The sequence below is a fragment of the Shewanella sp. 0m-8 genome (assembly GCF_052977265.1).
This window is the reverse complement of record NZ_JBRIMB010000024.1, coordinates 1-57,671: the sequence shown is the minus strand read 5'-3', so window position 1 is coordinate 57,671 and position 57,671 is coordinate 1. Positions and strand designations below refer to the sequence as shown.

At 43.2% G+C, this 57,671-nt stretch carries 42 protein-coding genes (1 of these 42 running past the window's edge); 19 read left to right on the top strand and 23 right to left on the bottom strand.

The features are described 5' to 3' along the window. On the bottom strand, nucleotides 1-686 hold the 5' portion of the coding sequence (locus ACVBIO_RS12695) for a class I SAM-dependent methyltransferase (RefSeq protein ID WP_447172759.1). The gene continues 55 nt to the left of window position 1, outside the view; the window shows 686 of its 741 coding nt (coding positions 1-686); it begins with the start codon at nucleotides 684-686; the stop codon falls past the left edge of the window. Nucleotides 687-822: 136 nt separating this feature from the next. Here ACVBIO_RS12695 and gloB point away from each other — a divergent pair, with 136 nt between their 5' ends. Both gloB and ACVBIO_RS12685 read left to right on the top strand, forming a co-directional pair. Then, nucleotides 823-1,599: a hydroxyacylglutathione hydrolase gene (gloB, locus tag ACVBIO_RS12690; protein WP_447164083.1), complete on the top strand. Its 777-nt coding sequence runs from the start codon at nucleotides 823-825 to the stop codon at nucleotides 1,597-1,599. Nucleotides 1,600-1,710: 111 nt separating this feature from the next. After that, nucleotides 1,711-3,270, top strand: a complete 1,560-nt coding sequence (locus ACVBIO_RS12685; RefSeq protein ID WP_447159876.1) for a LysM peptidoglycan-binding domain-containing protein — start codon at nucleotides 1,711-1,713, stop codon at nucleotides 3,268-3,270. An 80-nt stretch (nucleotides 3,271-3,350) separates the two neighbouring features. Here the strand turns inward: ACVBIO_RS12685 and ACVBIO_RS12680 are convergent, their stop codons facing one another. The 3 genes from ACVBIO_RS12680 to ACVBIO_RS12670 all read right to left on the bottom strand — a co-directional run bounded on the left by ACVBIO_RS12680 (nucleotide 3,351) and on the right by ACVBIO_RS12670 (nucleotide 6,386). Continuing rightward, nucleotides 3,351-3,965, bottom strand: coding sequence for a BsuPI-related putative proteinase inhibitor (locus ACVBIO_RS12680; RefSeq protein WP_447172758.1), 615 nt, complete (start codon nucleotides 3,963-3,965; stop codon nucleotides 3,351-3,353). Next, complete coding sequence (locus ACVBIO_RS12675) at nucleotides 3,965-5,788, bottom strand: AsmA family protein (RefSeq protein WP_447172757.1); 1,824 nt, start codon at nucleotides 5,786-5,788, stop codon at nucleotides 3,965-3,967. The genes ACVBIO_RS12680 and ACVBIO_RS12675 overlap by 1 nt, the downstream gene beginning before the upstream one ends. A gap of 97 nt (nucleotides 5,789-5,885) precedes the next feature. Further along, nucleotides 5,886-6,386 (bottom strand): putative 4-hydroxy-4-methyl-2-oxoglutarate aldolase, encoded by a 501-nt coding sequence (locus tag ACVBIO_RS12670; protein WP_447159879.1) that lies wholly within the window; start codon nucleotides 6,384-6,386, stop codon nucleotides 5,886-5,888. A gap of 183 nt (nucleotides 6,387-6,569) precedes the next feature. On the opposite strand from ACVBIO_RS12670, the gene ACVBIO_RS12665 reads away from it, so the two are divergent. Next, a complete protein-coding gene (locus tag ACVBIO_RS12665; protein ID WP_447159880.1) occupies nucleotides 6,570-6,887 on the top strand; it encodes a hypothetical protein in 318 nt (105 codons plus the stop codon). Between the two features lie 583 nt (nucleotides 6,888-7,470). Here ACVBIO_RS12665 and msrQ read toward each other — a convergent pair. Both msrQ and msrP read right to left on the bottom strand, forming a co-directional pair. Beyond that, nucleotides 7,471-8,124, bottom strand: a complete 654-nt coding sequence (gene msrQ, locus ACVBIO_RS12660) for a protein-methionine-sulfoxide reductase heme-binding subunit MsrQ (RefSeq protein ID WP_447169295.1) — start codon at nucleotides 8,122-8,124, stop codon at nucleotides 7,471-7,473. Nucleotides 8,125-8,179: 55 nt separating this feature from the next. Continuing rightward, complete coding sequence (msrP, locus tag ACVBIO_RS12655) at nucleotides 8,180-9,202, bottom strand: protein-methionine-sulfoxide reductase catalytic subunit MsrP (protein ID WP_447159882.1); 1,023 nt, start codon at nucleotides 9,200-9,202, stop codon at nucleotides 8,180-8,182. A gap of 215 nt (nucleotides 9,203-9,417) precedes the next feature. Here msrP and rmuC point away from each other — a divergent pair, with 215 nt between their 5' ends. From rmuC to ACVBIO_RS12610, 9 genes are all read left to right on the top strand, one after another. After that, nucleotides 9,418-10,914, top strand: a complete 1,497-nt coding sequence (rmuC, locus tag ACVBIO_RS12650; RefSeq protein WP_447172756.1) for a DNA recombination protein RmuC — start codon at nucleotides 9,418-9,420, stop codon at nucleotides 10,912-10,914. A 118-nt stretch (nucleotides 10,915-11,032) separates the two neighbouring features. Continuing rightward, nucleotides 11,033-12,964, top strand: coding sequence for a transglycosylase SLT domain-containing protein (locus ACVBIO_RS12645; protein ID WP_447172755.1), 1,932 nt, complete (start codon nucleotides 11,033-11,035; stop codon nucleotides 12,962-12,964). A 594-nt stretch (nucleotides 12,965-13,558) separates the two neighbouring features. Further along, nucleotides 13,559-14,470 carry an AAA family ATPase gene (locus ACVBIO_RS12640; RefSeq protein ID WP_447159885.1) on the top strand — a complete coding sequence of 304 codons (912 nt, stop codon included), beginning with the start codon at nucleotides 13,559-13,561 and terminating at the stop codon, nucleotides 14,468-14,470. Between the two features lie 77 nt (nucleotides 14,471-14,547). Beyond that, nucleotides 14,548-15,630, top strand: coding sequence for a DUF58 domain-containing protein (locus ACVBIO_RS12635; RefSeq protein ID WP_447172754.1), 1,083 nt, complete (start codon nucleotides 14,548-14,550; stop codon nucleotides 15,628-15,630). Then, nucleotides 15,627-17,732, top strand: a complete 2,106-nt coding sequence (locus tag ACVBIO_RS12630; RefSeq protein ID WP_447172753.1) for a transglutaminase TgpA family protein — start codon at nucleotides 15,627-15,629, stop codon at nucleotides 17,730-17,732. Before ACVBIO_RS12635 ends, ACVBIO_RS12630 begins: the two co-directional genes overlap by 4 nt. A 58-nt stretch (nucleotides 17,733-17,790) precedes the next feature. Next, nucleotides 17,791-21,525: an exodeoxyribonuclease V subunit gamma gene (gene recC / locus ACVBIO_RS12625; protein ID WP_447159888.1), complete on the top strand. Its 3,735-nt coding sequence runs from the start codon at nucleotides 17,791-17,793 to the stop codon at nucleotides 21,523-21,525. Nucleotide 21,526: 1 nt separating this feature from the next. Then, the gene (recB, locus tag ACVBIO_RS12620) at nucleotides 21,527-25,225 is read left to right on the top strand and encodes an exodeoxyribonuclease V subunit beta (RefSeq protein WP_447172752.1); all 3,699 of its coding nucleotides are present in this window, start codon (nucleotides 21,527-21,529) and stop codon (nucleotides 25,223-25,225) included. Beyond that, nucleotides 25,222-27,228: an exodeoxyribonuclease V subunit alpha gene (gene recD / locus ACVBIO_RS12615; protein ID WP_447172751.1), complete on the top strand. Its 2,007-nt coding sequence runs from the start codon at nucleotides 25,222-25,224 to the stop codon at nucleotides 27,226-27,228. Before recB ends, recD begins: the two co-directional genes overlap by 4 nt. A gap of 168 nt (nucleotides 27,229-27,396) precedes the next feature. Continuing rightward, nucleotides 27,397-28,398 carry a D-alanine--D-alanine ligase gene (locus tag ACVBIO_RS12610; protein WP_447172750.1) on the top strand — a complete coding sequence of 334 codons (1,002 nt, stop codon included), beginning with the start codon at nucleotides 27,397-27,399 and terminating at the stop codon, nucleotides 28,396-28,398. 20 nt (nucleotides 28,399-28,418) lie between these two features. On the opposite strand, the gene ACVBIO_RS12605 is transcribed toward ACVBIO_RS12610, so the two are convergent. From ACVBIO_RS12605 to ACVBIO_RS12545, 13 genes are all read right to left on the bottom strand, one after another. Then, nucleotides 28,419-29,234 (bottom strand): substrate-binding periplasmic protein, encoded by an 816-nt coding sequence (locus ACVBIO_RS12605; protein ID WP_447164074.1) that lies wholly within the window; start codon nucleotides 29,232-29,234, stop codon nucleotides 28,419-28,421. Continuing rightward, on the bottom strand, nucleotides 29,221-30,924 hold the full coding sequence (locus ACVBIO_RS12600; RefSeq protein WP_447159892.1) for an ABC transporter substrate-binding protein: 1,704 nt from the start codon (nucleotides 30,922-30,924) through the stop codon (nucleotides 29,221-29,223). Before ACVBIO_RS12600 ends, ACVBIO_RS12605 begins: the two co-directional genes overlap by 14 nt. A gap of 159 nt (nucleotides 30,925-31,083) precedes the next feature. Further along, nucleotides 31,084-31,683: a cytochrome c3 family protein gene (locus tag ACVBIO_RS12595; protein WP_447159893.1), complete on the bottom strand. Its 600-nt coding sequence runs from the start codon at nucleotides 31,681-31,683 to the stop codon at nucleotides 31,084-31,086. Between the two features lie 8 nt (nucleotides 31,684-31,691). Continuing rightward, the gene (locus ACVBIO_RS12590) at nucleotides 31,692-32,177 is read right to left on the bottom strand and encodes a nitrate reductase cytochrome c-type subunit (RefSeq protein ID WP_447164072.1); all 486 of its coding nucleotides are present in this window, start codon (nucleotides 32,175-32,177) and stop codon (nucleotides 31,692-31,694) included. An 11-nt stretch (nucleotides 32,178-32,188) separates the two neighbouring features. Beyond that, nucleotides 32,189-34,678 (bottom strand): nitrate reductase catalytic subunit NapA, encoded by a 2,490-nt coding sequence (gene napA / locus ACVBIO_RS12585; protein ID WP_447160014.1) that lies wholly within the window; start codon nucleotides 34,676-34,678, stop codon nucleotides 32,189-32,191. A 2-nt stretch (nucleotides 34,679-34,680) separates the two neighbouring features. After that, the gene (locus ACVBIO_RS12580) at nucleotides 34,681-34,938 is read right to left on the bottom strand and encodes a chaperone NapD (protein ID WP_447159895.1); all 258 of its coding nucleotides are present in this window, start codon (nucleotides 34,936-34,938) and stop codon (nucleotides 34,681-34,683) included. Between the two features lie 39 nt (nucleotides 34,939-34,977). Then, entirely contained in the window at nucleotides 34,978-35,136 is a 159-nt protein-coding gene (locus tag ACVBIO_RS12575; RefSeq protein ID WP_012155661.1) for a periplasmic nitrate reductase, NapE protein, read from the bottom strand. Between the two features lie 568 nt (nucleotides 35,137-35,704). Continuing rightward, complete coding sequence (gene hrpA, locus ACVBIO_RS12570) at nucleotides 35,705-39,586, bottom strand: ATP-dependent RNA helicase HrpA (RefSeq protein ID WP_447172749.1); 3,882 nt, start codon at nucleotides 39,584-39,586, stop codon at nucleotides 35,705-35,707. A 209-nt stretch (nucleotides 39,587-39,795) separates the two neighbouring features. After that, nucleotides 39,796-40,212: a CBS domain-containing protein gene (locus tag ACVBIO_RS12565; protein ID WP_447159897.1), complete on the bottom strand. Its 417-nt coding sequence runs from the start codon at nucleotides 40,210-40,212 to the stop codon at nucleotides 39,796-39,798. 130 nt (nucleotides 40,213-40,342) lie between these two features. Beyond that, nucleotides 40,343-40,903 (bottom strand): hypothetical protein, encoded by a 561-nt coding sequence (locus ACVBIO_RS12560; protein ID WP_447159898.1) that lies wholly within the window; start codon nucleotides 40,901-40,903, stop codon nucleotides 40,343-40,345. Between the two features lie 707 nt (nucleotides 40,904-41,610). After that, nucleotides 41,611-42,066 (bottom strand): xanthine phosphoribosyltransferase, encoded by a 456-nt coding sequence (gpt, locus tag ACVBIO_RS12555; RefSeq protein WP_447159899.1) that lies wholly within the window; start codon nucleotides 42,064-42,066, stop codon nucleotides 41,611-41,613. A gap of 288 nt (nucleotides 42,067-42,354) precedes the next feature. Beyond that, nucleotides 42,355-42,723: a hypothetical protein gene (locus tag ACVBIO_RS12550; RefSeq protein WP_447159900.1), complete on the bottom strand. Its 369-nt coding sequence runs from the start codon at nucleotides 42,721-42,723 to the stop codon at nucleotides 42,355-42,357. Nucleotides 42,724-43,088: 365 nt separating this feature from the next. After that, nucleotides 43,089-44,135: an isoaspartyl peptidase/L-asparaginase family protein gene (locus ACVBIO_RS12545; protein WP_447160015.1), complete on the bottom strand. Its 1,047-nt coding sequence runs from the start codon at nucleotides 44,133-44,135 to the stop codon at nucleotides 43,089-43,091. A 173-nt stretch (nucleotides 44,136-44,308) separates the two neighbouring features. Between ACVBIO_RS12545 and ACVBIO_RS12540 the strand changes: the two genes are divergently transcribed. Together ACVBIO_RS12540 and ACVBIO_RS12535 are read left to right on the top strand one after the other, a co-directional pair. Continuing rightward, nucleotides 44,309-46,135: an autotransporter assembly complex protein TamA gene (locus ACVBIO_RS12540; protein WP_447172762.1), complete on the top strand. Its 1,827-nt coding sequence runs from the start codon at nucleotides 44,309-44,311 to the stop codon at nucleotides 46,133-46,135. Continuing rightward, on the top strand, nucleotides 46,132-50,223 hold the full coding sequence (locus ACVBIO_RS12535) for a translocation/assembly module TamB domain-containing protein (protein ID WP_447172748.1): 4,092 nt from the start codon (nucleotides 46,132-46,134) through the stop codon (nucleotides 50,221-50,223). Before ACVBIO_RS12540 ends, ACVBIO_RS12535 begins: the two co-directional genes overlap by 4 nt. Before the next feature lie 91 nt (nucleotides 50,224-50,314). Here the strand turns inward: ACVBIO_RS12535 and fadR are convergent, their stop codons facing one another. Further along, entirely contained in the window at nucleotides 50,315-51,034 is a 720-nt protein-coding gene (fadR, locus tag ACVBIO_RS12530; protein WP_447159902.1) for a fatty acid metabolism transcriptional regulator FadR, read from the bottom strand. A 302-nt stretch (nucleotides 51,035-51,336) separates the two neighbouring features. Here fadR and nhaB point away from each other — a divergent pair, with 302 nt between their 5' ends. Then, nucleotides 51,337-52,923 (top strand): sodium/proton antiporter NhaB, encoded by a 1,587-nt coding sequence (gene nhaB / locus ACVBIO_RS12525; RefSeq protein ID WP_447159903.1) that lies wholly within the window; start codon nucleotides 51,337-51,339, stop codon nucleotides 52,921-52,923. A 91-nt stretch (nucleotides 52,924-53,014) separates the two neighbouring features. Further along, nucleotides 53,015-53,524, top strand: coding sequence for a disulfide bond formation protein DsbB (gene dsbB / locus ACVBIO_RS12520; protein ID WP_447159904.1), 510 nt, complete (start codon nucleotides 53,015-53,017; stop codon nucleotides 53,522-53,524). A 117-nt stretch (nucleotides 53,525-53,641) separates the two neighbouring features. Here the strand turns inward: dsbB and ACVBIO_RS12515 are convergent, their stop codons facing one another. The 3 genes from ACVBIO_RS12515 to ACVBIO_RS12505 all read right to left on the bottom strand — a co-directional run bounded on the left by ACVBIO_RS12515 (nucleotide 53,642) and on the right by ACVBIO_RS12505 (nucleotide 55,674). Next, nucleotides 53,642-54,082, bottom strand: coding sequence for a YcgN family cysteine cluster protein (locus ACVBIO_RS12515; protein ID WP_447159905.1), 441 nt, complete (start codon nucleotides 54,080-54,082; stop codon nucleotides 53,642-53,644). 274 nt (nucleotides 54,083-54,356) lie between these two features. Beyond that, nucleotides 54,357-55,352 (bottom strand): lytic murein transglycosylase, encoded by a 996-nt coding sequence (locus tag ACVBIO_RS12510; protein WP_447172747.1) that lies wholly within the window; start codon nucleotides 55,350-55,352, stop codon nucleotides 54,357-54,359. 40 nt (nucleotides 55,353-55,392) lie between these two features. Continuing rightward, the gene (locus ACVBIO_RS12505) at nucleotides 55,393-55,674 is read right to left on the bottom strand and encodes a YcgL domain-containing protein (protein ID WP_447159907.1); all 282 of its coding nucleotides are present in this window, start codon (nucleotides 55,672-55,674) and stop codon (nucleotides 55,393-55,395) included. A 121-nt stretch (nucleotides 55,675-55,795) separates the two neighbouring features. On the opposite strand from ACVBIO_RS12505, the gene minC reads away from it, so the two are divergent. From minC to minE, 3 genes are read left to right on the top strand one after another with little or no spacing between them, the layout of a single operon-like run. Then, nucleotides 55,796-56,461 carry a septum site-determining protein MinC gene (gene minC, locus ACVBIO_RS12500; protein ID WP_447159908.1) on the top strand — a complete coding sequence of 222 codons (666 nt, stop codon included), beginning with the start codon at nucleotides 55,796-55,798 and terminating at the stop codon, nucleotides 56,459-56,461. A 28-nt stretch (nucleotides 56,462-56,489) separates the two neighbouring features. Further along, entirely contained in the window at nucleotides 56,490-57,299 is an 810-nt protein-coding gene (gene minD, locus ACVBIO_RS12495) for a septum site-determining protein MinD (protein ID WP_447159909.1), read from the top strand. Between the two features lie 2 nt (nucleotides 57,300-57,301). Next, nucleotides 57,302-57,562 (top strand): cell division topological specificity factor MinE, encoded by a 261-nt coding sequence (gene minE, locus ACVBIO_RS12490; RefSeq protein ID WP_447159910.1) that lies wholly within the window; start codon nucleotides 57,302-57,304, stop codon nucleotides 57,560-57,562. Nucleotides 57,563-57,671: the final 109 nt, after the last annotated feature.

Genomic DNA, 57,671 nt, shown 5'->3' with positions numbered 1-57,671 from the left:
GTCGACCAATTTCGTTGTTTAACTCTTCGCTTTGCCTGTATTGGCGTTAACGGTGTTTCTAACTTTTTCGCCACCAGCACATAAACACTGCCGGTACTCGGTAACCAAGACTTAAGCGCATGAGACCAAATATTATCAACCTTCGTCTCTGTAAGAAGATGGTGGTGCAGTAAGCGTTCATCGGCAACCACTTGATACCCTAATAATCCTAGCCAATCTTTTACCCGTGAAGGCATAAAAAAGCGCCCATTCCAAGGGATCTCTTGCTGATGTTTAGGCAAAATTTGTCCGATAAACATCGGGCTAAGTGGGTTAAAACCAACAATCACTAAATGCCCACCAGAAATAAGGACTCTATCGACCTCTCTCAGTATGCGGTAAGGGTCTGCCTCAAACTCTATAATAAAGTTCATCACCACGGCATCGATACTAAGATTTTGAATGGGTAGCTGACTATAGTCTCCCTCTATGCTCGCCTGTGGCTGATCATATAAAGAGTATTGCTTACTGATCCCTACCCCTGGTTTGTCTATTTTATGGCTCAAAGGGCCAAGATTTAACATATAGTAACCAAAAATTCTTGGCCACCATGGGGATAAAGCCTGCTCAACACTTTCGCGAATAACAGCCCCACTCGGAAGTTCCGACCAATGATAAGGTTTTAACGGTAATTGAGACTGTGACAAATCGACCTCCAAAATCACTCTTGTCTACTTTAATAACGAAAGCGGTATACAAGCAATAGCTTTGGTCAGTAAACTTGTTTAAGCGCTCAAATTAATTTTGTTGAGCTGTTAATTTCTTCAAATAGAGAGCCTCGATATGTTACAGATAACTCCATTGCCCGCGTTAAACGATAATTATATCTGGCTGCTTCAATCACAGCAAAGTACTGGTGTCTATGTCGTCGACCCCAGTGATGGGCAAGTGGTTATTGATTATTTAACTCTCAGAAAACAGCCCCTGCTAGGGATTTTAATAACCCATCACCACTATGATCATACGGATGGTATCGAACCATTGCTCAACCATTTTGGCCAAAACGTACCTGTATATGGCCCACAGAGTGAAAATATAAAAGGTGTCAATCGTCCTATCACTGCAGGCGTTACTCTTGCGCTAGAAAATTGCGAATTAAATGCAAGGGTTATTCAGGTACCCGGTCACACATTGGGCCATATTAGTTATTTAATCGAAGATGCCCTATTTTGCGGTGACACCCTATTTAGTGGCGGGTGTGGGCGATTATTTGAAGGTACCGCAGAGCAGATGTATCAGTCATTAATGCAATTAAGCCACCTGCCAGACAATACTCGTGTATTTTGTGCTCATGAATACACATTAGCAAACCTTAAATTTGCTGCAAGAGTTGAACCGACAAATCCAGCGCTTATCGAATACACAGCAAAAGCTCGCACCCTGAGAGCGCAAAATAAACCGACCTTGCCTTCATCAATTGGCTTAGAAAAAGCCATTAACCCATTTTTAAGAGCAGGTAGTACAGAAATCCAGCAAATTTTAGCCGTTCAATTCCAACAACCTATCAGCAATCCCTTGCAAAGCTTCGCACTTCTGCGTCAATGGAAAGACAATTTCTAAAAAATAATCTACAATAGCCCGCTATTTCAGTGCCACTAAGCCAGAACTGAGCAAGAACTAAGCAAGGGTTATCTGGCTTTTTTGAGCCTAATTTAAGGACACACATTTTACATGCGCGTACCACTTTTATTCGTCGCGGGGGGGATTGCCCTGTTGACAGGTTGTCAAAATTTCGGCGACCAGCAGACTGTAGAAAGGATTCCCACTACACCTGTCGTAGTAGAAAAAGTCACCGTAGCACCCATTGTACCTGAAGTCGTAGAGACCGTTGAGATCACTGATATCTGGCAACGTATTCGTCTAGACATGCAGATGGAAGTACCCGATGAAAAACTCGTTCGCCAATATCGCGATTGGTACATCAAACATCCACAGCATTTAGAACGTGTATCTGAGCGTGCTACGCCATTTATGTATCTCATTGTTGAAGAAATTGAAAAGCGTAACTTACCGATAGAGCTTGCTTTGCTCCCCATCGTTGAGAGCGCTTTCGATCCATTTGCCTATTCTCACGGCGCCGCATCTGGTCTGTGGCAGTTCACATCCCCTATGGCTCGTCACTTCGGGCTTGAAATGAACTGGTGGTATGACGGTCGACGCGATGTACCGGCTGCAACAACTGCAGCTCTTGACATGCTTGAGTATCTTCACGGTAAGACAGGTCAAAACTGGTTATATGCGATTGCCGCGTACAACACTGGTGAAGGTCGTGTGATCAACGCAGCTAAACGTAATAAGAAGAAAGGTCTACCAACTGATTTTTTCAGCCTGAACTTACCCAGAGAAACTGAGCGCTATGTACCTCAGCTACTCGCTTTAGCTGACGTAATTAAAAATGCCGATAAATATGGTATTAAACTTACGCCTATAAGTAATCAACCACAGATTGAAGTCGTGGATATTGGAAGCCAGATTGACTTGGCGCTTGCAGCAGACATTGCCAATATGACCACTTCTGAACTACATAAGCTCAATCCTGGTTATAACCGCTGGGCGACAGCGCCTGACGGACCACATTTGCTTGTATTACCCGTTGATAAAGCTGACGCATTTAAACTTGCGTTAAACAATACTGATACTAAAGAGCGCTTAAATTGGGAACGTTATAAAGTTAAGTCTGGCGATAGCTTAGGCTTAATAGCAAAACGCTATAACACAACCATCTCAGCGTTAAAGTCGGTGAATGATATTAATGGCAATACTATTGTTGCAGGTAAGTTTTTACTGATCCCTGTAGCAGCTAAGAATTTAGATGAATATCTGTTATCAGCAGATCAACGTCTAAATCGCCAGCAGAATAAAAATCATGGTGCAAGTAAAGTTACCTACAAAGTAAAATCGGGTGATTCACTGTGGAAAATAGCTAAACAACATAGCGTTAAAACGGCTCAGCTTGCTAGCTGGAATAGCATGGCGCCAAAAGATCCGTTACAAATAGGCCAAAAACTGGTTATTTGGTCAGGTAGCAAGTCAAACAAGGGGAGCTTAAGTGAAGTAACGCGTACCGTGAACTACAAGGTGCGTAATGGCGACTCTTTAGCTCGTATCGCGAGTAAGTTCAATGTCAGTGTGAACGAATTAGTTCGCTGGAACTCACTCGAGAAGACTAAATACATTCAGCCAGGGCAAATGCTTAAGCTGTATGTTGATATGACTAAAGTCAGAGCGTAAAACCATAATAGGTTTTACTGGCTGATAAACATAAAAAAGGCGACCAATAGTCGCCTTTTTTAATGCTTGTCGTTTAACAATTACATTGTGTATTGATAAGTCACAGGCAACATTGCAGGAGTCTGCGATTCTGTCGCTTTGCCTGCAAACAGCGCCTTTAGACTATAGCCTTTAGTGATTTTGGCCGCGACGCTCGCTGGGATAGTAAATTTAACATTTTGCGTCTTACCCGCTGGCATTACCGTTTCTCTCAAGGCTTGGGTAAACATCATCTCGTTAGACCAAGCCCAAACTCGGTGTCCAGAAGGATCGAGTAACCATAAATCGGCTGTCATTCCAGAGATAAACATTAATGGCACGCCATAGCGTTGGTTGTTAGTATATTGCAGAGTCACATTTGCTTTATCATTCACCAATAGCTTCGCATCTAACAATCCCTTGCTCATCGACTTTTCCTTTGTAGGCACTCTGTCTTTCGCACTCCCTGCATCAACGACACCGCCAGCAACAATATTGGTGCTAGCACTCGGTGATGCTGCAACAGGCTGTACTGGTGTTTTAGCGCTAGGCTGCACTGCTGATTGAGACTCCTGAGTATTTTCTACGGCAGTGTCAACATTTGCGGTTTCAGTTTGCTGCTCTGAGCAGGCCACCAAACTAAAAGCCAGCAGCGGGAACATTAATATTTTTAGCATTACAGGCCTCCAAACTTCTTAAATAAGCTATCTTTCAATTTATTTGTTTCATCTTTCAGTTTTGAGTCCAGTAGCGCTTTAGTATCTAAGGCAAACTTAGGCTCTGACATGGTGCCAGTGATCAAAAATGGGATCTCAACACCATAGAGAGCATCTCGCTTATCACCGCCCTGACCTTCTAACGAGCCAACAACTGATGTTGTTAACTTATAATCTAACGCTTCATTGAGAATATTAGCAGTACCCTTGCCCTTAAGTCGGATAAGTGGAGAAGCCATATCAAGATCGGGATTCGTTATCACACCATTAGCGATATTAAATGAGCCAGTCATGCTGGTGAAATCAGTCTTTTGCTCAGTAGAACCTGAACCAGCTGATAGGTCTCCACCTAACTTTGCCTTTGCTTCACGGATCATTTGCGGGATGTTAACCCCATGAATCGCTCCATCGGCAATTTCAAACTGCCCGTTTGCAATCAAGTTCTTTTTCAAGTTATCTGGAATTAAGCTCTTACCTTTACCAGTTACATTGAAGTTAGCTTTACCATCTAACATATCAATGTCGGCCATATCGATTAATAAGGCACGAATGTCGACCCCTGTCAGACGTTCATTAAATTGATATTGAGCGACTTTATTTCGACCATCGATTTTCGCTGATGCGTTAACTTTACCCCCATACAGATCCGCTGATAATTGCTTCATATCTGCTACGCCACCTTTCATCACTAATTGCATCACCCAGTTTTGAGTTTTTAAATTAGCGACCTTAACCGACTTGACTCTCACGTCGACATCAAGATTAACCTTATTCATCGCGGTTAAATCGGGTTCAACAGCTTTAGCTGAGCTTGGTGATGGCTTACTGTCTTTGGTTTGCTGAGCTTCACCTTTAGGTCGCAGCGCATCAAGATCAACATCACCAACCTCAAGCTTAGCAACGACGCTTGGGACAGTATGACCATAAGCCACATCAAGTGAACCAGATGCATCAATATTGGCCGCGTTCAAGCTAGACAGTACTAAGCTAAGCGTTTGTTTTTCCAAAGCGACAACTAAAGAGGTATTAAGATCGACCTTCAACTTGCCATTAGGAAGTCCTTCGCCAGTCACTTGATTACCGATGACAAAATCGTTAATGGTTATAGTTTTAAGATCGTGTGCGACTTTAATTTGGCCTTCACCTTGGCTAACCAGGTTCATATCGGGCAAAGTTGCAGAAAACTCATACTTTAGCGGGGCAAACTCACCCAGTTGAAAACGGCCTAATGTTAGCTCTTTTAGGGCGAAGACTTGTTCAGTCTGAGCAGCATGGTTAATATTGACTATCTTAGTATTGGTTATCGTAATACCACCAATATCAAGGCGCGCTAGACTCGAGCCACTAGTTGCATTCGCAGTAGATTTATCTGCATTGGCGTTTTTACCGGCCTCACCACTTAAACCGTCAAAGCTAGTGCGACCATTTTTTTGAGTCTCTAACATCAAGGTCAAGCCGTCGAGGTTAAGCTGTGAAATCTCTACTTCTTTTTTAAATAGTGGCATTAATGCCACCTCTGCAACCACTTCATTTACGGCAAGCATTGATGGATTTTGAAACCCATCTGGATTTGATAAGGTAATTTGCCCAAGCTTAATGCCTAAGGTCGGGAAAAACGTCCACGACAAATCACTACCGATAATCAGTTCTCTACCGGTCTCTTCTTTCACCAAGTCGACGATTTGTGGTTTAAAATCGTTCGGGTCAAAAATCAAAGTGACATAGAGCACTAAAGCAAGAACTAATCCTAGGATTGAAATAAAAAACCATTTTAAAAATTTCATAGCAGGTTCCATCTGTTAAAACTAAGAAAACAATATCAGTAACTAACTAATATAAGAGACTAATATAGAAATTCAATTTTAGAGTGAATATCAAGAATTACTCTAAATTTAGCACGGATATATCAAGCGCTTCATTAGATATCGCCACTCCGTTGCCATCAGCATAGATAAATGATTGAGGCGAAATGATGACACCATAAATTTCAACTGCAATATTCACTTCACCTATCCCTTTCTTCACTGTTTTTATCGGGTTGGCACCAATCGCTTGTACACCTAAGTCAATCGTTTTGAGTGTACCAATGTCTCTCACGCAGCCAAAAACAACCACGCCTTGCCAACCATTATCTTCTGCGCTTTGTGCGATCATGTCACCTAACAAGGCGCAATCAGTCACCCCTTGCCCATCAACCACTAACACTTTACCTTTACCGTCTTTGGCGAGAACATCTTTAACTTTTGAGTTATCTCGAAAACATTTTACCGTCACTACTTCGCCCCAAAAACACTCTCGTTTACCGTAAGAGATAAACATGGGGGGTAATAGGGTAAGCTTGTCAGCATAGGTATCAAACAGATCGGGTAACAGATCCAACATTAGGCCTCCGTGCAAAAATGAGTATCAATTTACTCTAGATTGACAGGTCAAGAGCCGAAACCCAAGTGCTAACGCACGAATTAACTGATAATTAATCAAATCCAGACTGTTCCCCAGCCAGAATACAAACTATAATCTTGTTCAATGTCTGTACACAGACCCTTTCGTTAGTCGTAGGTAAAAATGAACAACAATATCGAATTAGAAAGTGCCATCGCCGCTCTAGACCAATATGGTTATGATAAAAAACACTCTAGTGATTTAGAGCAGGCTCGTAATAAAACTCAAATGCTAAAGTACATTGACTCGCTAGATTTTAATCTTCGCCGTTTATTAATATTACAAGAAGCGGTCAATGAATTGGTTGATAATGAAAAAAGACTGCTCGCTCAACAAGAAAGTATTCAGACCTATAAAACTAAAATCATCAATCTTTCTCGTCAATTTAACATGTCATACGATGAAGTCATTCAAGTAATGAAACAGCAAGAAAACAATTAATAATAACGAGCTATTCAAAGTTATTTTCTAAAAAATCAGGTTTATAATTAAGTTTAAACTCAATCAGCAACAAACTTAATCAACTTAACGCGTAAGGCTTTGACTAAAGCTGTCACTAAGACAGTGACTAAACACGTTATTTGCTTTATCAGCTTATTTTAGTCATTAAATTAGCGCTAACGTTAGACTGCGACTTGTAGAAAGCTAAATGGTTCCAGTTATCGACCTCAAGCCTATGGATGGGCTTGCAATACACAGCATGAAACTTATCTCTCCAATGTAACAATTCTCTTAAACAGGCCCCATAAACAATTTACATCAACAGTTCACATAAACAAGCCTGCCTAACAGACACGCTGAGCACACTAAACACCATTGTTCAGATGGCCGCATCATCGATGACATACTAATAAATACCATGCTTACACATATCACCCTTGCATTAGCGCTTGTCACTTAGGACATGACACCTGACTAGTTACAGACATCGTTCTAACATTAATGCATTGAGTTAACTCCAGTTTATAAAACATCAAATATGGAGATAAAAAAAATAACAGCACACCTTTTGATTTACATCGAATTAATTAAATGGTTGAGTTTCTTTATTACCCGTCAGTATACGAAAGCATTTTATAAACACTTGTTTACACCACTTATTTTGCTTTAACCTTAATCCTAACAAAACCAAAAACAATAAAATGTATAGGCTTGGTTCAATGATTTCAGATTTAACTGACCAGTAAAAATGTATCGGAACCAAAATAGCAATAACATAAATCCAATTATGTAATTTTTGCCAGCTCTTACCCATTTTGCGTACAACAACTTTGAACGAAGTTAATGCCAACGCTGCGAGTAAAATATACGCCATCGCCCCCACGAGTATATAGGGACGTTTAACAACCTCTTCAAAAAACAGTGACCAGGCAAACACTAAATCTAAACTAAAGAATGCCAACACATGCAAACTGGCATAAGCGAAGACATACAGGCCAACTAATCGCCGAGTTTGCAGTAGGATCCCGAGTTTAAACTTCTTGGCAACGGGTGAGATAAGTAAGGTTGCTGCCAGTGCATTGAGAGCCCCTATTCCAGTAAAGTGAATGATGTACTGTACCGGATCGCCACCTGCATTATCACTCATCACTTTTAGCACTAAATAGACGATAGGCAGCAGGCCTATCAAGTGAAATAGCCCTTTTAGCCGAAATACTGAGCGGCGATTAACACGCATAAACATCTCCTACTAATCCGCCAACACTAAACGTGTAAACAGTGATTCAAGCTAGCTAATAAAACTTATTTAAATCCATACCGTTATACAGATCTGACACAATGTCGCCATAACCGTTAAAAGGTAGAGTTGGGATCCGTTTTGCCGAAAAAAGCCCACCTTCTGCGATCCGACGTTCTGATGCTTGCGACCATCTAGGGTGGTCAACCTCTGGGTTAACATTGGCATAAAACCCATACTCACTGGCGGCGAGTTGATTCCAAGATGTGGGCGGCTGTTTGTCTGTTAAGCGAATACGAACAATCGATTTAATACTCTTAAAGCCATATTTCCACGGCACGACAAGGCGGATAGGCGCACCATTTTGTGGCGGCAATGTTTTTCCATAAAGGCCCACTGACAGAAAAGTTAAGTCGTTCATCGCTTCGGCTAACGTTAAGCCTTCTACATAAGGGTAGTTAATCCCTCCTCCTGCATAACGACTCCTTTGACCCGGCATCTGTTCAGGATCATATAAGGTCTCAAAGGCAACATACTTAGCGTTGCTATTTACGCCCACTTTCTTAAGTAAGTTAGCTAATGAAAAGCCAACCCAAGGGATGACCATGGACCATGCTTCTACGCAGCGGAAATTGTAAGCTCGTTCCTCTAATGGGAAAAGAGTAAGTAGGTCATCGTAATCAAGTGTCACAGGTTTATCGACCTCACCGTCGATGACCAGTTTCCAAGGTTCAACCTTAAGCTCTTGGGCATTGTCTTGTGGATCTGTCTTGCTAGTACCAAATTCATAAAAATTATTGTGAGAAATAATTTTAGACTCAGGGGTTAATGCGCCATAAAGCAGGTGGTCATATTCGGCCTGTTTAGCAAAAGGTAGGGATTTAGTCATAAATGCCGCCTTTTGCTCATCGCTAGAAAACAGGTCAAACACACCAGCATTAGCGTGAGAAGATAACAGCGCACCAGCACCTATAAAGCCCATCTGTTTAAGGATCCTACGACGGTCTTGGTACACCTCTTCTGGGGTAATATCGCACTCTTTAAACTTATCCCAAGCAGCAGTTTTTTTTATATTCATTAGCCGCACCCATCCTATTTTTATATCAATTAGTATTGTTACCTAATCAGACCGACAAAGTCGATGAAAGGTTTCATCCACGTTTTGTTATTACATATCATTAACAGCTGGCTATGTCTGCACCACTTGCCTGACTAATCACTTGCTTAAGCTTGCAGTGTTTAAATCGCCGTGCCACTCTAGCGTCTCATTAACCATGTCAAGAGCCTTCTCACATGCCATTAGAGCTTGCATTTTCAAACGCACAAATTGTTATCATTGCCGCAATCGCTTTTCTATCTATGCTGATTGGTGCGTTATTTAATCAACGAAAAACTCGTATTAAATGGGAATACGTACGAAACCAGCTTTTAGATGAGATGGAACAAACAAAACTTGAGCTCAATACTGAAATTCTTGAATTAAAAGAAACCATTCATCAGAAAGAATTGGTGATAGATCAATATCAAGACAAGCTGGAGTTTCGCCTAGAGCAATTAGGCAAAGCACAAGCACAAGCAGAAAGAACCCAAGAGCTGGAGCAGTCACTGGTCGATAACCAACGAAAGCAGATGGAAACTCAACTTGCCCTTTCCAAATCTAATGCCATGCAGCAAACCCTAGCGGCCAGTTTTGATGCAAAACAACAAGCTCTCAACGACAAAATACAGTTACTAGAAGATTCTGAAGTACGTTTAACAGCCCAATTTGAAAACCTAGCGACTAAGATTTTTGAAGCACGCAGTGAAAAACTACAATCACAAAACAATCAACAATTAGATAGCGTACTAGCGCCGTTTAAACAGCAAATTGAAGGGTTTAGGGCACAGGTTCAGGCATCATATTCTCATGAACAAACTCAGCGCAGTGCCCTTAAACACCAACTTGACTCATTAACTGAACTTAACTTAAAGATGAGCCAAGATGCTGTTAACCTCACCAAAGCACTTAAGGGTGATAACAAACAGCAAGGCAATTGGGGAGAAGTGATCCTTGAGCGCGTTTTACAAGAGAGTGGTCTGCGAGAAGGTCATGAGTACGATACACAAACAGATCTTAAAAGTGACAGCGGTAAGCGTTTTAAGCCCGATGTCATCGTGCACTTACCTGAGAACAAAGATGTTGTTATCGATGCGAAAATGTCTCTTGTTGCTTACGAGCGATACTTTAACAGTGACGATGACGATATTCGCGCACAAGCAATTAAAGAACATATCATCTCTGTTCGTGGTCACATAAAAGGCTTAAGCCAAAAGGATTATCAAAAACTTCACGGTGTTAAAAGCTTAGATTACGTATTAATGTTCATTCCACTTGAGCCTGCCTTTTTACTGGCACTTGAGCATGACCCAAGCTTAGTTAACTATGCACTTGAAAGTAATATCATGCTGGTTAGTCCGACTAACTTGCTGGTCGCATTGCGCACTATTAACAATATTTGGCGTTATGAGTACCAAAACCAAAATGCACAGATGATCGCTAAACAAGCTGGCAGGATTTACGACAAGTTATGCGGTTATTTAGACGATATGGAAAAGTTGGGTCGTTCACTTGAATCTGCAGATAAAAACTTTACTAATGCCATGAACAAGTTATCGACAGGAAAAGGCAACGTCATCCGTCAAGCGCATCAAATGCAACAATTAGGCGTACAAACCAGTAAAAAAGTGGACGCACAACTTCTAGATAAAGCGCTAAGCTTATCAGATGATGATTATCATCAAGACGAATGAACAAGGCTGACATGCAAAGCTTAGTTACAAAGAGTAGTTACTAAAGAGCAGCTACTTAAAATTAGTTAACAGCTGACACAACCAGTCTCAATAGGGATAGTTAAGAGGATTGTTGCAAATGCACAAGCAGTTACGTCGCATTTTAACGGGGATGATAGCAATGCTTGCATGCTCCTCAGTCTATGCTTCTACATTGACCAAAGAGCAGCAGCTTTATGTAGAGGCGAGAAGCGCGCTAAGTAAACAGCAATTGGATAAGTACCAGCCAATGCGCGATAAATTAGATGACTACCCTTTAGCCATCTATTTAGACTTTCACAATAACATCAATAATATCCTCAAGCTTCCCGCAAAGCAGGCAATGACAGCGCTAGCCCCCTTTGAGGCCAGTCCATTGTATAACACGGGACGTTACCGTTACCTCAAGCGCAGTGGTAGTCAAAAACGTTGGCAAGATTTCCTCATCGTCAGTCCAAACAGCCCTAATAACATTACCCTACAATGTTATTACTACCGTGCCCAATTACAACAAGGCGATAAACAGATCGCCTATAACGGGGCTAAAACCCTTTGGTTATACGGCCGCTCTCGTCCGAAAGAGTGCGATCCCTTATTCAAAGAGTGGCAAAAAGCCGGGCTGCGTAGCCAAGAGCTCATCTGGTCACGTATGTTACTCAGTTTCGAGCAAGGCCAGTACGGACTGTTATCGTACCTTTCACGACAACTTACCACTCATAAAAATGACGCGAAGCGTTTGCTTGCTGTCTATAAAGATCCGCGCAGTCTTCGCCATACATCAAAATTCAGTGGCAAAGCCAAGATTAATGCAACCATTGTGGATTTAGGCCTGAGAAAATTAGCCAAGAAAGATCTCAAGCAAGCGGTAAAACTGTTCGCGACATATCAGAAAGCTGACAGGTTCAGTGATTATCAAGGCAGAAAACTGAGCCGTTACTTGGTCAGAAGAGCGTTAATTTATCAAACGATTGAACTTCAAAGCTACATAGATACCATTTTACCCTTGCTTGATAGCGACGATCTTGTTGAGATGCGTTTGCGTTGGGCACTTAGAGATAATGACCAAAAAAGTTTTGCCCAATTTTTACCCCAACTCAGTGAACAAAAACAAAATACTGCCCGCTGGAAATATTGGCGTGCGACTGTACTTGCAAAAGAAAATAGCAAGCAAAGCCAGGAGCAATCTATGGCGCTGTTTGAAGCGCTACGTTTAGAGCGCAATTTTTATGGTTACCTTGCTGCCGCTAAATTAAAACAGCCTTATCAACTACAAGATCAGAAAACTCTGAGCGATAATGCGCTAAAGAAAAAGATATTTAACGACAGAGGGTTAGCTCGGGTACAAGAGTTACTCGGGATTGATAAACAGTCTGATGCAAGAGCTGAGTGGGTCATGTTACTTAACCGTCATGATAAAGCGATGCAAAAAGAATATGCTGTCTATGCTGTTGAGCAAAAGTGGCATAGCCTAGGAGTTCAAGCCAGCATACAAGCTAAACTCTGGAATGATATGCAGATGCGCTTTCCTTATGCCGCACAAACCTCTTTTACTCATGCCAGTAAAAAGTATGCCGTGGATATTGATGAAATCCGATCCATTTCACGAAGAGAAAGTGCCTATTACCCAAATGCCACATCCGGAGTGGGAGCTCGAGGATATATGCAGTTGATGCCAGCCACTGCTAAGCAAACAGCGCAGAAAACCAAACTCCCCTACAGCGGAACTAAAAGTCTCTATGATGAAAAGCTCAATATCTCGCTAGGCAGTGCCTACTATGGCGGTTTACTCAAACAATTTGATCAAAATCGAGTATTGGCAACGGCTTCTTATAATGCTGGTCCCCACCGTATTAATAACTGGCTTAAAAAGAGTGATGGTAAACTTGATGTCGTAAGTTTTATCGAATCTATCCCCTACAGAGAAACTCGGGAATACGTACAAGCGGTTCTCAGTTATCGGGTGATCTATCAGATTAAACAAGATAAACACGCTGAGTTATTATCTGAGCAGGAGCTCAAATTTAGCTACTAGCATTTAGTCCCATTATTAATGGCTACCTTTGCCACATGAGTTTAATCTTTTGCACAGTTGACAGGATACTAATCGACTAAAACTAATCCATTACAACTAGCCATTACAACTAGCCATTACAACTAGCCATTACAACTAGGCTACTGCAACTAAGCATTAATCTAGCCTATTATTGCGCAAGATAACTCAGTAAAGCCATCAATCTAAAACCGCTCTAGCAGTCCCCATTAACTAGAGAACTAGAGCGGTCCATCATTTTGCTAGCATTTATATCATTTTCAGCATTTACACCATTTCAGGCCTCTTCAACAGTCTTGCTTCCCCTTTCTGGGCAGCGCGCTCGTTTTATCAGTGTTACATCAGTTACCCCGCCCCTATGCGCTACTGAAAAAGATCAACGCAGAGGAGCTATCCACATCAACGAATTCTGGTGATAACAAGAAAACGAGTTGGAATAATACTGTAAAGTAATTCGATGATGCTGGTTATGTTACAAAACAATCCTTTATTATCACTGGCAAGCCAACACATTTTCCACCATAGTAAAGGCACGCCGAATTGATAACTAAAATATAATTGGCAGCAAGGATCCGTATGCACAATGACCATATAGCCATCATTCTAAAACAACTTGAAACCGTGCTACTCGGTAAACCTCACCAAATAAAGCAAGCTTTGACCTGTATCCTGGCTCGTGGCCACTTACTGATAGAAGATCTACCTGGAATGGGAAAAACCAGTCTATCTCACGGCTTGGCACAAACCTTAGGGCTGAGCTATCAAAGGATCCAATTTACCAGTGATATGCTCCCAGCCGATATTCTCGGCGTCTCAATCTTCGATAAACAGCAAACTGAATTTGTGTTTCATCCTGGGCCTATTTTTAAACAGATGATCCTCGCGGATGAAATTAACCGGGCCAGTCCTAAAACTCAAAGTGCACTGTTAGAGGCCATGGCTGAGCAACAGATCACCGTAGATGGCAGTACTTACCTTTTGCCGCAGCCCTTTTTCGTTATCGCGACCCAAAACCCCAGTGAGCAATCGGGTACATTTCCACTTCCCGAATCCCAGCTAGACAGATTCATGATGAGGATATCCATTGGTTATCCTGCCCCCGACGCTGAGCTAGCGATGTTAAAAGGTCAAGATAGTCGCGCCCAAACTGAAATTTTACCCCAATGCCTCACTGCGTTAACCCTACAAGAATTGCAAGTCTGTACAGATAATGTCAGTGCATCAGATGCCTTACTGCAATACATCCTTGCCTTAGTAAACGCATCCAGAAATGAGCCCCAAGGCTCAGGGCTCTCGCCAAGAGCCAGTAAAGCGATACTACAAGCCGCAAAAGCTTGGGCATTTATTCATGGTAGAACGTACTTAGTTCCTGAAGACGTTCAGTCGATATTTCCTCACGTTGCAGAGCATCGAATTAGCTCACATTCAAAACAGCAAGGTGAAGCGTTATCGGCAAAAATAATCAACAGGATCAATCCAATACTTTAAGAAACATGTATGCAAGTTCAAAGAGAATCTTATTGAAAGCGCACCAATTTTTAGGCAAGTTTTTATAATAGGAGTTTATGCGAAACCGTCACAAACTAAACACAAAGCTCAAGCAAAAATGGCAGCGATGGGTCTCCCGCAGAATTCCAGCAACAGAGCAAATAACCCTCAGCCATAAGAGCATTTTTATCCTGCCTACAGGATTTGGACTGGCGTGGATTTTTCTATTCGTGTTACTCTTTTTATTTGGGACAAATTACCAAAATAACCTTGTAATGGGCTTAAGCTTTTTACTGTTAAGTATCTTTAATACCTGCATTATCTATAGTTATAAAAATTTAGCCGGACTCACCCTATCAAGTAGTAAAAGTAGCAACAGCTTTGCTGGTCAAGCCCTCTATTTTCCTATTAATTTAAGCTCACCAAATATTGCCTATGAGATCCAGCTTAACTTTCAAAATCAACCTTTAGAAGTTGTAAAAACAGTCAATCAGCACCAAACGCAAACCTTAGTAACCTTTAATCACTCTCATCGCGGCTATAATCGCCCCGGCAGAATGAAAGTAGAAACTCGATACCCCCTCGGACTTTGCCGAGCCTGGTCACATGTCGATTTAACCTTAGCTCAGTTGGCATTCACACAGCCGGTAATTGACCCTAACCCCATTCAATTAAGTGTCCATCAAAGTGATGTTCCACAAGATAACGGCAAGTATGTGGCTGGCGTTGATGAATATAAAGGGCTAAAAGAGTACGTGGTTGGTGAGCCATTAAAACAAGTCGCTTGGAAACAGTGGGCTCAAGGACGCGGCATGTTAACCAAAGAGTTTGAAGAGCCACAAGGTGCACCTATGTGGTTATCCTTAGAGCCAACAACTAAAGATATAGAACTCGCATTAAGTTACCTTTCCTGGCATACCGAGCAGCTAAGTTCAAACAATCAGACCTTTGGCCTTGCAATCGACGGGATCTCAATCCCACCGTCTAACGGTGAACAACACCGAATTGAGGTTCAAACTCAATTAGCGTTATTTTCAAGCAATCGAGTCAGTCCTGAGCACCCGACGGATTTGCCCAACTTACACAATACCTCGCAAAGCAAACGACAACAAAGGGCTCATCCTACCCCCCAAGAAACACCACAACAGGTCAAGCTATGACGGCAAAAGAGAGCCAGAGGATCTCCCGTCATACATTAATGTGGTTACTGATCACCAATATCGCGATCTTGACACCGTTATATGAACAGGTCACGCTGTGGTCACTGTCTATTTGTGCCATCTGTATATTTTGGCGCATCGGGATCTATCTCGGTAAAGTCGCTAAACCACCCAAATGGTTAGTGACCAGCCTAGCTTTTGCTTCTGCAACAACACTTGCCATGGTTGCAGCACAGATTGGTGTCCTCACCGCAATGGTCAATCTACTCATCTTAGGTTACGCCCTTAAGTACATTGAGATGCGAAACCGCCGTGATGTGAGGGCCGTTGTACTGGTTGGCTACTTTCTTATCGCATTTACTTTTATTCAGCAGCAAACCTTACTTTCTACCCTGCACTTATTAGTGGTAACCGCCATTAATACCTGCGTGCTAATCAGCCTATATCACGATGAAGGCAACTTTAAATATGCCGCCACTCTAGGCAGTAAAATTATTTTTCAAAGCCTCCCGCTTGCGATTATTTTATTTCTCGTCTTGCCCCGCCTTCCTCCTTTGTGGATGGTACCACCACAAAATGGAGCCCAAACAGGACTCTCAGATAACGTCAGTTTTGGGGATATTAGCCAGCTTACGCGCTCTAGTGAACTGGCTTTTAGGGCCACTTTTGAGACGGGTGCGCCGAGCAATGACAAACTATATTGGCGTGCCATAGTAATGGAAGATTACAATGGACAAAATTGGACGCAAAACCCAAGGTTCACCAATTCCTATGCAGGCCTCCCCAAAAATCAGCCCGCTATATTCGCCGAGCAAGCTTCAGCGCAATCGGTAAACCCGCCCGCTTTTCCCCTCACTCAGACTGAGGCCGCTAACCCAACTTCAACCGCCATCACCTATAGCGTCATTGCTGAGCCCAGCGCGCAGCAGTGGTTATTTGGTCTTGATGTCGCCACCAGCAATGATAAAACCATTCGCCAGCGTGCTGACCATACTCTTTATGCCAATAAGCCAATCGATCAAAGACGTATATATCAAGTCACCAGTTTTGATAACCGCATTATGGATCCTCTGCTTAGCGCTGAGAGTCGCGCGATTAACCTCGCGCTACCTAAGGCTGTTAACCCTCAAACCCGTGAATTAGCGGATAAGTTTGCCATAAGCTATCCGGTACAAGAAGATAGGCTCAACGCCATGATGCGCTACTTCACGCAGCAGCCCTACTTTTATACATTGCGTCCCCCGCGGGTTGGCAAGCAGCAAATTGATGACTTTCTTATCTATAACAAGGCGGGGTTTTGTGTGCATTACGCCAGTGCATTTGCATTTATGGCCAGAGCGACTGGGATCCCTGCACGATTAGTCACAGGCTACCAAGGGGCTGAGTTCAACCCAGCAGCAGGTTATTACAGTATTTATCAATACATGGCACATGCTTGGGTTGAGGTTTGGTTGCCCAATCTTGGCTGGGTGCGCTTCGACCCAACCGCAATGATTGCACCGGAGCGAGTCGAACAAGGCTTTGATGCTTTTTTTGATCCCGAAACAACCTATCTACTGGATAACCCCTTTAGCGCACTTGGCTATCGTGACAACGCCGCTCTTAATCAATTACGGATGCATGTTGCCAGTGTCGATTATTTTTGGAGTGTGTGGGTGCTTGGGTTTAATAGCCAAAAGCAGCAACGCGTATTAGAGGAGATTTTGGGTGAAGTCACTCAAACTAAACTGGCTATTTTTATCCTTATTAGCCTTTGTGTCATTGGCTTAGCCATCGCATACAGTGCTGGGTTAATCCAATTTCATCGCTCAAGTGATAAACACCTCAACGCCTATTACTCTGTATGTAAAATGCTCCGCCAGCGAGGGCTATCTAGGGAATATCATGAAGGACCTCAAGATTACAATCTTCGAGTGGCTGCAGCCTTCCCCGCCATCGCCGAGGACTTTGATAAATTAACCCAATATTTTGTGACGATTAAATATCAAAAAGTCAGTAAAAGAGCCCTGAAACGTTTTTCTCGATTACTTATCAAGCAATCGAGATGGTTAAAAATCAATATCATCAAACAGAGATTGGCACTTAATAAAACAAACACATAGAATGGATTAATCCAGCAGTAACCTGCTCACCAAACTGCATTCTTGTTAAAGGAACGCCATGCTATACCTAGTCCAATCGAACCAAATGGAAGCGCTGTCACAGCTATTAGCTACAGAGCTGCGTACCCCATTACCTCATACCCCTTTGTTAATGCCTGAGCATATTTTGGTACAAAGCCCGGGGATGTCCACATGGTTAAGACTCGAAATAGCAAGGCAAAACAACATTGCAGCTGGGCTTGAGTTTCCACTGCCATCAAGCTTTATCTGGCAGCTATGCCATACCTTGCTTGATGATGTGCCTAAAGAGAATGCTTTCACCAAAGCGGCAATGACCTGGAAACTGATGGAATTGCTGCCCACACTTATCGACCATGAAGATTTTTTACCCTTGGCCAATTATCTTAATAATGGTAATGGTGAAGCGACTGAAAGCACTGTGATAAGTGGCAGTGACGCTGCAAGTGAAATGGCCGACGCGATTATTGAGCAAACAGAACAAAACCCACTTAAGTTATATCAACTCTGTGGTCAAATTGCCGATATCTTCGACCAATATTTAGTTTACCGTCCCGACTGGATCACCGCATGGGAAGCTAATGAACCAAGGTTGCCTCCAAAAGGTGACAAGCTCAGCCCAGCTCAAGCTTGGCAGCCTATTCTATGGCGCGCCCTTATTGACTTTAATGCCAATGGCTTAAATAAGAGCCGCTACCACCGTGCTAACTTGCATCAATCTTTATTCGATGCATTGGATGATCCGAATACCTGTTTAGACGCCTTACCTAGACGACTATTCGTCTTTGGGATCTCGTCCATGGCGCCACAAACCCTCGATGTATTGCACTATTTAGCCAAGCGCATCGATGTGATCATGCTTAATCTCAGCCCGTGTCAGCATTATTGGGGAGACATTGTCGACCCGCGTTTGCGCGCACGTATGGCACTGCAGTACGCCGATAAACAAAAGCTAGAATTGGAGTGGGAAGATAAGCTTGAGGTTGGTAATCCAATCTTAGCCAATAATGGCAAAATGGGCCGTGAGTTACTTGACTTACTGTTAGAGTTGCCAGAAGAGCATACCGCATTCAATTTTGATTGCTACCAAGAGCCTAACACCGACACCATGCTCAGCGGCGTGCAATATGACGTTCTGGAGCTCAGTACCCGTGGTCAAAGCTTGGGGCCAGATGCCGCGCTTTATTTAAGCTTAGATGGCAGACGCGTTATCGACCCAAGCGATAACTCAATAACCGTTCGCAGTTGCCACAGCCCGCTTAGAGAAGTCGAGACCCTGCACGACCATCTGCTCGAGATGCTGTCTCGCCCTCTTTCTGACGGACAATCTCCACTAGCGGCAAAAGATATCGTGATCATGATGCCCGATGTTGCGGCCTACGCGCCTTACATCGATGCCGTATTTGGTGCTAAACAAGGCAGCCACTTTATCCCTTATGCGATAGCGGATCGCGGCGCCGCCCAAGAATCTCCTCTTATTTCAAGCTTTTTACACCTATTGAAAATTAATCAGAGTCGTTTTGGGCTTACCGATATTCTCAGTATTTTAGAAGTGCCAGCCGTACTGCGCCGCTTCGAACTAGACGATGACGGACTCGCCGTGATTAAGCGCTGGCTAGATCAAGCCGGCGTGCGCTGGGGACGTGATGAAACCAGTCGCACCGAATATCAACTGCCAGCATTTGAACAAAACTCATGGGCTTTTGGCATTAAACGCTTAATCTTAGGTTATAGCTTCAGTGATGACTCGCCACTCTATCAACACAGCTTATCGGTTAATGGTGTTGAGGGACAAACAGCGCAGGCGCTAGGAAAATTACTCGACTTTATCGAAGCGCTCGATGACGTGCATCAAGCACTTGCACAGGTTTGCAGCCTCAGTGAACGGATGGCGCAGCTAGAAGCCATACTCGAAAACTTCTATGAGGTTGATGACGATGAGATGGTGCAGCAGCAAGAGATCAGAGACGCCATCGTTAAACTCAATGAAGAGTTGACCGAAGCTGGACACACAACGCCGTTAACCATAGAAGTGCTACAAAACTGGTTTAATAGCCGTTTATCTGAATCTCGCGTAGGTCAGCGCTATCTTGCCGGAAGTGTTAATTTCTGTACCTTAATGCCAATGCGATCTATTCCATTCAAACTGGTTTGCTTACTCGGAATGAACGACGGCGTCTATCCGAGAGTACAGCATCCTGTTGGTTTCGATCTTGTGGCGCAAATGGGGCCAAGAAAAGGCGACCGCTCTCGTCGATTAGACGATAGATATCTATTTTTAGAAGCCATTTTATCGGCGCGTGAGCAACTTTATATCAGCTATATCGGTAACAGCGAGCGTGATGACTCTGAGCGGATCCCCTCTATGTTGGTCTCTGAGTTAATCGAGTATTGCCAACTGGTCTACTTGCCTAAAAGTTTAAAGAACGAACAAACTTCGGCGGAGCAAGTGTCCCCCGCATTGATCGATAACATCGAAAAACAGATCCGCGCGCACCTTATTAAAAAGCAACCACTGCAGCCGTTTGATAACCGACTTTATACTGCGCAAAATCCAGTGGCTAATGCTGAAACTCAAAGTGTTGAGCAACTAAACGGACACATTCAGCAGAGCTATTCGGCTCAGTGGTGCCCAGCCCCTATCAAGCCCGTTGATAGTCTGTCAGCAGAAACGCTGCGTCACTACAAACGTTTCATTGGACAAACCACACAGCTGCAACAGGTTAATGATGAAACAGATTTAACTAACACTGAACTTGAGCTTTCCGCCCTTATCCGCTTTTTTAGGAATCCGGCGCAGTACTTTTTTAACCGTACTTTAAAAGTCGATCTCGGACTTGATATTCAAGCCGATGATAATGACGAACCTTTTAGCTTAAACGCGCTTGAACGCTACAAACTGCAAGCCAAACTGTTAGACGACGCCATAGAAAGTGGTGAACAGCAGCCAGCAGCTGAATTATTAGAACGCTTAAAAGCTCAGGGAAACCTGCCGCTAAAGCCCTTCGACGACTTGATTTTAAATCAATATCTGCATGATATTAACCCTTTGATTGGACGAAGCTTATACCTAAAAGGTGAACACTCCCAATCGGTTAATATCGACCTTTTATTTGAAGATATTGGCTTGCACTTGGTGGGACGCATTGATGATTTGAGTGTAAAAGGACTTGTGAATTACCGACCCGGCACCGCCAATGGCCGCGACTTAATTCGTGTCTATTTAAGACACCTCTGCCTTTGTGCCATGCAAAGTCAGCCAGGGCTTAAAGCTGAGCTAGAACAGGAACTCAAACCAGAACTAAACCAAGAGCTAAGTAGCACGCCAATAACCAGCTACTTACTCGATATTGGCCATTTTCATGCGTTTGCCCCCATTACAGCAGAACAAGCAAAAGCGCAGTTGAGCCAATGGTTACACTGTTTTAAACAAGGTCAAGCACACCCCCTGATGTTTATGCCGCGAACAGCCCTGGCCTACGTAGAGGCTGAAGGCAGCCACAGACAGAAACTACTCGAAGCGCAGTCACAGTGGTTAGATGAGCAAAGTCAGTTAGGTGAAGGGCTAGAGCCCCACTTCCAACGTTTATTTAGCTTCCCTGAAGACTTTACTGAACAGAGCTTCGCAAAAACAGCCAATACACTACTTTCGCCACTATTAAGCTTGTATTACAAAGATAAACTCAGTGAGCTAGCCACTTTTGCAGAATCCGGTAACGATACCGTAAATTTGCAAGCTGCCTCTTCGCTAAATAGCCAAAGCGAGGCAAATTAAGATGAGTAATAATCAAGTAGAAAATATGACTTGTACAATAGAGCAGTCCATTACAGCCACTATCGTGACAGAACCTTTAAATACCCTGACACTGCCTTTTGGCGGCAGCCGCTTAATTGAGGCCAGTGCGGGGACAGGTAAAACCTTTACCATTGCAGGTTTGTACGTGCGCTTACTGCTTGGTCATGGTATTGAGTCACCGCTAACCTGTGAGCAAATCTTGGTGGTCACCTTTACCAATGCCGCCACAGGTGAGCTAAGGGATCGTATTCGTAAAAAGATCCAACTCGCCTATCGTCGCTTTATCGGCCTAGAGGTCGATGATGAGTTAATCAATGCGCTTTACGTTGCAACAGATGAAACTGCGCTCCCGATCGCCCGTAAACGCTTGGACTTGGCGCTTAAATCTCTCGATGAGGCCGCTATCTTTACTATTCACGGTTTTTGTCAGCGTATTTTAGCTGATATGGCCTTTGAATCTTCTTTATTATTTGAGTCTGAATTTACCCTAGATGATAGCGAGTTTTTACACCATGCGGTGAGAGATTTTTGGCGTGAAAAGTGCTATCCACTAAATGGCAGTTTAGCCCATGTTATCCAGTCAAAATTTAGTGAGCCGGATGTATTATCACGTCAACTCAGGCCACTACTGGGAGCCAGCAATGCCATTGCTCAGCCTCAACCTGAAGCCTTTGATAAGCTAGAAGCCAACCTCACTCAAAGTCTCAGCCGCTTTAAACTGAGTTGGCCAAAGGATCGCGAACAAACTGAAACCCTGTTACACGCATTGCCACTGAACGGGGCACGTTTCGGTAAAAAAGCAGACGGCTATCCAAAGCTTGCAAAGATGCTCGATGAACTCGATAACTGGGTAGCCTTTGGCCAGGGTCTCCCACCGGCAAAGGCACTTGAAGCGTTATCACTTAACAGCCTGAAATTGAATAAGGGCGGAGAGATCCCCACCGCTCAGCAAGCACCTATGCTGGATCATATAGAGCGGCTCACTCAGTTAATCGCCAGTTTAATTCCAAGCTTTCTTTATTGCGCCAGAGATGGCATTGCCAAGCGTTTTGCCAAGCAAAAACTTGAGCGCAACTTGCTTACACCTGATGATTTGTTGCTAACCCTTGCTGGTGCGCTGAGTGTATCAAAAGACAATATCTTAGCCCGCAGTATTAGCCAGCGCTTTCCGGTGGCATTAATCGATGAGTTTCAAGATACCGATCCGTTACAGTTTGAGATCTTTAACTCCATCTATCAAAGCACGGATCCTTATAACGCCTCGGCGCAACAGGAGAAACTTAGTTTATTGATGATTGGCGATCCAAAACAAGCGATTTACGCATTTCGCGGCGCCGATATCCACACCTATATTCAGGCGCGAGAACAAACAGCCAAGCATTACAACTTAGACACTAACTATCGCTCGAATAAGCAGATGGTTGATGCCGTTAATGGGATTTTTAGCCACAGAGCAGACCCTTTTATTAGTCAGTCTATTCCGTTCGAACCCGTCAAAGCATCCAGTTTTGCTGATAAAAAAATCCTCAAAGAGCAACTAGCGGATAACAGCGCATTAAGACTTAGACTATTAAGCGAAGAGAGCGAAAAAGGCCTCAATAAAACCACGGCTCGACAGCTATTAGCCGATGACGTCGCCAATGAAATTGCTTTATTGCTCACAGATGCACAGCAAAACATTTGCACCATTGGCGATAAACCGCTCAAAGCCAAAGATATCGCCGTATTGGTCAGAGACCGACATGAAGCGAATGTTATAAAGTCAGCATTAAACTTTCGCCAAATTGGTGCGGTATTTTTAAGTCGTGACAGCGTTTTTAATACCTTAGAAGCCCGAGAAATGGCGTTAGTGCTTTATGCTATGGCTGATCCCAAAGATGAGCGCGCATTAAGAAGTGCACTAGCTACATCACTATTAGGTTACAGTGCCGAGGCGATTCATCACTTCAATCAAGACGAAGATAAGCGCCAAACATTGCTCGAGCAATTTGCGCAGCTGCATCAAGTGTGGCTAAAGCGCGGCATTATGCCCGCGTTATTGACCTTGGCTAGCCAAACTCAGATCATCGAGCGTTTGCTAAATGCAGAAGAAGGTGAGCGACGCTTAACAGATTTTAGGCATCTCGGTGAGCTACTACAGCAAAAAGCCACCGAACTCGATGGCAGCAGCGCACTCATTAATTGGTTCGAACAAGCGTTGATCGAAAATCAACCAAACGAAGACGCCCAGTTACGTTTAGAGAGTGAACAAAACCTCGTACAGATTGTGACAATCCATAAGAGTAAAGGGCTTGAGTACCCTATCTGTTTTGTACCGTTTGTCAGCTTAAGCCGTGATAATCGAAAAAAACCATCGCCTATGCTGTATCACGATAACAATAAACTTATCTGGGATATTGAGCAGAGCGAGGCTGGCTGGGAACATCAAAAACGTGAAACCTTGGCCGAAGATCTGCGCTTGCTCTATGTCGCGCTAACTCGCCCGGTGCTTAAGTGCTATCTGTATATTGCCAATCACAGCCGCTTTACTAAAAAGTCAGGTATGAGCAGTCAATTGCATGAAACCGCTATCGGCTACCTACTTGGGATTGAAGATAAAGCCTGTGATTATGACAGGCTACTTGCTCAAGCTAAACGATTGCAAGCCTCAAAACCCGATGCGATCAGCTTACAGGAACTCGCCGCTCCAGGCAGCGAAGATGAGCTCACTGCAGAGCCCATTATTCTGGCTAAAGAGGAGTCTGTAGAGGCTCACTTTGCCCCTAAAGTGCTCAAGCGCCCACATCTTACCCCTTGGCGAGTAGGCAGTTACTCTGGCCTTGTAAAACACTTAGCTCATGAGAAAGTGTTACCAGGTGCAGATGATGAAGTCTTTCCTGAGGTGGATGTCATTATCGATGAAGTCGATAACACCCCTTCTCGTTTTACCTTTGAGCGCGGGGCAAATGCAGGTAGCTTTATGCACTTAGTGTTAGAGCTAATTGATTTTACGCAGGCCGAAACCGACTTAGATGAGCAATTACCTATTGCCATGAGTAAATATGGCATAGACGAAACTTGGAGTGAGGTGCTTAAACAATGGTATCTCGACTTATTGAGCGCTCCCCTCGCCGCCGATGACTCTTTGAAGCTAGCGCAGTTATCATCGCAGCAAAAACTGGTTGAAATGGAGTTTTATCTGCCAATATCTGCGCTTAATGCCGATAAGCTCAATAGCCTGTTGACTGAATTTGGTTATAGCGCAGGCCTGAGTTTTGATGATTTACAAGGCATGTTAAAAGGCTTTATAGATTTAACCTTTGAGCATAACAATCAGTACTTTATTGCCGATTACAAATCGAACCACCTAGGCGATGACTTAAGCCAATACCATTTCGCCAATATGCAGCAAGCCATTCGCTCTCACCGCTATGATCTGCAATATATTATCTACACGCTTGCCCTACACCGCTATCTTTCTCTGCGTATGGCAAACTACGATTACGATCTGCATATGGGTGGCAGTTTCTATCTGTTTTTAAGAGGTATGTCTGTTAATAGCCCGCAATCGGGGGTGTATTACGACAAGCCGCCAAAATTACTTATCGAAAAACTTGATGCATTATTTGCAAACACGGTAACAGAACACAATAAGACTGACTCAATGGCACAAGATAATACCTCTGCGGAGCTCAAATGATAGTTACGACTCAGCCAATTAATGAACTTTTGAAACTGTGGCAAAATGAACGACTGCTCACTTCTCTGGATCGCCATTTTGCGCTTGAGATGACCAAGCTGCATCATGAGTCATCACCACTGTTTACACTTATCTGTGCGCTTGTTAGCCAACACCTATCGAGCCAACATACTTGCTTGCCGCTTAAACAGATCGATTTAACCAATCCGTTTAAAGAACAAACGAGCCAGTGCCAAATTAACATAGAGCAAAGCCTGCTTGAGCAAACGTTATTAGCATTCGATGCTATCGGCACCCCAGAAGATGACAATCTTAAGCCGCTTATTATTGATAAAGGTAACCTTTATCTACAGCGGTATTATTACTACGAAAAAGAGGTCGCAGGCGCGCTCAAACGTTTAGCCCATTCACCGCAATCTAGTCAGAACAGCAACAGTAATATTGAGCAAGCCAGCGAGTTACTGTCTAAGCTGTTCCCCCAGACCGAGTTACAATATGACTGGCAGAAAATTGCGACTGCGACAGCAATGACCAAGAAATTAGCGGTCATAACCGGCGGCCCCGGTACAGGTAAAACAACCACGGTCACTAAGCTGCTGTATTTGTTGTGCTCAAGGCAAGAGCTAACCATTCGACTCGTCGCGCCAACCGGTAAAGCGGCTGCGCGGTTAAGTGAGTCTATTAAGGCCTCAAAACAGCGACTTGCTAATGATTTAAGCCAAGCTAATGTTGCTGATCTAGATAAAAATATTGCCAATATTCCTGAAGAAGCGGCCACCTTACACCGCTTATTAGGCGTTATTCCTAATTCACACCAGTTTAGGCACCATAAAGATAATAAGTTAAGGCTCGATCTCTTGGTTATCGATGAAGCTTCTATGGTCGACTTACCTATGATGCACAAAGTGTTATCTGCACTACCAGAGCACGCCAGACTCATTTTACTTGGCGATCAAGATCAGCTGGCCTCGGTAGAAGCCGGTGCGGTACTCGCTGATATTTGCCAAGGTTTGAAGCAAGTGTCTAAAACGACTAAGCAGAGCCGCTGGCATATGCGCTATTCACCATCCCAGGCAACGCTACTGAGTCAATTAACTCACACGGGGTTATCTGAGTTTATCAACCCTAACCCCCAGATTGGCGACAGCCTTTGTATGTTAATGCACAGTCATCGTTTCAAAGGCGACGCCGGCATTGGCCAACTCGCAGCAGCGGTGAATCACTCTAATATTGCTCGTATTGCGCAGGTATGGCAAACAGGCTATCAGGAGTTACTGTGGATAGAGCATGGATTAGTCAACCCACAAAATGCCAGTTCCCAGAGCAACATTGGACTTGAGAGCCTATTGGCTCAGGCTGTTGAACAATATGGTGTTTATTTAGCTGCTATACGCCAAACAATTAGCGGTCAAACACAAGCGAATCAAACTGATATTGATGCTGAAGCGACTATTGACCGCTTTAATCAATACCGTATTTTATGTGCTATGCGAGCGGGTGAATATGGCGTCGAGGGGATCAATCAAGGTGTGACCACGGCACTCGCCGCGCAAGGTCTAATCAATCCAGAACAGGAGTTTTACGCCGGACGGCCAATTATTATTCAAAGTAACGATTACAATCTTGGGCTATTTAACGGTGATATTGGGCTTATTTTACCCGATAGTAACAGTGCAACGGGCCGCTTAATGGCACATTTCATTCAAGCGGACGGTAGCTTACTGAAAGTATTACCCGCAAGACTGCCAAGCCACGAAACCTGCTATGCCATGACGGTACATAAAAGCCAGGGCAGTGAGTTTAGCCATGTCTCATTGGTATTGCCGATAAGACCCAGTATTGCCCAGCAACAGTTACTATCTAAAGAGTTAATTTATACGGCCATTACTCGCGCTAAGCACCACTTTACCTGCCTAGGCACCCAAAAGGTTTTTGAACACGCAAGCACCTGCCTAACCCAGCGAGCATCGGGCTTAGCTCAGCGATTATGGCGCGATGAATAAGCCAAATAGACGACATGCTGAGTGTTAATAAAATTAGCATGTAAATTATGATAAATACTCGAATACAAAAGCAGCATTTAAGCGAAATCGGCTCGGCAAAACTTGCATTAAAAAGTGATTAGGCCATAGTGAGCGAGTAATTAAATAGAGGTCACAGGTGGAGACAAAATGATCCAAAAGAATTTATTACTATTGTGTGGCGGCGGTGGCGATGAGCACAGTATCTCACTCTTATCAGCCAATTTTTTCGAAGCTCAATTAGCGACTCAACCACACTTCAATGTGCTGCGAGTCGAGCTCAATGCCAAAGGCCAATACCACACTCAATCGGGTGAGCTTTGCGAGTTGACTAACAGTAAACAAATTCGCTTCGACGATGAGAGCAAAACACCTTGGGATGTTGATTACGTAATTCCTTGCATTCACGGCTATCCAGGCGAAACGGGAGATATTCAATCTTATTTTGAGTTAATCAACCTTCCTTACTTTGGCTGTGACTCAGAGGCGAGCAGTAACTGCTTCAATAAAGTCACCGCCAAAATGTGGTTCACTGCGCTGGGGATCCCTAATACGCCGTATATTTTCCTAAACGAGTTTAATCAACAAGCCATTGAAGAGACTGAACTTGCACTAGAAAAGTGGGGTTCTATTTTTATCAAAGCTGCATCACAAGGTTCATCGGTTGGTTGCTATCGCGTTGATAATAAAGAGCAACTATCAAGCTCTTTAGAAGAGGCATTTAAGTATTCACCTTATGTTGTGGTTGAAAAAACCATTAACGCTCGTGAGCTAGAAGTCGCCACCTATGAAGTGAACGGTGAAATCATCGCCACTAAACCGGGTGAGATCATTTGTGCCAGTAACACTTTCTATAGCTTCGATGAAAAGTATGCTGAAAATAGCCAAGCACAAACAGTGATTGAAGCCGATGTTGATGAGGTTATTGCTAAGCAAATTCAAGACTATGCAATAAAAGTCTTTAAAGGCATGAAGTTAAGACACCTGTCGAGAATTGACTTCTTCTTAACTGATGACAATGAGATCTTGTTAAACGAGATCAATACCTTTCCAGGGCAAACACAGATCTCTATGTTCCCTAAGATGCTGCAAAACCACGGTCATAACTTTGCAGAATATCTATCAGGTAACATCATGGCGCAGCTTAAATAGTCACGCTGGCAGTAAGACCGCTATAAACTAATTCTGACACCATAGCGTAAGTATAAAGCATCAATAAAACCATCTTGATACATTGCCAATAAGGCTGCGTCGAGGTGGTTTTTTACCCTAGGAGTTAAACCTATATTACACGCCATTGCTTGTATTGAAGTATAAAATACCAACTCCGGCTCACCCAGTTCGACATTCATCACTCGCATATCTTCTCGAGCACTCATTAACTCCGACGCCATTAAGTCAATACGGTTATATTGCAGTTTTTTAATATTTTGCCTTCGTAACGATGCCAATTCGACGTTATAACCTAAATCCAATAAATATTCAGCAATACCACTGCCTAAGTAAGAACCTATGGTCAACGATTTTGCATCACTTAAATTAGCCAACGAAAGTTTTTGACTGTCTGAACTAAAAAGCCCGTATCGAGAGATCAGCATAGGGCTTATCCATTGATATTTTGCTTCTCGTTCTTGGCTCCGCTCAACCGGAGTAACGCAGTAATTATCATGTTGTAGCGTCGTCAATAATGCCCGCTTTAACGGGACAAACGTCAATTGGTAATCTAACTGCGCACGCTCAAATAGCTCTGCGAGTAACTCAACCAATAAGCCTTTTTGCGCCCCGAGTTCTATATAAGCAAATGGCTGTGCTTGATAGGTTAATACCTGCAAACTAAACTGTTTCGCCCCCTGTTCTGCATCAAATGGCAAGGTCATTTGCTGCGTAGTGCTAACCGTGAAACTATCGCTTGGTGTCACCACACTATGGGCCTGCACAGAGAAAGTCATCAGCAATAAGACTGGCCAGCAAATATTATTGCCAAACACGTATAGCCTCCTCATAAGGTAATGTCCGTCCCTTTGGTTTGTCATTGTTTATCATTTTAGGTGCGCCTGGACTTTCAAGCCAAGCTTCAATACTTGTGATGGGATTTAATTTAGGTTCACACCGTTGCATATCACTATGCTCAAGACTGGCTAAATGCTCGTCAACGACCTGCGCCATTTGATCTAACGCTTGCTGAGCGGTCTTATCGCCCTCGACAACCATTGCGATATGGCGCCACCAATATTTAGCGATACCAGGGTAATCGGGAACATTATTACCTGTAGGAGTCCAGACTTGGCGCCCACGACTGCGATAAAACTCAATTAAGCCACCTAAATAGGGAGCGAGTTCAGTAACTTGCTTCGACTCAAGATCCGATAACCTTACTGGAGTGTAACCCTTAAGAAACTTCTTTAAACTCACGGTTTTTGAAACAACAAATTGGGCGTAGAGCCAAGCAGCTTGCCGCCTTTCTAATGGTGTCGATTTTAAAAAAGTCCAAGCACCTGCATCTTGATAACCCGACTTCATCCCCTCTTGCCAGTATTTTCCTACTGGCGAGGGGGCTACGCGCCACTTTGGCGTACCATCTTCATTTATGAGCGTTGAGCCCGGTATGACAAAATTTTCAATGCCAGCGCTATACCAAAATATTTGCTGGGCAATCACCCCTTTCGCAGCCCAGCCAAGAGATTGTGAAAAGTACAACTCCTTCGCCTCTGGTGGCGCGTATTTAAGCCAATCGACATATTTTTCAACCGCATAAACAGCTGCTGGGCTATTGAGCGCGCCACCTCTTGAGGTACTCGCGCCAATGGGGTGACAGTCTTCAACACGGATCCCCCACTCATCGACTGGTTTACCATTAGGGAGTCCCTTATCACCTACCCCCGCCATGGAAAGCCAAGCATCAGATATTCGCCAGCCTAAGGAAGGATGTTTTTTAGCATAATCCATATGGCCATAAATTCGCTTGCCGTCGATAACTTTAACTTTTTCACTAAAAAACTCGGCAATGTCTTCGTAGGCTTGCCAATTTTGAGGCACAGCTAGCTCATAGCCGTACAAGCTGCTAAATAAGTTTTTAAGTTCTGGTCTAGCAAACCAATCTTTTCGGTACCAATACAGGTTCACAAATTGCTGATCGGGTAACTGATATAACTTACCACCCGGACTGGCTGTAAAGCTCAAACCAATGAAGTCTGATAAATCAATTGTGGGAGAGGTGACTTTTTTACCCGAACCAATAATAAAGTCACTTAAAGGCACAACATAGTTTTGCCTGAAATGGGTACCAATGAGGTCACTGTCACTGATATAGCCATCATACAAATTTTGATTAGTGGTATTTTGTATCGACATTTTTTGCAAAACATCAGCCTCCCCAGTCACTTCATGAATAACATGGATCCCAGTTATCTCATAAAATGCTTTTGCTAAGACTTCTGATTCATAAATATGCGTAGCTATCCGCTCAGAGGTCACTCTGATAGTGAGGTGTCGATAAGGTTCAGCAGCATCAATAAACCACTGCATCTCTTGCATCTGCTCAGCTTTCGTCAGAGTCGATGGCTGAAACGATTTAGCAACCCAACCTTCAGCGGCATCTTGATTGTCACTGGCAAAAGCGGGGCCTAAAAATAAAGACAGACTGAATAAAGAATTGCGTAATAAGCACTGTTGAATCACCTATCTGCTCCCTGATAGTGATTTGAAATGAATTGTTTTGTCTATTGTTAAAAAACAAAGTCATCCGATGATAACTTAATAAAGTAAAGGAAAATAAGTAAAAAGCCAGCGCAATTTGCGCTGGCTTTTTACTTTCAGACCATCCCCTTCATACAAAGCTTACCAGCCTTGTATCCCCTGCATATCAGGAAGGTGATGGGCGATGCCTTTATGGCAATCGATACAGGTCTTCTCACCACTGGCTAAAGAGGTGGAGTGCATCTTAGCCGCTCGCGGTGATTGACGAGTGAAGTCCATGTAGTCAAAGTTGTGGCAATTTCGACACTCTAGCGAGTCATTTGCTTTTAAACGCGCCCACTCATGCTCTGCAAGTTCACGGCGTTTCTCTTCAAACTTTTCGCGGGTACTGATCGTACCAAACACCTTGCCCCAAACTTCTTTAGACGCCTGCATCTTACGGGCTATCTTATCGGTCCAGTTGTGAGGCACGTGACAATCAGGACAGGTTGCACGTACTCCGCTTCGGTTAGTAAAGTGAATTGTAGATTGCATCTCTTGGTAAACGTTGTTTTCCATCTCATGGCAACCAATACAAAACGCTTCTTGGTTGGTCACTTCTAGGGCTGTGTTAAATCCCCCCCAGAAAATCACCCCAGCAACAAACCCACCGAGTGTTAAAAAGCCTAAACTATAATGAACACTAGGCTTTCTAAGCACTGTCCAAACCTGATTAAGGGAGGAACGTAATTTTGCTAGCATAACGGCTCCTAGTGCGCTTTTTTATTAGAATCGGCTTTCATCAACTGGTCCATATCCACAAACTCATTCGGCACTAAAATCTTAGCGTCCAGTTGTGGTACGTGGCACTGAGTACAAAAGTATCGTCTTGGTGATAATGTCGCGAGAAAATTATTCTCTCTATCCATATAGTGGGTCACGCTGACCATAGGCGCTTGTGAGTCACCCGTTCGGCTGCGAGCATGACAAGACATACACTTATTCACCTTTAAGTTGACCTGATAACCATCAATCTTATGGGGGATGACAGGCGGCTGCATTGGATAGTTACGCACTTCCTTAACATCTGAGTTAATCACTTTTTGCATTGCCGGTGGTGTAGGCTCAGCATTGAGCGGTGCATCACGTAATGTTGCTATTTTATCGGCTGGAATTGCCTGCTCAGCTACGCTAAATCCACTCGCTAAAGAGAAACTCATCAAAGCAGCGACAGAGACTTGTGTTAATGTTTTCATGATCTTTCTCCTTATGCCTTGACGATTTTCACTGCGCACTTCTTAAAGTCTGTTTGCTTTGACAAAGGATCCGTAGCATCTAAGGTCACTTTGTTAATCAACTGACTTGCATCAAACCAAGGCACAAAAACTAATCCAACTGGTGGCTTATTACGGCCACGTGTTTCAACCCGGGTCTTAATCTCACCACGGCGAGAGATGACTCTAACTTCATCGCCACGGCGTAACCCTCGCTTCTTAGCATCTTGTGGGTGCATAAAACAAACCGCATCAGGGAAAGCACGATACAGTTCTGGGACTCGCTGAGTCATTGAACCTGAGTGCCAATGCTCAAGCACTCGACCGGTTGATAGCCAGATATCAAACTCTTCATCTGGCGACTCTGCTGCGGGTTCGTATGGCAATGCGAAGATAACCGCTTTTCCGTCTGGCTTACCGTAGAACTCAAAACCAGAACCTGGCTTCACATACGGATCGCTTCCTTCTCTAAAGCGCCATTTAGTTTCTTTGCCATTCACTACCGGCCAGCGCAGACCATGCACTTCATGGTAGGTATCAAATGGGGCTAGGTCATGAGCATGACCTCGTCCAAAGGTGGCATATTCTTCAAATAGGCCTTTTTGCACATAGAAGCCAAAGTCTTCAGCTTCATCATTCATGTATTTGCTATCACGATCAGACAATGGGAACTTCTCAACATTGCCATTTTGATAAAGCACTTCAAATAGCGTTTTGCCTTTAAACTCAGGATTAGCGGCAAGCACATCTGCTGGCCACACTTCATCAGTGGTAAAACGCTTCGAGAACTCCATTAACTGCCAAAGATCTGAACGAGACTCACCAGGCGCTTTAACCATCTGATGCCAGAACTGAGTACGGCGTTCAGCGTTACCGTAAGCGCCCTCTTTTTCTACCCACATCGCTGTTGGTAAAATTAAGTCGGCAGCCTGCGTGGTCACAGTTGGATAAGCATCAGACACCACAATGAAGTTTTCAGGGTTACGATAACCCGGTAAACCTTCTTCGTTAATATTAGGGCCTGCCTGCATATTGTTATTTACCTGCACCCAATAAGCATTGATATCGCCATCTTTTAAGCGACGATTTTGCTCGACAGCATGATAGCCCGGCTTTGGCGGAATAATGCCACTTGGGATCCGCCAAATCTTCTCAGCAATCGCTCTGTGCTTTGGGTTTTTAACAACCATGTCAGCAGGTAGCCGGTGTGAGAACGTACCAACCTCACGCGCTGTACCACATGCTGATGGTTGACCGGTTAGCGAGAATGGGCTGTTACCCGGCGTTGAGATTTTGCCCGTTAATAGGTGAATATTGTAGATAAGGTTATTACACCACACTCCCCGCGTATGCTGGTTAAAGCCCATGGTCCAAAATGAGGTGACTTTTGTATTAGGGTCGGCGTACAGCTCAGCCAGTTCAATCAATTTATGCTCTGGTACACCAGAAAGTTCACTGACAGATTTCACATCATAATCTGCTACAAACTCTTTAAATGCCTCAAAGTCGATTGGCGTTGAGTCGCCCGCGGTTTTAACGTTTTTAGCCGCTTGTTGCAGTGGATGAGATGGGCGCAATCCATAACCAATATCGGTCTCGCCTTTGCGGAAGTTAACGTGCTTATTAACAAAGTCCCAGTTAACTTTATCGTTTTGAATAATATAGTTGGCAATAAAATTCAGCATGGCTAAATCAGTTTGCGGCGTAAATACAATTCCCAAATCGGCTAAATCAAATGAGCGATGCTCGAAGGTCGATAGCACAGAGACTTTCACATGTGGCGCGCTTAAGCGACGATCGGTCACTCGGCTCCATAAGATAGGATGCATTTCAGCCATATTAGAGCCCCAAAGCACAAATGCATCGGCAGCTTCCATGTCATCATAACAACCCATTGGCTCATCGATACCGAAGGTACGCATGAAACCGCCTACCGCAGATGCCATACAGTGACGTGCGTTAGGGTCGATGTTGTTTGAGCCAAAGCCCGCTTTCATTAATTTTGAAGCGGCATAACCTTCCCAGACAGTCCATTGACCTGAGCCAAACATACCGATAGCTGTTGGCCCTTTATCTTTAATGGTTTTTTTCCACTTTTGTGCCATGGTATCAAACGCAGTATCCCAAGAAACTGGCGTAAACTCGCCGTTTTTATCGTACTTACCATCTGTCATACGCAGCATCGGCGTTTGAAGTCTATCTTTACCGTACATGATCTTAGATAGGAAGTAGCCCTTAATACAGTTCAGGCCTTTATTCACTTCACTTTCTGCATCACCGTGTGTTGCAACCACTTTGCCGTCACGTGTCGCGACAATCACCGAGCAGCCCGTACCACAAAAACGACACGGTGCCTTGTTCCATTCGAGTTTTGTTTCTTCAGAACTTGTGATCAGGTTACTCGCCGTTGCGGGTAAAGCTAAACCTGCTACGCTCGCAGCTGTTAATGCGGCGTTAGCTTTCATAAATTCACGTCTGTTCATTTTCATTGTTTCCCCTCTTCAAGCACTTCACTTTGGTGATAAACCATTGCAGCCGATAGCACACCTGGGATAGCATTAATCGTTTCGATATCTGTCATTAATGACTTCTGGCTTGCACCTTCTAGCACTACGACCAATTTAACTTCGTTATTGACCGATAGATCTGCATTTGCCATTTTTATAATGGCTTGCCTAACCTCGGACATCTGCTCTGGTTGCACTTGGAGTACCAAGCTTGTTACGTGAAGTTCAATGCTCATCAATATCACTCATTTATTTATATATTTAATTTTATGGGTTTAACCAGCACCCGGTGGACCGGTTAGAATTTGGCTAAACCAAATCGCAAAGCCTAAGCCTGATACAAGCAAAACAGATAAAAGTGGGGCGAGAAACACAGTTAGAAAAATGAATATTCTAAACTCTAGTTTTTTCTCATCATTTGGTGTGGAACTCATAAATCCTCCAGCAAGTGGGGCTATTTAACATTTTTATTGGGCACTGATTTAGGTTAAAGCTAGAAAATTAACGACCTATCGCAGCCATTCACTATGTACTTTCATCTTGCTTAAAATGATATCAATAAGTTAACAATGTTATGTATACCCACAATTCGGTAAAACCATAGCCGAGTTGATCTAGATCATCATTTTTAAACCAGAAGTATCAAGAACACCCTTCCTAAGCACATAAACCGATTAATTAACCAATAAAACCACTCATTAAGCTATTCATAAGATTCTAAACAACGATGCAAACCAGGTTAAATATCGAACAAACCACTTGATTTTTTAACAAAGTATTCACTAAGAGGTATTAAGCATATTTTAATAATGGGCAAATAACGTACAGGTGACTATTAGGGGGATGTGGTTAAAGGCGAATGGACAACCGTATTGCAGCAGAGTTGAAGCAAGAAAATAAAGCTGGGGCAAAAACGATGGGGAAGCGGACTTTTATCTATAAAAAAACGCACGACTATGAGCCGTGCGTTTTTCAGTGCTAATCAGGTGCTACTGAGTTAACTTATACCTGCGCTATCTGGTTCAAAATACGCTTCTCCGAAATAGGATAAGCCGTACCTAAAACCTGTGCAAAACAAGATACTCGATACTCTTCAATCATCCATCTCGCTTCTATCAGCTCATCTGGTACCGGCATAGATTTAGGCAACTTTGCCATTTGCGCCTTAAGTACCTCTTGCACCTTATTGATGCTGTGCATGTGGATCCTGTCGCGATTTGGGTCAACCGGCAACTTCTCTAAGCGATTTTCAATCCCTTTCAAGTAACGATTAAGATCACCAAGACGCTGCCAGCCAGACTGCTCAACAAACCCTTTAAAAACCAGTTGGTCTAATTGGCTTTGAATATCACTCATCGCAAAGGCGATATCCAAGCTGATTTTACCTTTAAGGCGCTTTTTGATGCGGTTGAAAATCGTTAAGATCTCTTCAACTTTTAACGCTATCTTTTCTGCTGTCGGGTTCAGTTCTTGCCTAACCCAATCCTTAGCCTCGGTAAAGGCGGATTGTGAGCGCACATCAATGCCCTTCTCATCCAGTAACTGCTGCACAGCTGCCGACAAGATATCATCAATTAAGATATTCACTTGGCCAAAGGGATTGAAATACATCGCCAGTTTGGCTTTATTTGGCAGTGATTTCTGCAGATGTTTTACCGGTGATGGAATATTGAGTAACAGTAAACGTTGCAAACCAATTCGATGCTGTTTTTGTGCTTCAAATTCGTCATCAAATAATTTGATCGATACCGATGTTTTATCGTCCACCAGTGCCGGAAACGCTTTAACTTCAAAGTTACCTTTCTTTTGTTCAAACTGTTTAGGTAGATCGCCAAAGCTCCATAGCTCAAGTCCTTTTTTCTCAATACCTGAGTCAGCAACTTGACGAATAGCCTCTACAACTTGGCCCTGCATGCTCGCTTTTAACGTCTCTAAATCTCGCCCTTCAGCGAGCAACTTCCCCTTGTCACCTTCAACCTTAAAGTTAACTAAAAGGTGTTTAGCAAACTGAGTCGAGTCAAAATCATCGGGCGAAATACGGGTACCACTCATTCGCAGCAGTTGCTTACACATAGCCTCGATTAATGGCAGCTCAAACGGCGTCATCGCTTGTAAACACGCCTTTGCATAGTCAGGTGCTGGCACAAAGTTACGTCGAAGCGCCTTAGGCAAAGACTTAATTAGCGCGATGCATTTCTCTTCACGCAGCCCTGGTACAATCCAGTCAAAATCCGTCTCATCGACTTGGTTGATCAACGCGACAGGAATATGCACAGAGACACCATCATCGGCTGTCGATGGTTCAAAGTGGTAACTCACCTTGAGGATTAAATTACCTTTATGCCATTTCTCAGGAAAATCCAATAGCGAGATATGATCACTACTACGCTGCATCAAGGTTTCACGTTCGAAATCCAATAGATCGGGCGTAGTCTTTTTAGCGTCTTTCCACCACTTTAAAAACTTAGGCGCATTGTAAATGCCATCAGGGATTTTCGGCTCATAAAACGCATACAAAGCTTGTTCGTCTACCAAAATGTCACGCCGACGTGATTTGTGCTCTAGCGATTCAATATCTAACAACAACTTTTGATTTTTTATGAAAAAAGCTTCGTTAGTTCTGAGTTCACCATCAGCAAGTGCCGAGCGCACAAAAATCTCGCGCGCTTCAACCGGCTCCACAGGGCCATATTGCACCTTACGACGGTTCACTATTTGCAGGCCATAGAGGACTTGGTTTTCTAGCGCGACTACGGAGCCAAGCTTGGATTCAAAATGCGGCTCGACATAGTTCTTCTTCACCAAGTGCGTAGCCAAAGGCTCAACCCACTCAGGTTGAATTTTAGCGCAGCAACGGGCAAATAAACGTGAGGTTTCAGTCAGCTCTGCTGCCATTATCCATTTAGGGCCTTTTTTCGCTAACGGCGATCCTGGAAACACAAAAAACTTACGATTGCGCGCACCTAAATACTCTTTATCTTTATCTTTAAAGCCGATGTGACTCAGTAACCCTGTCAGTAATGAGCGATGCAACGCTTCGTAATTGAGCTCTTCAGTCGGCGCATTTAGCTTCCATTTCAGCTCATGGGTCGCTTGCCTGAGCTGGGTGTAAAGGTCTTGCCACTCACGAACGCGTAAATAGGCGAGGAACTCACTCTTACACTGCTTTCTAAACTGGCTACTCGACAACTCTTTCTGGCTTTGCTTTAGGTAATCCCACAGGTTTAGCCATGAAACAAAGTCTGAGTCTTTATCACTAAAGCGATTATGGGCCTGATCTGCCGCTTGCTTCTTGTCCATTGGCCGTTCGCGTGGATCTTGAATAGATAGGCCCGCAGTGATCACCAGTGATTCATGCAAGCAACCATTTTGCTGCGCTTCAATCACCATACGTGCAAGACGCGGATCCACAGGGATATGAGCAAGCTGACGCCCAAGTGGTGTTAAACTTAGCTGATCTTTCTTCTTAACTACCGCCTGTAACTCTTCAAGCAACATAAAGCCGTCACGAATGTAGCGCGCATCAGGTGGCTGAATAAACGGGAACCCCTCGATATCGCCAAGGCCAATCGACAGCATCTTTAAAATAACAGAGGCTAAGTTGGTCCGCAGGATCTCAGGATCGGTAAAGCCTGGGCGTGAGATGAAATCATCTTCACTATATAATCGAATACAAATACCTGGCGCGACACGACCACAACGCCCCTGTCGTTGGTTGGCACTTGCTTGCGAGATAGGTTCAATCGGTAGTCGCTGTACTTTGGTGCGGTAACTATATCGGCTAATACGCGCTGTACCTGGGTCAATGACATAACGAATACCCGGAACCGTTAACGAGGTTTCGGCGACGTTCGTTGCAAGTACAATGCGACGGCCCACATGGCTCTTAAAGACTTTTGATTGCTCGCCATAAGACAAACGCGCATACAGTGGCAAAATTTCTGTATCGCGATACTGACGCCGGTTTAGCTGCTCGGCAACATCACGAATTTCTCGCTCACCGTTCATAAAGATCAAGATATCGCCTAGCCCCTCATTTATCAGTTCATCGGTGGCGGCAAAAATACCTTCAATAAGATCAAGATCCTCATCTTGGTCTTGCACCAACGGGCGATATCGCGTTTCAACAGGATAAGTACGTCCAGAGACTTCAATCACGGGTGCATTGTTAAAGTGCTTTGAAAAACGCTCAACATCGATGGTTGCAGAGGTAATAATCACTTTAAGATCGGGACGTTTACTTAAGACGTTTTTCAAATAGCCCAAGATAAAGTCGATGTTAAGGCTTCGCTCGTGAGCCTCATCGATAATGATGGCGTCATATTGGTTGAGGTATTTATCATTGGTTAATTCAGCCAACAAAATACCGTCAGTCATTAACTTAATATATGAGTCATTATTAATCGCATCGGCAAAACGTACTTTAAAGCCCACCGCCTCACCAAGAGGTGTATTCATCTCTTCAGCTATTCGCGTAGCAACACTGCGCGCAGCCAATCGACGCGGCTGGGTGTGACCAATAAGGCCGCGAGACCCTAAACCCAGTTCTAAACAAATTTTAGGCAGCTGAGTGGTTTTACCTGAGCCCGTTTCGCCCGCGACAATCACCACTTGATTGCCTGAAATCGCATTGCTGATCTCATCACGTTTTTGCGATACAGGTAAACTCTCTGGGTAGCTGATTTTTGGGCGATTAGCCAAACGCAGTTCGACTTTTTGACGCGACTCTAGTGCTAACAGCTCGAGCTGTTCAAGAGTGGCTGTTTTTGCCTCTGAGTCAGGCTCTTTTCTAAGCCTAAAAAGACGACGCCTAATTTTGGCGGCGTCAGCTTCATAACAGTGTTTTAAGAATGCGTTAGATAAAGGATGCTGTTGCGAACTCAAGTGCAAATTCCATAGCCAGGACGAAAGAGAGTGATCCTAGCAAGGAACGCAGGATGTTGGTATAGCTGGCTTGAAAATACTTTGTCTTAGTAAGGCTAACTCGGCAGATTTGTGGCTAATGAGGTATGCTCTGTCGCTAAAACGAAAAGAGAGTCCGCAATGCCGCCAACTCTCAATATCACAGACCCATAAACTCGGCGCTGAAGTTTTTAAGCTGGCGTTAGATAACACTGCTGCATGTAGGTATTAATCGCCTGCAATACATTGGTCCGATTAATGGTGCCAACCACTTTGCCATCTTCAATTACCGGGTATACTTTTGGCTTAGGGCCTAACATCTGCTCCGCTAACTGCAATACACTGGTGCTTGGAGTCACAGATAATACATCGGTACGCATACAATCTTTGACGATTGCAGTTAAATCGCAGTGATAACTACTTTTGAGCATCACAGCAAGGCAATCCTGCTGCGATAAAAAACCCACTAACCGACCATCATCTTCGACCACTGCGGCGCCCAGTTTCTTGTTATCCAAAAGACGTTCTACTGCTGTTGCTAGTGACATGGAAGGCGATAACAACACTGGCTGGCGATCCATATGTTCTTCTACATTGATTGAATCCATTTCAGTCCCCTATTTAGCTACTCTTTTTTAGTTTAGCTAACATTTGCCAATTCAGGTGGAGAATGAAAGCAGTACTTCATATCAAGTGATGTGATAAAGCAGTAAAAACGGCATTCTATTTGTAGCATAGCTAAATTTTTGTAACGCTACTTATAATACGATTCGATTCCTTAAATGCTGAAATAACTTGCTTGATATCATTTGAGCCAAAAATGACACCATCGATATCGAGCCCGCTAAATAATGCATAGGTAACCAAATTCAATTTTTGGTCTTCAACATCAGAAAAGCCGGATGAAAATATATATTCACCGTAGAACATACCACCAACACAGATATCATTCCGTATTGTGTGAATATAATCATTTCCTATTAACATTATGGATTCATGACTTTTCGATATTGGTATGTTATCGATGCAACTGCCTTTGCTTTCGGTTAGTCTAACTGAATGCCTTCCATCAAAATAGTTCTCAAGCTCAACTAGAACTTTATTACCATTATCTCGTTTCGTTCTATTTATTGCTCGGACAGTAAAGTTTTGTTGTTGTTGAACAACCCAATTCTGTTGTTGAATTGCACTTTCTGTAGTCTGACTCTCCAGCGGTTCATATCCAGCACAGCCAGTCAAACCAAGGAAATTAGTAGCAATTAGCAGTATAAAAAATTTTTGCAATTTAAAAGTTCTCAATATAACTAACCTTGGTGGATATTTGTTTACTTTATAGATATTGCGTTTTTAAGCACTGTCAAAACTTACAAACAAACATAAATCTATTGAGTTAAGCCATTGTATTTAATGTATAATACGATAAATCACAAACAGTAAAAGTTCAACTTATTACTGTCAATATTTTGACTTGCGTCGCAAATATATATGTGCAATCTTAATTGACCAGATAACTAATCTGTATGGATTATTCCTAATTAGTTTATAAATAATCTGACTGAATCTGTAATACGTTAGGTCAAGAGCCTACCTTCTCAATAAAAGGGCAATTAAAGTCGATTTAAGTTATATGCCTGCAAGGGAGCTTCTGCAATCACATATTAGCAAAACAACATAAACATATCTTTTAGTCTATTTATTCAAGGCATAGGCAAAATCAACATTGATTTAGGAGCTTAAACTGAAGTGTATAGAAAGCTTAACTTTATACACCGATGCTTTAGGGATGCTAATAAGAAAGTACTAAAGCCGTGTATTTGACAGATGTGATGAGCGAGTCTCTATGGATGGGAGCTTGGATAAATAATTATCTTAAATGCTTAATCTAGGGCTGTCGTTGAGGTTTGGGAAAATCTAATTGATGATAAGCCTCAATTGAAGTAGATGGTTTATGGCTTTACATGAAAAAGCCGAAGCAATGCCTCGGCTTTCAGTATATCAGTTCACATCTACTTACAAAGTGGCTCTCTGAAACTTACGCCAGTGTCCCACGGTTGCTCAATCCAGGTATCTTGAGCGATATCGACAATATAGTCATCGACCAAAGGTTTACCCGCAGGCTTTGCACAAACGGTGACAAACTTAGCCTTAGGGTAGATATCACGTACGATTTTAGCCGTTGAGCCACTATCAACAAGATCATCGATTACAATAAAGCCTTCGCCATCGCCAGGCGCTTGCTTAATGATCTTCGTTTCTCTTTGGTGGTCGTGATCGTAACTTGAAATACAGATCGTATCGACATGGCGAATGCCCAATTCACGAGCCAAAATGGCTGCAGGTACTAAACCACCGCGGCTAACTGCAATAATGCCTTTCCACTGCTGTGCAGGTAACAGGCGCTCAGCCAACTCACGGGTATAACCTTGCATTTGATCCCAAGTGATCAGAAATTTCTTGCTCATGTGCAACCTTTTTATGCGAATACGCTATTTTAGGGGAAAGAGATTGCGCGGCATTTTGGCTTTTTATTCAAAACCATACAAATATAAGTTCGTGACCCAATTCACATATTTTAACTAACGGGTCATTGGACATCAGCTAACGACTCGCGTTAATGCCAAAGCGTTAATCTATCGGTCTCATTGTATAGATATTTGTTAATCAATTTGTTGGTGCCATGATTATAAACACGTTGAGCCGAGGTTTAGGAAATGAGTATTTTGCGCTAAAAATTGCTAGTCATGGGTAAGCTATTTTAGATCAGCACTTTTTAATTGTTGATATTTGTCTAATACACCATTACGGGCCAGGCCACGCTTTACACTGCTGCACAATTTTCCAAAGCGGCGTATTTCATCAAATTGGGGGGTTCTGCCATTTGATATTGCTGACTCCCAGTAGCTTAATTCGCTATCCACTAACTCTATGAGTTTCTTCGGACAACCTATACAGCTGCCATCTGGGCCGCAGACAAAAGTTTCAGGTTCATATAATGGGAGCTCCTGCTTAACCTGCTCAATAATGTTTAGCATAGCCGTGGCACGATCGGGCTTAGTCTCTTTATTAGGAGTAGGAGCTGTTTTAGGAGCGGTTTCAACAGCTATAGTTTGCTTCGTCATAAAATGCTTAAACAGTCAAAATCTAGCTACATTATATAAGCTAGTGGCTCTTTACATTAGTGAATATTTATTTAAGTACTTATTTACTAAAACACTCGCTTATCTGAGCACGTACTCGTTTAAGCAAACACTCACTTTAGCAGTCACTTATTTACGTAGGTATTTATGAGCGAGTTTCTTAAGTGAGTCGTCGCGTTTTTCCCTTTACCTAAATCCCTTTTTCTAGCTTCCTTGTTCTAACTCCCTTGTTCTAGCCATTTTCTCTAGGTTTAACCCTCTATAGGAATAATATTGCACCGCTTTAAAATATCGTAAATAGAGGTGCACGATAGGAAATGTTTACCTTCCGTGCACATCACTTCACATTAAAGATCTGACCAAATCATCACTTGCGCAGGTTCGTTGTTTTTTCGAGTCGCTCGGTACATGCCTTCGGTATTAAAAGGGGTTGCGATATTGCCTCGTTGATCGATTGCAATCACACCGCCTGTGCCACCAGCCGTGATCAAACGTTGATTTATCACTTCATCGGCCGCTTGAATAATGGACTTGTTTTGGTATTTCACTTTTGCACAAATATCGCCTGCCACGTGGTAACGTATAAAATACTCACCATGGCCCGTAGCCGAGACTGCGCAAACACCGTTCTCAGCATAAGTTCCCGCACCTATCACAGGCGAATCACCAATACGGCCAAAGCGTTTAGCCGTCATACCGCCCGTAGAGGTGCCGGCTGCAAGGTTACCGTTTTGATCTAAGGCTACTGCGCCTACCGTGCCAAATTTATAGTCAAACTCACTGTAATCAAGGGCGCTTTGCTGATAATTATGGTGCATATTAGCACCAGTACTGGCTTGATAATCTGGATTCGACTCCGCTTTTTGGATTTTTTCTTTGGCAGTTTTTAACTGTTGATAACGACTTTCTGTGTCAAAGTGATTAGCCGGTACTAACGTGAAGCCTTGAGTTAAGGCAAACTCTTCAGCGCCCTGACCCGCAAGCATCACATGGGGAGATTTCTCCATGACGGTTACAGCCAAATCGATAGGGTTTTTAATGTGTCTTACCCCTGCGACAGCCCCAGCATTCATGGTTTTACCGTCCATGATAGAGGCATCCATTTCGTGGCTGCCATCATAAGTGTACACAGCGCCAAGTCCAGCATTAAAAAGTGGGCTATTCTCTAGGATATTTATTGACGCTCGAACAGCAACTAAACTGTCGCCACCTTTAGCGAGAATATCATAGCCAGCATCCACAGCTTGTTGTAATTTTTCCCGATACGCAGTTTGCTGCTCAGCGGTTAAATTGGCCTTGGAAATAGTGCCCGCACCACCATGAATCGCAATTGAGAATGGTTTATCACTGGCCACCACATTTACAGACAAGAATGACGATAAAACAACCAACATTGTAGAACTGAACGACTGATACTTCACAAACCGCACCCAATTATATTTATTTGCTCTCTTTGTAACTATTTTCGGCCATAATTACAATCAGCAACTTGCTTGAGTGCACTATTCTAGTGACAATAGGCTGTCCTAATAATAAGAGTCTAATTTTGTTGATAAGTTTAATCCGAATGCTGAGCTTAATCTTGATACTTGTCACTCTGACAGTAACAACGTTTTCCGCCCAGGCAAATGACTGGTTAACACTTAACATAAAAGGTGTTGAGGGAAGCCTTGCACGTAATGTTCAAGCTCACTTAGGCACCTTACCCGACTCCAGCGTACAACGCCGAGCCTATATCTTTAACGCCGAAGATAACATTAACGCAGCGATGCACTCTATGGGCTATTACCACAGTAAAATATCCCAGCAGATCATCAACAATGAAAAGAAAGCCTGGGTGCTCAAGATTAATATTGATGCGGGACCACCGACATTAATCAGTTGGGTTGATATTCAAGTTAAAGGTGAAATGCGTAATGACCCCATTTTTGAAAAATGGCTCAGTCAATTAACGATCCGTCCTGGAGATAAACTCAATCAAGGTACTTACGACGATATCAAGTCTCAACTACTGACTCTCGCTCTGGCTAGAGGCTACTTTGATGGTAAGTTTGATTTAGCTCAAATCGCCGTCAATCGTGACTTTAACACTGCAGAAATCTCACTTTATTATGACTCAGGTAAGCGATATCACATTGGTAAAGTCAGTTTTACAGGCTCTACCTTAGAGCCACAAATTTTAGAACAGCTGATCCCTTTTAAACTTGATGCCCCCTATAGCACCGCTAATTTAGGTCAATTAAACAGACAACTGTTAGATACCGGTTACTTTTCTAATATCAAGGTGTTGCCTCTTGTTGATCAAGTAAAAGACTTACAAGTTCCGATTCGTGTCGAACTGAGCTCTCGACCTTATCATTCAATAGAGTTAGGTCTAGGTGCAGATATCGGTAACACTGTCGATAACAATCTTGAACCTAGAGTACGAGTCACTTGGCGTACCCCACAAATTAATAAATATGGTCACTCACAGGAAACGACTGCCGAGTGGTCACCGGATAAACCTAAGTTTTTAACGACTTATACTATCCCCCTCACCCATCCCATTGACGATCAGTTAAAGATCCGAGTTGGAATGCTACGGGACAAGTATGGTGTTACACAGGTATACAATGCCGACGAGCGCCAATTTAATAATACCGGGCAACTTGAATCGACCAAAACAGTATTAGCGGTGATAAGACATCAACGCCTTGAAAGTAAATGGCTGTTTAACTATTCAGCCGAAGTGATGAGCGAGAACTACACTCAATCGGGGGTTGACTATGATCCTAGATACGTTTTATTTGGCACTAGCCTCTCTAAAACGGTTCGTGGTGATAATTCTCTCGATCCGAAATCAGGTTTCTTCCAATTCTATAGTCTCGAATATGCCGACCCTAATTTAGGTTCGGAAGTTAGGCTTGCACGTTTACAGTCCAAGTTCATATGGATAGATACATTTTTTGAAAAGCACAGGATCGTTTCCCGCTTAGATATGGCAGCCAACTTAACCAGTAACTATTCACTGGCAGAGATCCCGCCTTCATTACGTTACTTTGCAGGTGGAGACCAAAGTATTCGTGGTTATAGTTACAATGAGCTAGGCCCTTATATTGACAGTGTTAATGCCGAAGGAGAAGTTGTCAGGGAGGTTGTTGGTGGGCGTTACTTGATGGTCGGCAGCTTGGAATATCAATACTATTTAACGCCACATTGGCGGGTTGCAACATTTATCGATGCCGGTAATGCTTTTGACGTTAACCAAGTAGAACTTGTGACTTCCGTCGGTGCAGGTATTCATTGGATCTCACCTATCGGCCCCGTTAAACTCGATATCGGTATCGGTTTGAAAGAGACTGATACTATTAGTCGCCCTTGGCGAATTCATATCACTATGGGGTCGGTGTTATGACGACTTCTGAACAACAGTCACAAACCACATTCCCCCAGCAACCAGCAGCAAATAAACTCAGTTTGAAAGCTAGAGTATGGCGTTGGTTTAAACGAATAAGTCGGGTGATTATTTACACGCCACTGCTTATTTTAGTCTGCGCCGCAATATTAATTGGTACACAGTTTGGCAGTCATATTGCGGTAAAGTTGGCCGACACCTTGGTGCCTGATTTGGAACTTGATTACAAGTCAGGTCAAATTAACCGCCAACTTGAACTCAATTATGCCGCTTGGCAAATGCATGGCGTTAAAGTAGAGATCTCAGATCTCGTGCTTGCTTGGAATCCCATGTGCTTAATGCAAAAACAACTTTGCGTAGAGCAGTTAACTAGCTCAAAAGTCAATGTTGAAATAGACACTGCACTTCTTGGTGAAGAATCCCCAACACAAGCTAAGACAGAGCTCGCACTTAACAATGACCATATCCAGAACTCATCGTTAACCGCTGCCCCTAATACCCTTGCCAGCAACGTCAATAATAACGCCCTTACAACTGGTTCAACACAGAGTGATTCAACTGAGCGCAGTAACACTAAGAGCAATGAAACTGGCAGTAATGAAACTGAACCCGATAAAACTAAGAGTGATGAAACAGAAAACCAAGAGATCACTCTACCATTTGCGATTACCTTAGTCAGCGGAGCCCTACAAAACGTCACTGTTCGCGTGAATGATATGGACTTTAACGCCAATCAGCTCAATTTAAGTACCGAGTGGCTTGCAACGGGGATCCGTGCAAGCTCCATTTATTCTGAAGGCTTACTTGTCTCTATTCCTTTCGAAGAGACCACACCGGAACAAGCACTGACCACGACTATCTCGCCGAAAGAGAGCAACAAAACCAAAGCAAAACAGACAAATCCAGATATAAATAAAGCGACTGAAGATTGGGCTATGGCAAATCTTCCACCAGTATTTATGCCTATTCCAGTCTTTGTTGAAGCCTTAAATATCGACAATGGTGACTTGGTGCTTGGGCCGCGTAAAGATCATTTTAGCCACCTGCACTTAAGTGGCAGCTACCAACAGTTTTTGATCAATATTGATGATTTTAAAGCTAGCCACAGTTACGGTGACGTTAGCCTTATAGGACAAATGTCGCTTATTGACGATTATCCAATGGATATAAAGTCCTCCATATCACTTCACCAAGTCACTGAATTGCCAGGACTTGAAAAACAAAACGTCAACATTACCGTCAAGCAAGACTTTAAGGATCTTACAAGCCATATCGTCGGTAGCGGTCAATTCAGTTTCGACATCAACTCGACAATCGACCTCACTAAGCCAAATATTCCCTACCAACTAAGTTTGAACGCTAAAAAGTTACAATGGCCACTAAAAGACGCTGAGTATAGTGCCGCCAATATTACGCTCACCAGCCAAGGCGACTTAGGCACTCAAAGAGTAACGATGAGAAGTTTATTCTCCTCAAACTACCAACCAACGCTCGACATTGACGCTGTACTGAAACACGCTAATAGTCGTGTTGATATTGAAAAGCTACACGCTTATAACGACGTCCTTGGCTCAGTCATCCTACAAGGCCAATTTAAATATGGTGAGCAATTAAGTTGGGACGCCAAAGTTGCTGCGCAAAACTTCGATATTAGTCAGCTAAAAGTAACACAGAGCCAAGTCTTGCCTAACAGTGATATTACTGGCCCTTTAAATACTAGCGGTAAGTTCAGCCTCGCCGACAAGACTTGGTCTATCGATATTGAACAAGCTAACCTTAGTGGGCATGTTATGCATTACCCGCTCAATGTTGACGGCGGGATCGCCATTAACAATAAATGGTATTTAAGCTCTGATGGCCTCAATGTTACTGCTTTACAGAGCCGACTATTTATCCAAGGAGAAGTCGATAAGCGCTGGGCGTTGACTGGAGAGCTTAATGTGCCCAATTTAAGTCTATGGCAGCCTGACGCCAAAGGGACCATTAACGCAGATATTAATGTATCGGGTGAAAACGAACATCCCGATATTGCGGTCTCGCTCAATGCTAACGAACTGCAGTTTTTAGCACTAGAGCTTGCAAATTTGTCGCTAGCTGGACACTACAAACCATTCGATAATCAAGCTTTTAAGGCTGCACTCAACTTGCAAGAGTTTAGCTACCAAGAACTCGACCTCTCCAGTATCGTGGTAAACACAGAGGGGAATTTAATCCAACAGTCACTCACTCTCAAATCAGATGGCGATGTTAAACTGACAACGGATATTAGCAGCCAGTACAACGAGCTTAAACAACATATTAACGCGCGGGTTAATCGGCTTTCACTAAATTCTAAACTCGGTGATATTAGCCTTGAAGCACCGATGACTGCTGAATATAGTTTAGATAAAAATGAAGGCAACATCGCACCATTTTGCCTGTCCCACATCGGTGGGCAATTATGTGCAAAGATGCCAATTCAACTCGGCCTAACTGGCCAGGCTGGAATCGAATTTGTTGGTGATCTTGGCGTCTTAGTCGAACCTTGGTTACCTGAAAGCCTTGATTGGAAAGGCCCAGCGACATTAACCTCAAACTTACAATGGTTTGAAGATAAAAAGCCCACCGGCAATGTAGAATTATCGCTATCACAAGGCCATATCGACTTTAAAGCAACCAATAATAGTGATGTCGCTATTGGCTATAAGTCGCTACTGCTACGTAGCCGGTTAGATGAAAAGCAGCTGGTTAGCTCACTGTCTCTGGAATCCCACGACATCGCCAGTATGGATGCCAATCTGGCGATTAATGTCAGCCCTGATAGAAAAATGCAGGGACAACTGTCGCTACAACAAATTAACTTACAAGCTTTAGCTGAATTACTACCTGAGCTTGAAGTCCTCGAAGGACAAATCTCAAGTAAATTGCAAATAAGCGGTAGCTTAAACGAACCTCAAGTATCAGGTGAAGTATCACTCAATAAGGGGTCAATCATGGCTACAGCAAACCCGACATTATTAGAAGATATCGATCTCGATTTTATCTTTTCGGGCAAAAAAGCAAAAATTGATGGCGAACTCAAAATGGGCAAAGGAAAAGCCTACGTCGACGGCCAGCTAGATTGGGCACAACAAAAGCTCAAAGGTGCTTTCGGTTTAAAGGGTAAAGACTTAGCCGTGATCCAACCGCCGCTTGCTATTTTAAATGTAGGAACGGATTTACAAGTAAAATTCACCGATCATTCTTTCGATATTAGTGGTGATATCAATGTGCCATCAGGGCACATAACCATAGTACAACTGCCAGAAGGCGGTGTTGCCCTTTCAAAAGATGTCGTCTTTACCGACAGCCAGGCATCTGAGCAAGCAAAAGTATCACCGCTCGCCGTGTCAGCCCAAGTAAACTTGAATGTTGGCAATAATCTACGCGTCGATGGCATGGGGTTAACAGGTAAACTGCAAGGTCAGTTAGAATTAAAACAAGATCCTTTTAGACCTCCTTTACTATTTGGAGAAATCAAGGTCGTCGACGGCAATTACAAATTTATGGGGCAAACTCTACAAATACGAGCAGGCGAAATGCAGTTTGTTGGTCCTATTGACGTGCCAAACCTTAATATTGAAGCGGTTAGAGTCATTAAGGATGAAGATGTTGTTGCAGGCGTGCGCATCACCGGCACCCCGATGAAACCCATTGTTAATCTATTTTCAAATCCTGCCAAAGAGCAGGCTGAAATTCTCAACTATATTGTCAGAGGGACTGGGTTGAGTGACAACAGCATAGATCAAAATAGCGGCTTAATGATGGGAGCCGCCCTTTCATTGAGCAGTCAAATTGACGGCGGCGCTATTGGTAACATAGGTAATACCGCCACCAGCATTATTGAGAAGATTGGCTTCTCTAATGTGCAACTCGATGCAAATGATGATGGTCGCTTCGCTATCAGTGGCTTTATCGGTGACAAACTGATGATCAAATATGGTGTTGGCGTATTTAACCCAGGTTATGAAATGACAGTTAGATACTACCTGTTATCGCAATTGTACCTAGAAAGTGTGTCAGGCTCCATTGAGCAGTCTCTCGATCTCTATTACCGCTTTGACCTGTAGCCCAATAATCACTATCTGTTGCTCAGTTAATACTAAAAGCAAAAAGCCATCGTTACGATGGCTTTTTAATTAATTTGATATACGTGACATTCTAGGTATCTGATTGACCCAGTTCTTTTGGCATGTCATCACGTAGGCTCTGCCACATAACGCCACTATTAATACCATAAGTGCGCATTAACGCAGGTACATCAGTGTAATTTTTATCGATAGCAAGTTGCTGCAACTGCTTATAAAAATCCATCGCCAATGCTCGTGCTTCAGCACTTGAGAAATAGTAACGCCCCACTCTGCTATATAAGCCTTTAAATCCATTTAGGATTAAAACATAAAGTGGATTACCTGACGAAAATGCTAAGGTGTGCTGTAGTTCGTAATCGAAATCCGCATAGGCCTGAGCAGTATCTTCAAGCTCATTAATCGTCGCCAGTGCTGCAACTGCTTTATCAGGACTATTGCGAATAGCACCTCTAAAATAAATTGCACTGACACTGCTTCTCGCAGACAGCAACTGGTCTACTAATTCAGGAAAACCATCCGGGTTAAGATCAGCAATCGTCTCTAGAATGTTTAGTCCTGACGTTTCCCAGAAATTATTAACACGGGTTGGTTTACCGTGCTGAATCGTAAGCCATCCGTCTCGAGCCAAACGCTGCAGTACTTCACGCAATGTCGTACGGGTGACACCAATCAATTCTGAAAGCTCACGTTCAGCGGGCAGAATAGAGCCTGGAGGAAACTTATTTTCCCAAATGGATCGTACAATATACTTCTCTGCAAAGCTTGCAGGGCCTTTGGCATTGATGATCATAAGCCTACTCTATCCGATTATTAGTGTTGTTCTGTGACTGATCATACCAGAGCGGTAGGAAATGAAAACTAAAACAGGCTTATTAGACGATGACTAGCGAAATAAAGCTGTCGAACCGCTCACTTTTTGCGCTAACAGTTCAGTTTAAGTGATATTTTTTTGATATAGATAGCTGTTTCGTCATTAGGGGCTTTTTAAGTTATCGAAAAGGTTTTACCTTTAGCATTGGCTTATTTATCTCTAGTAGAAAATTCAACCATTTTGGCTACTAGAAACTATAAAAAATCAATAGAGAGGATTCCATGCCTGTGACAATGAGTCGGGCGTTTCTTGACAACTTCTTGGGTAATTCACCTAAGTGGTTCAAACTCGCGATCATATCGTTTTTGGTGATCAACCCAATCGTATTTTACTTTAACCCGTTTATTGCAGGCTGGCTGTTAGTTGTTGAATTTATTTTCACCTTAGCTATGGCCCTTAAGTGCTACCCATTACAACCGGGTGGATTATTAGCGATTGAAGCTGTGGCTATCGGCATGACTTCGCCGAGCCAAGTGCTACATGAAATCGAAGCAAACCTTGAAGTAGTGTTACTGCTGGTCTTTATGGTCGCCGGTATTTACTTCATGAAGCAGCTGCTACTTTTTGTCTTTACCAAGATGATTACTAAGGTTCGCTCAAAAGTTGCTGTATCGATGATGTTCTGTATGGCATCGGCATTTTTGTCTGCTTTCTTAGATGCACTAACTGTTATCGCAGTTATCATTACCGTCGCTGTCGGTTTCTACTCTATTTACCACAAGGTAGCGTCGGGTAAAACTTTTGGCGATAGTCATGATCATACATCTGATGGCCATGAGCAGCTATGTCAAGAAGAACTCGAGTCTTTCCGAGGTTTCTTACGTAACTTGCTGATGCATGCTGGTGTGGGTACCGCTCTTGGTGGTGTTTGTACTATGGTTGGCGAGCCACAAAACCTGATCATTGCAGCCCAGGCAAACTGGCAATTTGCTGAATTTGCTATCCGCATGTCTCCAGTGACAGTACCTGTATTCTTTGCTGGTATTACGACTTGTTTCTTAGTTGAGAAGTTCAAAGTCTTTGGCTACGGTCAACAGCTGCCTGAGGCAGTTCATAAGATCTTATCTGATTACGATGCTCATGAAGATGCTAACCGTACTAAACACGATAAAGTTAAATTACTTATTCAGGCACTTATTGGTGTGTGGTTAATCGCAGGTCTTGCACTGCACTTAGCTTCTGTTGGTCTAATCGGTCTATCTGTTATCATTCTTGCAACAGCATTTAACGGTATCACTAATGAACACGCACTGGGTAAAGCATTCGAAGAAGCTCTGCCATTTACAGCACTATTAGCGGTTTTCTTTGCTATCGTTGCAGTCATTATTGATCAGCAGCTGTTCGCACCAGTAATCCAATGGGCACTAAGCTATGAAGGCAACACTCAGTTAGTCATTTTCTACATTGCTAACGGTCTATTGTCGATGGTAAGTGACAACGTATTCGTTGGTACGGTTTACATTAACGAAGTGAAAGCTGCGCTACTTAACGGCCAAATCACTCGTGATCAGTTCGATCTACTTGCTGTTGCTATTAACACCGGTACTAACCTACCTTCTGTTGCAACACCAAATGGTCAAGCTGCGTTCCTATTCCTACTGACCTCTGCGATTGCACCGCTTATTCGCCTTTCGTACGGCAGAATGGTGTGGATGGCATTGCCGTACACTATTGTATTGTCTATCGTAGGTGTGCTGGCAATTCAATTAGGTGGCCTAGAACAGATGACTCAGTATTTTTATGACAGTCAAATGTTAATCCACCACTCTGCTCAAGCAGCGGCGGATGGTGTAATATCAGCACATTGATAAGCATTATTTGAACTATTTTTTAAATAGTTAGTCATATAAAACGCCCTATTCAATAGGGCGTTTTTTATTTGCAATGGAGACTTTATCGTTGAATGCACTAATTCGTTTTTCCCACTCAAGAACAGCTTGGCTAACCTTAATGCTCTCAGCTGTTGCACTTGAGCTTGCCGCGCTCTTTTTTCAACACATCATGAAACTTGATCCCTGTGTTATGTGTATTTATCAGCGCGTTGCAGTATTTGGAGTCGTCTTTGCAGGCCTAATTGGTACTATCGGTCATCGCTCACGTATCGCTCGTGCGCTCGGAGTTATTGTTTGGGGGGTTAGCGCGGCTTGGGGGTTAAAGTTAGCGCTGGAGCTTGTCGATATGCAGATGAATCCCTCTCCTTTTGCAACCTGCTCATATCTACCTGAATTTCCAACTTGGCTACCACTTCATGAATGGTTACCTGCTATCTTTATGCCTACAGGCATGTGTACTGATATTCCATGGGAGTTTATGGGCGTCACTATGGGGCAATGGATGATTGTGGCATTTAGCGGCTACCTGCTCGCTTTACTGATTTTTATCATCCCATCATTAAAGAAGTCAATCTAGCTACCTAGGCGCTCCTATCAGTAATTCTTTATACTGACTGCTATAATGCAGGCTTACAAAGCAAAAACGCTCTATTAGAGCGTTTTTGTTATTTATATAGATATTGATACCTGAGTATTAATCAACATCTTTCATTGGCCAAAGCACTATGTGATCTTCAATATCTCGGATCTTAGTTTCACACGTTACCTTACCAGCTACCGACATTCCCGCTAAAATCATCGCCTCTTTCGAGCCCGTTTTTAAAGGATGCCAAGTAGGCAATTCTCGCCCCAAAAACAGGCGACGATATGCACAGCTATCGGGCAACCAAGTTAACGACGCGATATTGTCAACGGTGACTTTGGTACACGATGGCACAAAGCTAAAGCGTTGATCGTAATTCTGACAATGGCCCACTTTATTATCGAGTAACTGACAAGCGGCATTCGTGTAATAAAGTTGCTCAGTTTCGTCGTCAATCAATTTATTTAGGCAACACTTACCACAACCATCACATAATGACTCCCACTCTTCGGTCGTCATCTGTGCTAAGGTTTTTTCATTCCAAAACGCCATGCTTAAATCATTCACTCATCCAAATCAGTTAGCTGGCTATTATACAACGCTATGGCTGTCATTCGCACTAGGGCATTGCCCTACTTACACCTTTTAGATGGGCTTATTATTAAAATCTGTGATTATGATTAGAAAAGATACTGCGTATCCTTAAAAGGATTATTAGCGCTAACGCTGCCGAGTTAACGGCAAAGTTAGCGTAAATATGGGCCTAGCGCGGAGGTGATAACAAACAACCACGATAAAATCTCTCTTTTACCGTTTAAGTGAATGCTTAAATGATCGCCGGGTACTTAATTCTCTCTGAAAGATAAGCGACAGTAATAGCAAAGTAATCTGAGTCATTCCAACGTAGTAAACCGCGATAGTTATCATAAACCAGGTACTTACGCCCATTTTCCCCATCAGGCATCACCAGTGATATCTGCATATCATCGCGCTTAGGTAAATCACTACCATCAAAACGGCGCACGCCAAGTTCCTGCCATTGATTAAAGCTTTTCTTTATCTTTAAGTCTGCAAGACTTGCTTCAAATGACTTAGGTAGCTGAACTTGCCGACCCCAGGTTTCAGACTCTTTCCAACCAGCTTGCTGAAGATAATAAGCAGTAGATGCAAATGCATCACTGATGTTATTCCATATATCCCTCTTACCGTCCCCATCACCATCTTGAGCATAGGCAAGATACGAGCTAGGCATAAACTGAGTTTTGCCCATTGCGCCAGTCCACGAGGCTTTTAATTCAGAAAATCCAATATCGTCACGCTGTGCAATTTTTAATGCGGCAAAGAACTCTTTACGATAAAAGTCTTCTTTGTGCCCTTCATAGGCTAACGATGCGGTTACCGATAAAACAGGGAACTCACCGCGCAATTGACCGAAGTTAGACTCTACGCCCCATAACGCCACAATGAAGCGTGGCTGCACACCATAACGTTGACCCATTTTCTCAAGTTCAGGATAATGTTGTTTATACAAAGCACGCGCCGCATCAACAGTTGATTGCGGCACGGCTTTGGGGAGATAGGTTTCAAGCGTAACAGGGACTTCAGTCTGGTTTTGTCCAGTTACCATCGCTTTTTTAAACAATTTAATTTTTGGAAAAACATCATCTATCGTTTGTTTACTGATGCCTTTATCAATGGCATCTTGTTGTAGCGAGTTAACGTAATCACTAAAACTACCTTTAGGCTCACTTGCCGCACTGACGACGTTAGGCGACAAACTTAAACAGCAAGCCAGTGCTAGAACATGTTTTCCAAAAACCATAATACCCCTTGTGTTACATCTTTTATGGCATTAACCCTTTTTAATCCGGATTAAAACCGATGTCTTTTTTATGTTGTTCTAATAAATTAACAACAGGAGGTGGTAACTGTAAATAAAATCCTTTTTCTTTCAGTTCAGATCTTACTTTTTTTATATCGGCAAAACCTAAATGATCACGCTTTTCGATGGGTAGCATCATCACTAACTGCGGCTCGCCAAACATGGCCATTAATGCTTCAGGAACACGTTCAAAATCATTACGTTTTTCAACGAAAAGATAACTTTCAGCCTTTCTACGGCTTTTATATACTGCACAGATCATATACGACTCAAATTCCAAACTATTCAACTTGCCAGCTACGAATGCACACTATAACATGGACCGTTAGGAATATAATGGATATCGGCCCTGTGCTGAATTTTTTCTAGAGAGCGATTCAGGAATGCAAACACCTAGCCTCGAATTAAAAGGCTCTTCTTTTACTCTTTCTGTACTGCATATCAACAATAATGATATGGCAGTTATTGCCGCAGAGTTAGATGCTAAGCTTGCCATTGCACCACAATTTTTTATTGGTGCGCCTTTAGTGGTCAACCTTAGCGCTATAAAAGCTCCAGATTTTGACATACTGGGTTTAAAAGAAATTTTAACCAGTCGTCAATTGATTATTGTTGGCATAACCAGTGCATCTAATGAGCTAACTAAACAAGCTAAATCGATTGGTCTAGCCATAGTCAAATCAGGTAAAGAAGCCACTTCACAGCCTCAAATGCCTAAAACGACCAAAATCGTTAAACAAAATGTCCGCTCAGGGCAACAAATCTATGCCAAGAATGCAGATTTGATTATTGTCGGTGCGGTGGGCAATGGTGCAGAAGTGATAGCCGACGGCAGTATCCATATATATGGCACATTACGTGGTAAGGCGATGGCTGGCGCTGCTGGCGACAGAAACGCGATTATCATGGCACAAAAAATTGAAGCAGAGCTCGTATCGATTGCAGGTCAATACTGGCTAACTGAAAATCTTCAGCAAAACGGAGCCGCTCCAAGCGGTTGTATTCGCCTAGAGGGCGAATCGCTTACGGTTGAATCATTGCCTCTGTAAGAGCGCAAAATTGAAAGGATTATTATAAATGGCGCAAATTATTGTTGTCACATCGGGTAAAGGTGGCGTGGGTAAAACCACCTCAAGTGCTGCTATTGCCACAGGTCTTGCGATGAAAGGCCATAAAACCGTGGTTATCGATTTTGATATTGGTCTGCGCAACTTAGACTTAATCATGGGTTGTGAGCGTCGTGTGGTGTATGACTTTGTTAATGTTATTAATGGTGAAGCAAATCTAAATCAAGCACTGATTAAAGATAAGCGCTGCCCGCAGCTTTTCGTATTACCCGCTTCGCAAACTCGCGACAAAGATGCCTTAACCAAAGAAGGTGTTGGTAAAGTCTTAGAAGATCTAGCCAAAGATTTCGAATATATTATTTGTGACTCACCAGCGGGCATTGAAACTGGCGCTATGATGGCGCTATATTTTGCCGATACAGCGATTGTAACGACCAACCCTGAAGTCAGCTCTGTGCGCGATTCAGACCGTATTTTAGGCATGCTACAAAGTAAATCTAAGCGTGCAGAAGAAGGTTTAGAGCCAGTTAAAGAGTACTTGTTACTGACTCGCTACTCTCCTGCCCGTGTAACAACAGGCGAGATGCTAAGTGTACAAGATGTTGAAGAGATCTTAGCGATCCCATTGCTCGGCGTGATCCCTGAATCACAAGCCGTATTAAAAGCCTCTAACTCTGGTGTACCTGTAATTATCGATCAAGAGAGCGATGCAGGTATGGCCTATAGCGATGCTGTAGCAAGGTTATTAGGTGAAGAACTGCCTTTCCGATTTCTTACGGAAGAGAAGAAAGGTTTCTTAAAACGAATATTTGGTAGCTAATTATGTCTCTTCTTGATTATTTCAAAACGAAAAAGGAACCAAGCACTGCAGTTACAGCAAAAGAACGACTGCAGATTATCGTCGCACACCAACGTGGTGAGCGCGGCGCTCCAGATTACTTTCCTCAGATGAAGCAAGAGATCATCGAAGTGATCCGTAAATATGTGCAAGTCGGCCCCGATCAAGTATCGGTGCAACTTGAACAGACAGATGACCATTTTTCAGTGTTAGAACTAAATGTGACGCTACCAGAGCAAAACTAATAGCGATATTAAATAAAAATGCCCGCATATGCGGTAATGCCGTTCACTTAAGGTGAACGGCATTTTTATTTTTGGCATACCGTTGAGGCCTTGGTTTTACTGTTCTGGG

Excerpts from the sequence above, each read along its gene's own strand:
- recC (WP_447159888.1), top strand. The coding sequence starts at position 17,791 with ATGCTATACCTAGTCCAATCGAACCAAATGGAAGCGCTGTCACAGCTA.
- ACVBIO_RS12675 (WP_447172757.1), bottom strand. The coding sequence starts at position 5,788 with ATGAAATTTTTAAAATGGTTTTTTATTTCAATCCTAGGATTAGTTCTT.
- minC (WP_447159908.1), top strand. The coding sequence starts at position 55,796 with ATGCAAACACCTAGCCTCGAATTAAAAGGCTCTTCTTTTACTCTTTCT.
- ACVBIO_RS12505 (WP_447159907.1), bottom strand. The coding sequence starts at position 55,674 with ATGATCTGTGCAGTATATAAAAGCCGTAGAAAGGCTGAAAGTTATCTT.
- ACVBIO_RS12545 (WP_447160015.1), bottom strand. The coding sequence starts at position 44,135 with ATGTTGGTTGTTTTATCGTCATTCTTGTCTGTAAATGTGGTGGCCAGT.
- ACVBIO_RS12595 (WP_447159893.1), bottom strand. The coding sequence starts at position 31,683 with ATGCTAGCAAAATTACGTTCCTCCCTTAATCAGGTTTGGACAGTGCTT.
- recB (WP_447172752.1), top strand. The coding sequence starts at position 21,527 with ATGAGTAATAATCAAGTAGAAAATATGACTTGTACAATAGAGCAGTCC.
- ACVBIO_RS12635 (WP_447172754.1), top strand. The coding sequence starts at position 14,548 with ATGCGAAACCGTCACAAACTAAACACAAAGCTCAAGCAAAAATGGCAG.
- ACVBIO_RS12565 (WP_447159897.1), bottom strand. The coding sequence starts at position 40,212 with ATGGATTCAATCAATGTAGAAGAACATATGGATCGCCAGCCAGTGTTG.
- ACVBIO_RS12670 (WP_447159879.1), bottom strand. The coding sequence starts at position 6,386 with ATGTTGGATCTGTTACCCGATCTGTTTGATACCTATGCTGACAAGCTT.
- ACVBIO_RS12510 (WP_447172747.1), bottom strand. The coding sequence starts at position 55,352 with ATGGTTTTTGGAAAACATGTTCTAGCACTGGCTTGCTGTTTAAGTTTG.
- ACVBIO_RS12535 (WP_447172748.1), top strand. The coding sequence starts at position 46,132 with ATGACGACTTCTGAACAACAGTCACAAACCACATTCCCCCAGCAACCA.
- recD (WP_447172751.1), top strand. The coding sequence starts at position 25,222 with ATGATAGTTACGACTCAGCCAATTAATGAACTTTTGAAACTGTGGCAA.
- ACVBIO_RS12640 (WP_447159885.1), top strand. The coding sequence starts at position 13,559 with ATGCACAATGACCATATAGCCATCATTCTAAAACAACTTGAAACCGTG.
- ACVBIO_RS12550 (WP_447159900.1), bottom strand. The coding sequence starts at position 42,723 with ATGACGAAGCAAACTATAGCTGTTGAAACCGCTCCTAAAACAGCTCCT.
- ACVBIO_RS12685 (WP_447159876.1), top strand. The coding sequence starts at position 1,711 with ATGCGCGTACCACTTTTATTCGTCGCGGGGGGGATTGCCCTGTTGACA.
- ACVBIO_RS12630 (WP_447172753.1), top strand. The coding sequence starts at position 15,627 with ATGACGGCAAAAGAGAGCCAGAGGATCTCCCGTCATACATTAATGTGG.
- ACVBIO_RS12575 (WP_012155661.1), bottom strand. The coding sequence starts at position 35,136 with ATGAGTTCCACACCAAATGATGAGAAAAAACTAGAGTTTAGAATATTC.
- ACVBIO_RS12680 (WP_447172758.1), bottom strand. The coding sequence starts at position 3,965 with ATGCTAAAAATATTAATGTTCCCGCTGCTGGCTTTTAGTTTGGTGGCC.
- nhaB (WP_447159903.1), top strand. The coding sequence starts at position 51,337 with ATGCCTGTGACAATGAGTCGGGCGTTTCTTGACAACTTCTTGGGTAAT.
- ACVBIO_RS12540 (WP_447172762.1), top strand. The coding sequence starts at position 44,309 with ATGCTGAGCTTAATCTTGATACTTGTCACTCTGACAGTAACAACGTTT.
- ACVBIO_RS12665 (WP_447159880.1), top strand. The coding sequence starts at position 6,570 with ATGAACAACAATATCGAATTAGAAAGTGCCATCGCCGCTCTAGACCAA.
- gpt (WP_447159899.1), bottom strand. The coding sequence starts at position 42,066 with ATGAGCAAGAAATTTCTGATCACTTGGGATCAAATGCAAGGTTATACC.
- ACVBIO_RS12610 (WP_447172750.1), top strand. The coding sequence starts at position 27,397 with ATGATCCAAAAGAATTTATTACTATTGTGTGGCGGCGGTGGCGATGAG.
- napA (WP_447160014.1), bottom strand. The coding sequence starts at position 34,678 with ATGAACAGACGTGAATTTATGAAAGCTAACGCCGCATTAACAGCTGCG.
- rmuC (WP_447172756.1), top strand. The coding sequence starts at position 9,418 with ATGCCATTAGAGCTTGCATTTTCAAACGCACAAATTGTTATCATTGCC.
- ACVBIO_RS12590 (WP_447164072.1), bottom strand. The coding sequence starts at position 32,177 with ATGAAAACATTAACACAAGTCTCTGTCGCTGCTTTGATGAGTTTCTCT.
- msrP (WP_447159882.1), bottom strand. The coding sequence starts at position 9,202 with ATGAATATAAAAAAAACTGCTGCTTGGGATAAGTTTAAAGAGTGCGAT.
- msrQ (WP_447169295.1), bottom strand. The coding sequence starts at position 8,124 with ATGCGTGTTAATCGCCGCTCAGTATTTCGGCTAAAAGGGCTATTTCAC.
- ACVBIO_RS12645 (WP_447172755.1), top strand. The coding sequence starts at position 11,033 with ATGCACAAGCAGTTACGTCGCATTTTAACGGGGATGATAGCAATGCTT.
- ACVBIO_RS12515 (WP_447159905.1), bottom strand. The coding sequence starts at position 54,082 with ATGGCGTTTTGGAATGAAAAAACCTTAGCACAGATGACGACCGAAGAG.
- gloB (WP_447164083.1), top strand. The coding sequence starts at position 823 with ATGTTACAGATAACTCCATTGCCCGCGTTAAACGATAATTATATCTGG.
- ACVBIO_RS12580 (WP_447159895.1), bottom strand. The coding sequence starts at position 34,938 with ATGAGCATTGAACTTCACGTAACAAGCTTGGTACTCCAAGTGCAACCA.
- fadR (WP_447159902.1), bottom strand. The coding sequence starts at position 51,034 with ATGATCATCAATGCCAAAGGCCCTGCAAGCTTTGCAGAGAAGTATATT.
- minD (WP_447159909.1), top strand. The coding sequence starts at position 56,490 with ATGGCGCAAATTATTGTTGTCACATCGGGTAAAGGTGGCGTGGGTAAA.
- minE (WP_447159910.1), top strand. The coding sequence starts at position 57,302 with ATGTCTCTTCTTGATTATTTCAAAACGAAAAAGGAACCAAGCACTGCA.